This is a genomic window from Mesorhizobium jarvisii (assembly GCF_003601985.1).
Lineage (GTDB): Bacteria > Pseudomonadota > Alphaproteobacteria > Rhizobiales > Rhizobiaceae > Mesorhizobium > Mesorhizobium jarvisii.
Genome location: NZ_QZXA01000003.1, coordinates 111334 through 167390, shown reverse-complemented (window position 1 = coordinate 167390; position 56057 = coordinate 111334). Strand labels below are relative to the sequence as shown.

Annotated in this window: 58 protein-coding genes and 1 pseudogene (2 of these 59 only partly in view); 18 read left to right on the top strand and 41 right to left on the bottom strand. The window is 64.0% G+C overall.

The window, feature by feature from the left end:
- The 7 genes from D3242_RS08335 to D3242_RS08305 form a co-directional block, all read right to left on the bottom strand.
- Window positions 1-150: the start of a sulfatase-like hydrolase/transferase gene (locus D3242_RS08335; protein ID WP_245435296.1), read on the bottom strand. Its footprint begins 1494 nt before the window's first position; the window shows 150 of its 1644 coding nt (coding positions 1-150); its start codon is at window positions 148-150; its stop codon lies off the left edge, out of view.
- A 498-nt stretch (window positions 151-648) separates the two neighbouring features.
- Window positions 649-1428: a succinate dehydrogenase iron-sulfur subunit gene (locus D3242_RS08330; protein ID WP_010912301.1), complete on the bottom strand. Its 780-nt coding sequence runs from the start codon at window positions 1426-1428 to the stop codon at window positions 649-651.
- Window positions 1428-1865, bottom strand: coding sequence for a DUF3052 family protein (locus D3242_RS08325; protein WP_019862004.1), 438 nt, complete (start codon window positions 1863-1865; stop codon window positions 1428-1430). The genes D3242_RS08330 and D3242_RS08325 overlap by 1 nt, the downstream gene beginning before the upstream one ends.
- Before the next feature lie 2 nt (window positions 1866-1867).
- The gene (gene sdhA, locus D3242_RS08320) at window positions 1868-3676 is read right to left on the bottom strand and encodes a succinate dehydrogenase flavoprotein subunit (RefSeq protein WP_171880348.1); all 1809 of its coding nucleotides are present in this window, start codon (window positions 3674-3676) and stop codon (window positions 1868-1870) included.
- 28 nt (window positions 3677-3704) lie between these two features.
- On the bottom strand, window positions 3705-4103 hold the full coding sequence (sdhD, locus tag D3242_RS08315; RefSeq protein WP_019862008.1) for a succinate dehydrogenase, hydrophobic membrane anchor protein: 399 nt from the start codon (window positions 4101-4103) through the stop codon (window positions 3705-3707).
- 2 nt (window positions 4104-4105) lie between these two features.
- On the bottom strand, window positions 4106-4525 hold the full coding sequence (gene sdhC / locus D3242_RS08310) for a succinate dehydrogenase, cytochrome b556 subunit (protein WP_019862010.1): 420 nt from the start codon (window positions 4523-4525) through the stop codon (window positions 4106-4108).
- 347 nt (window positions 4526-4872) lie between these two features.
- On the bottom strand, window positions 4873-5496 hold the full coding sequence (locus D3242_RS08305; protein WP_317452347.1) for a hypothetical protein: 624 nt from the start codon (window positions 5494-5496) through the stop codon (window positions 4873-4875).
- A gap of 168 nt (window positions 5497-5664) precedes the next feature.
- Between D3242_RS08305 and D3242_RS08300 the strand changes: the two genes are divergently transcribed.
- Window positions 5665-6027: a hypothetical protein gene (locus D3242_RS08300; protein WP_019862012.1), complete on the top strand. Its 363-nt coding sequence runs from the start codon at window positions 5665-5667 to the stop codon at window positions 6025-6027.
- A gap of 61 nt (window positions 6028-6088) precedes the next feature.
- On the opposite strand, the gene D3242_RS08295 is transcribed toward D3242_RS08300, so the two are convergent.
- The 9 genes from D3242_RS08295 to rplS all read right to left on the bottom strand — a co-directional run bounded on the left by D3242_RS08295 (window position 6089) and on the right by rplS (window position 14794).
- Complete coding sequence (locus D3242_RS08295) at window positions 6089-7300, bottom strand: GGDEF domain-containing protein (protein ID WP_064981470.1); 1212 nt, start codon at window positions 7298-7300, stop codon at window positions 6089-6091.
- A 73-nt stretch (window positions 7301-7373) separates the two neighbouring features.
- On the bottom strand, window positions 7374-8570 hold the full coding sequence (locus tag D3242_RS08290) for a GGDEF domain-containing protein (protein WP_038650542.1): 1197 nt from the start codon (window positions 8568-8570) through the stop codon (window positions 7374-7376).
- A gap of 165 nt (window positions 8571-8735) precedes the next feature.
- Window positions 8736-10145, bottom strand: coding sequence for a 3-isopropylmalate dehydratase large subunit (gene leuC, locus D3242_RS08285; RefSeq protein ID WP_019862016.1), 1410 nt, complete (start codon window positions 10143-10145; stop codon window positions 8736-8738).
- Window positions 10146-10420: 275 nt separating this feature from the next.
- Window positions 10421-11056 (bottom strand): class I SAM-dependent DNA methyltransferase, encoded by a 636-nt coding sequence (locus D3242_RS08275; protein ID WP_019862018.1) that lies wholly within the window; start codon window positions 11054-11056, stop codon window positions 10421-10423.
- A 50-nt stretch (window positions 11057-11106) separates the two neighbouring features.
- Window positions 11107-11916, bottom strand: coding sequence for an amino acid ABC transporter permease (locus tag D3242_RS08270; protein WP_038650549.1), 810 nt, complete (start codon window positions 11914-11916; stop codon window positions 11107-11109).
- Window positions 11917-12189: 273 nt separating this feature from the next.
- A complete protein-coding gene (locus tag D3242_RS08265) occupies window positions 12190-12987 on the bottom strand; it encodes a basic amino acid ABC transporter substrate-binding protein (RefSeq protein ID WP_019862020.1) in 798 nt (265 codons plus the stop codon).
- A gap of 157 nt (window positions 12988-13144) precedes the next feature.
- Window positions 13145-13681, bottom strand: coding sequence for a MarR family winged helix-turn-helix transcriptional regulator (locus tag D3242_RS08260; protein WP_064981472.1), 537 nt, complete (start codon window positions 13679-13681; stop codon window positions 13145-13147).
- Window positions 13678-14091 (bottom strand): organic hydroperoxide resistance protein, encoded by a 414-nt coding sequence (locus D3242_RS08255; RefSeq protein ID WP_064981474.1) that lies wholly within the window; start codon window positions 14089-14091, stop codon window positions 13678-13680. The genes D3242_RS08260 and D3242_RS08255 overlap by 4 nt, the downstream gene beginning before the upstream one ends.
- Window positions 14092-14248: 157 nt before the next feature.
- Complete coding sequence (rplS, locus tag D3242_RS08250; RefSeq protein WP_019862024.1) at window positions 14249-14794, bottom strand: 50S ribosomal protein L19; 546 nt, start codon at window positions 14792-14794, stop codon at window positions 14249-14251.
- Between the two features lie 326 nt (window positions 14795-15120).
- On the opposite strand from rplS, the gene D3242_RS08240 reads away from it, so the two are divergent.
- Window positions 15121-15873: a sulfite exporter TauE/SafE family protein gene (locus tag D3242_RS08240; RefSeq protein WP_064981476.1), complete on the top strand. Its 753-nt coding sequence runs from the start codon at window positions 15121-15123 to the stop codon at window positions 15871-15873.
- Here D3242_RS08240 and trmD read toward each other — a convergent pair.
- Window positions 15855-16553, bottom strand: a complete 699-nt coding sequence (gene trmD / locus D3242_RS08235) for a tRNA (guanosine(37)-N1)-methyltransferase TrmD (protein ID WP_064981478.1) — start codon at window positions 16551-16553, stop codon at window positions 15855-15857. The genes D3242_RS08240 and trmD overlap by 19 nt on opposite strands.
- Entirely contained in the window at window positions 16550-17149 is a 600-nt protein-coding gene (rimM, locus tag D3242_RS08230; protein WP_038650557.1) for a ribosome maturation factor RimM, read from the bottom strand. Before rimM ends, trmD begins: the two co-directional genes overlap by 4 nt.
- Before the next feature lie 96 nt (window positions 17150-17245).
- Here rimM and D3242_RS08225 point away from each other — a divergent pair, with 96 nt between their 5' ends.
- Window positions 17246-18184, top strand: a complete 939-nt coding sequence (locus D3242_RS08225; RefSeq protein WP_064981746.1) for a tyrosine recombinase XerC — start codon at window positions 17246-17248, stop codon at window positions 18182-18184.
- Window positions 18185-18245: 61 nt separating this feature from the next.
- Window positions 18246-19313, top strand: a complete 1068-nt coding sequence (locus tag D3242_RS08220) for a TraB/GumN family protein (RefSeq protein WP_019862030.1) — start codon at window positions 18246-18248, stop codon at window positions 19311-19313.
- 495 nt (window positions 19314-19808) lie between these two features.
- Here the strand turns inward: D3242_RS08220 and lpdA are convergent, their stop codons facing one another.
- The 10 genes from lpdA to mdh form a co-directional block, all read right to left on the bottom strand.
- A complete protein-coding gene (lpdA, locus tag D3242_RS08210) occupies window positions 19809-21215 on the bottom strand; it encodes a dihydrolipoyl dehydrogenase (protein WP_019862031.1) in 1407 nt (468 codons plus the stop codon).
- A 23-nt stretch (window positions 21216-21238) separates the two neighbouring features.
- Window positions 21239-21994: an SDR family oxidoreductase gene (locus D3242_RS08205; RefSeq protein ID WP_019862032.1), complete on the bottom strand. Its 756-nt coding sequence runs from the start codon at window positions 21992-21994 to the stop codon at window positions 21239-21241.
- Complete coding sequence (locus D3242_RS08200) at window positions 21991-22497, bottom strand: hypothetical protein (protein WP_223217838.1); 507 nt, start codon at window positions 22495-22497, stop codon at window positions 21991-21993. The genes D3242_RS08205 and D3242_RS08200 overlap by 4 nt, the downstream gene beginning before the upstream one ends.
- 38 nt (window positions 22498-22535) lie before the next feature.
- Window positions 22536-23813, bottom strand: coding sequence for a 2-oxoglutarate dehydrogenase complex dihydrolipoyllysine-residue succinyltransferase (gene odhB / locus D3242_RS08195; RefSeq protein ID WP_019862034.1), 1278 nt, complete (start codon window positions 23811-23813; stop codon window positions 22536-22538).
- A gap of 42 nt (window positions 23814-23855) precedes the next feature.
- On the bottom strand, window positions 23856-26843 hold the full coding sequence (locus D3242_RS08190) for a 2-oxoglutarate dehydrogenase E1 component (protein WP_019862035.1): 2988 nt from the start codon (window positions 26841-26843) through the stop codon (window positions 23856-23858).
- A 136-nt stretch (window positions 26844-26979) separates the two neighbouring features.
- Window positions 26980-27882, bottom strand: coding sequence for a succinate--CoA ligase subunit alpha (gene sucD / locus D3242_RS08185; RefSeq protein ID WP_064981482.1), 903 nt, complete (start codon window positions 27880-27882; stop codon window positions 26980-26982).
- Window positions 27883-27894: 12 nt separating this feature from the next.
- Window positions 27895-28392 (bottom strand): DUF1579 family protein, encoded by a 498-nt coding sequence (locus tag D3242_RS08180; RefSeq protein WP_019862037.1) that lies wholly within the window; start codon window positions 28390-28392, stop codon window positions 27895-27897.
- A gap of 3 nt (window positions 28393-28395) precedes the next feature.
- The gene (locus tag D3242_RS08175; RefSeq protein ID WP_064981484.1) at window positions 28396-28767 is read right to left on the bottom strand and encodes a cupin domain-containing protein; all 372 of its coding nucleotides are present in this window, start codon (window positions 28765-28767) and stop codon (window positions 28396-28398) included.
- 4 nt (window positions 28768-28771) lie between these two features.
- Window positions 28772-29965, bottom strand: coding sequence for an ADP-forming succinate--CoA ligase subunit beta (gene sucC, locus D3242_RS08170; protein WP_038650580.1), 1194 nt, complete (start codon window positions 29963-29965; stop codon window positions 28772-28774).
- 49 nt (window positions 29966-30014) lie between these two features.
- Complete coding sequence (gene mdh / locus D3242_RS08165; RefSeq protein ID WP_019862040.1) at window positions 30015-30983, bottom strand: malate dehydrogenase; 969 nt, start codon at window positions 30981-30983, stop codon at window positions 30015-30017.
- 234 nt (window positions 30984-31217) lie between these two features.
- Between mdh and D3242_RS08160 the strand changes: the two genes are divergently transcribed.
- Entirely contained in the window at window positions 31218-31646 is a 429-nt protein-coding gene (locus tag D3242_RS08160) for a GNAT family N-acetyltransferase (RefSeq protein ID WP_064981485.1), read from the top strand.
- Window positions 31647-31682: 36 nt separating this feature from the next.
- Here D3242_RS08160 and zapE read toward each other — a convergent pair whose 3' ends face one another.
- Both zapE and D3242_RS08150 read right to left on the bottom strand, forming a co-directional pair.
- Window positions 31683-32900: a cell division protein ZapE gene (gene zapE, locus D3242_RS08155; protein WP_019862042.1), complete on the bottom strand. Its 1218-nt coding sequence runs from the start codon at window positions 32898-32900 to the stop codon at window positions 31683-31685.
- A gap of 81 nt (window positions 32901-32981) precedes the next feature.
- A complete protein-coding gene (locus D3242_RS08150; protein WP_019862043.1) occupies window positions 32982-33521 on the bottom strand; it encodes a protease inhibitor Inh/omp19 family protein in 540 nt (179 codons plus the stop codon).
- 236 nt (window positions 33522-33757) lie between these two features.
- Between D3242_RS08150 and D3242_RS08145 the strand changes: the two genes are divergently transcribed.
- From D3242_RS08145 to D3242_RS08105, 9 genes are all read left to right on the top strand, one after another.
- Window positions 33758-34810, top strand: coding sequence for an MBL fold metallo-hydrolase (locus D3242_RS08145; RefSeq protein WP_064981748.1), 1053 nt, complete (start codon window positions 33758-33760; stop codon window positions 34808-34810).
- A gap of 70 nt (window positions 34811-34880) precedes the next feature.
- Complete coding sequence (locus tag D3242_RS08140) at window positions 34881-35447, top strand: hypothetical protein (RefSeq protein ID WP_027047543.1); 567 nt, start codon at window positions 34881-34883, stop codon at window positions 35445-35447.
- Between the two features lie 98 nt (window positions 35448-35545).
- Window positions 35546-35707: a DUF1328 family protein gene (locus D3242_RS08135; RefSeq protein WP_010912345.1), complete on the top strand. Its 162-nt coding sequence runs from the start codon at window positions 35546-35548 to the stop codon at window positions 35705-35707.
- Between the two features lie 145 nt (window positions 35708-35852).
- A complete protein-coding gene (dapF, locus tag D3242_RS08130; RefSeq protein ID WP_064981487.1) occupies window positions 35853-36737 on the top strand; it encodes a diaminopimelate epimerase in 885 nt (294 codons plus the stop codon).
- On the top strand, window positions 36737-38077 hold the full coding sequence (mtaB, locus tag D3242_RS08125; protein WP_064981489.1) for a tRNA (N(6)-L-threonylcarbamoyladenosine(37)-C(2))-methylthiotransferase MtaB: 1341 nt from the start codon (window positions 36737-36739) through the stop codon (window positions 38075-38077). Before dapF ends, mtaB begins: the two co-directional genes overlap by 1 nt.
- Before the next feature lie 297 nt (window positions 38078-38374).
- On the top strand, window positions 38375-40129 hold the full coding sequence (ftsY, locus tag D3242_RS08120) for a signal recognition particle-docking protein FtsY (protein WP_394811851.1): 1755 nt from the start codon (window positions 38375-38377) through the stop codon (window positions 40127-40129).
- A gap of 45 nt (window positions 40130-40174) precedes the next feature.
- The gene (locus D3242_RS08115) at window positions 40175-40849 is read left to right on the top strand and encodes a septation protein A (RefSeq protein WP_064981492.1); all 675 of its coding nucleotides are present in this window, start codon (window positions 40175-40177) and stop codon (window positions 40847-40849) included.
- A 69-nt stretch (window positions 40850-40918) separates the two neighbouring features.
- Window positions 40919-41539 carry a pyridoxamine 5'-phosphate oxidase family protein gene (locus D3242_RS08110; RefSeq protein WP_038650599.1) on the top strand — a complete coding sequence of 207 codons (621 nt, stop codon included), beginning with the start codon at window positions 40919-40921 and terminating at the stop codon, window positions 41537-41539.
- Between the two features lie 21 nt (window positions 41540-41560).
- Entirely contained in the window at window positions 41561-42091 is a 531-nt protein-coding gene (locus D3242_RS08105) for an NADPH-dependent FMN reductase (protein ID WP_064981494.1), read from the top strand.
- Window positions 42092-42331: 240 nt separating this feature from the next.
- Here the strand turns inward: D3242_RS08105 and D3242_RS08100 are convergent, their stop codons facing one another.
- Window positions 42332-42538: a tautomerase family protein gene (locus tag D3242_RS08100; RefSeq protein ID WP_019862056.1), complete on the bottom strand. Its 207-nt coding sequence runs from the start codon at window positions 42536-42538 to the stop codon at window positions 42332-42334.
- Between the two features lie 162 nt (window positions 42539-42700).
- Window positions 42701-43621: an SMP-30/gluconolactonase/LRE family protein gene (locus D3242_RS08095; RefSeq protein WP_019862057.1), complete on the bottom strand. Its 921-nt coding sequence runs from the start codon at window positions 43619-43621 to the stop codon at window positions 42701-42703.
- 292 nt (window positions 43622-43913) lie between these two features.
- Here D3242_RS08095 and D3242_RS08090 point away from each other — a divergent pair, with 292 nt between their 5' ends.
- Entirely contained in the window at window positions 43914-44081 is a 168-nt protein-coding gene (locus D3242_RS08090) for a hypothetical protein (protein ID WP_019862058.1), read from the top strand.
- Window positions 44082-44365: 284 nt separating this feature from the next.
- Here the strand turns inward: D3242_RS08090 and D3242_RS08085 are convergent, their stop codons facing one another.
- The 4 genes from D3242_RS08085 to ccmA form a co-directional block, all read right to left on the bottom strand.
- Entirely contained in the window at window positions 44366-44944 is a 579-nt protein-coding gene (locus D3242_RS08085) for a DsbE family thiol:disulfide interchange protein (RefSeq protein ID WP_019862059.1), read from the bottom strand.
- Window positions 44941-45114, bottom strand: coding sequence for a heme exporter protein CcmD (gene ccmD, locus D3242_RS08080; protein WP_064981496.1), 174 nt, complete (start codon window positions 45112-45114; stop codon window positions 44941-44943). The genes D3242_RS08085 and ccmD overlap by 4 nt, the downstream gene beginning before the upstream one ends.
- 161 nt (window positions 45115-45275) lie before the next feature.
- Window positions 45276-45941: a heme exporter protein CcmB gene (gene ccmB / locus D3242_RS08075; RefSeq protein WP_019862060.1), complete on the bottom strand. Its 666-nt coding sequence runs from the start codon at window positions 45939-45941 to the stop codon at window positions 45276-45278.
- Window positions 45941-46576 (bottom strand): heme ABC exporter ATP-binding protein CcmA, encoded by a 636-nt coding sequence (gene ccmA, locus D3242_RS08070; protein WP_064981497.1) that lies wholly within the window; start codon window positions 46574-46576, stop codon window positions 45941-45943. Before ccmA ends, ccmB begins: the two co-directional genes overlap by 1 nt.
- A gap of 285 nt (window positions 46577-46861) precedes the next feature.
- Here ccmA and acnA point away from each other — a divergent pair, with 285 nt between their 5' ends.
- Window positions 46862-49552: an aconitate hydratase AcnA gene (gene acnA, locus D3242_RS08065; protein WP_064981499.1), complete on the top strand. Its 2691-nt coding sequence runs from the start codon at window positions 46862-46864 to the stop codon at window positions 49550-49552.
- Window positions 49553-49616: 64 nt separating this feature from the next.
- On the opposite strand, the gene D3242_RS08060 is transcribed toward acnA, so the two are convergent.
- Entirely contained in the window at window positions 49617-50282 is a 666-nt protein-coding gene (locus D3242_RS08060) for a ceramidase domain-containing protein (protein WP_064981501.1), read from the bottom strand.
- A 179-nt stretch (window positions 50283-50461) separates the two neighbouring features.
- Here D3242_RS08060 and D3242_RS08055 point away from each other — a divergent pair, with 179 nt between their 5' ends.
- Complete coding sequence (locus tag D3242_RS08055; RefSeq protein ID WP_019862065.1) at window positions 50462-51268, top strand: DUF1223 domain-containing protein; 807 nt, start codon at window positions 50462-50464, stop codon at window positions 51266-51268.
- A 24-nt stretch (window positions 51269-51292) separates the two neighbouring features.
- Here the strand turns inward: D3242_RS08055 and D3242_RS08050 are convergent.
- Window positions 51293-51568 (bottom strand): annotated as a pseudogene (locus tag D3242_RS08050) (4-hydroxybenzoate octaprenyltransferase); the annotation flags it as partial.
- A 479-nt stretch (window positions 51569-52047) separates the two neighbouring features.
- Here D3242_RS08050 and D3242_RS08045 point away from each other — a divergent pair.
- The gene (locus D3242_RS08045; protein WP_019862068.1) at window positions 52048-52434 is read left to right on the top strand and encodes a DUF2794 domain-containing protein; all 387 of its coding nucleotides are present in this window, start codon (window positions 52048-52050) and stop codon (window positions 52432-52434) included.
- Window positions 52435-52630: 196 nt separating this feature from the next.
- On the opposite strand, the gene D3242_RS08040 is transcribed toward D3242_RS08045, so the two are convergent.
- The 3 genes from D3242_RS08040 to D3242_RS08025 all read right to left on the bottom strand — a co-directional run.
- Window positions 52631-53206 carry a GNAT family N-acetyltransferase gene (locus D3242_RS08040; protein ID WP_064981503.1) on the bottom strand — a complete coding sequence of 192 codons (576 nt, stop codon included), beginning with the start codon at window positions 53204-53206 and terminating at the stop codon, window positions 52631-52633.
- A gap of 243 nt (window positions 53207-53449) precedes the next feature.
- On the bottom strand, window positions 53450-54223 hold the full coding sequence (locus tag D3242_RS08030) for a Bax inhibitor-1/YccA family protein (protein ID WP_038650627.1): 774 nt from the start codon (window positions 54221-54223) through the stop codon (window positions 53450-53452).
- A 228-nt stretch (window positions 54224-54451) separates the two neighbouring features.
- Window positions 54452-56057: the 3' portion of an ABC transporter permease gene (locus tag D3242_RS08025; protein ID WP_064981505.1), read on the bottom strand. It continues 944 nt past the right edge of the window; 1606 of the gene's 2550 nt are visible here — the last part of the coding sequence; its start codon lies off the right edge, out of view; its stop codon occupies window positions 54452-54454.

Genomic DNA, 56057 nt, shown 5'->3' with positions numbered 1-56057 from the left:
AAGCGCGATCAAAACCCCCAGGCCGAGAGCCGAGAGCAGCCCCTTCTCCTGAAAATAGATCCGCGACACAAGCCAGGTGAGCGAGCCGACTGTTGTGGCGCTGATCAATGGCCCAGATACTGAACACCCATTCACGATGAAGCCGCGCACCGCTTTACACTCGAACCGCGATCTCGAAAGTGAATATCGGTGACTGCTTAAAGCTACACTAAGACAATACAAGTAATCGCGCGCAACTAGCAATCAATTACTTAAGCTGTCGCTAATATTAGTCACCAAGACTCCCTCGACGCCCCAGACTAGCAAGCGACATGTTTGAAACAAGACCGGGCCGGGGCCCGCCCGTCTGGCGGCTGGACGACAGCGCAACCAGCAAGAACTGCCGGGCCATCTGAGCTGGCAGCGTTCGACACAAGAGCCGGGACATCGGCCACACCAACCTCTTCTGCTCAAGTCGCTTGCGCGGTTCGACGGTTGCTTATTTCAATCAGGCAACCGAGCACACGGACTTCGATGCGGAGAGGTCCTGGCGCGACTGCCGCTTTCAGTGGCGAACAGGATTTTTACACCCGGGCTTCGCACAAGATCGAGGCGAGCGCGGAGTGCCGCTATGGGCGGCGAGAGAGAAAGCGGCAGGTAATTTCGGCGTCAGACTCGGCGCTCCACCATCATCTTCTTGATCTCGGCGATCGCCTTGGCCGGGTTGAGGCCCTTGGGGCAGGTCTGCGCGCAGTTCATGATGGTGTGGCAGCGATAGAGCCGGAACGGGTCCTCGAGATTGTCGAGCCGCTCGCCCTTGGCCTCGTCGCGGCTGTCGATCAGCCAGCGATAGGCCTGCAAGAGGGTTGCCGGGCCGAGATAGCGATCGCCGTTCCACCAGTAGCTCGGGCACGAGGTCGAGCAACAGGCGCACAATATGCATTCGTAGAGCCCGTCGAGCTTCTCGCGGTCCTCATGGCTCTGCAGCCATTCCTTGGCCGGCTGCGGCGACACCGTCTTCAGCCACGGCTCGATCGAGGCGTGCTGGGCGTAGAAATTGGTGAGGTCGGGCACCAGATCCTTCACCACCTGCATATGCGGCAGCGGATAGACTTTGACGGCGCCGGAAATGTCGTCGCAGCCCTTGGTACAGGCCAGCGTGTTGGAGCCGTCGATGTTCATGGCGCAGGAGCCGCAAATGCCTTCGCGGCAGGAGCGGCGCAAGGTCAGCGTCGGGTCGATCTTGTTCTTGATCCAGAGCAGCGCGTCGAGCACCATCGGCCCGCAATCGTCCATGTCGACGAAATAGGTGTCGATGCGCGGGTTCTCGTCATCGTCCGGCGACCAGCGGTAGATGCGGTATTCCCGCAGATTGGTGGCACCCTCCGGCTTCGGCCAGGTCTTGCCCTGCTGGATCTTCGAATTCTTGGGGAGCGTCAGTTCGACCATTACCTCAGGTCCTTTCGGATGACGAGCTTCAGCCCGGACCAGACTTCATTCACGGCGGCGACCTTGACGTCGACAAGGTCGCGCTTCAGCGCTTCGGTGCGGACGACACCCTCGGTGACGTCGGTCGGCACTTTCGATGCCTTCTTCGGCCACGACACCCAGACCATGCCGTCACGCTTGATCGCCGCCTCGACATCGCCGAGGCGATCCTCGATCTCGGCGCGTTGTTTGGTGAAGGCGTGCACGGCGTCGTATCTTTGATGGCTGCCCGAAATGTCGGACCATTCGGCCAGCCGGTAGACCTCGGCGAAATCGACGGCGCCGGCCAGTTCGTCGAGCTCCGGCGGCAGCGCGATGAAGGCGGCAATCATGCCGTCCTTCAGGCCGAGCTTGGCCGGAAGGGGCTTGCTGGAATATCCCGTGCCCGCCAGCGCCATCGTCAGTACACCCTGGCCTTGGGCGCGATCTTGGCGAGGCTGATGCCGCCGTCCTTTTCGGCCAGCAGCGGCTCGGTGTGCACAGGCCGGTAGCTGAGCGTCACCTTGCCGTCTTCGCTCACCCTGGCCAGCGTGTGCTTGCGCCAGGTGGCGTCGTCGCGCGCCGAAAAGTCTTCACGGGCATGCGCGCCGCGGCTCTCCTTGCGCGCCTCGGCGCTGTAGACGGTGGTGATGGCGTTGGCCATCAGGTTTTCCAGCTCCAGCGTCTCGACCAGGTCGGAATTCCAGATCATCGAGCGGTCGAACACTTTGATGTCCTTGAGCTCGCCCCAGATCTGCGAAATGCGCTTGCAGCCTTTCTCCAGCGATTCCTGCGTGCGGAACACGGCGGCGTCTTCCTGCATCGCCTTCTGCATCTTCTCGCGCAGCACGGCCGTCGGCGTCGAGCCATTGGCGTGGCGCAGCCCGTCGAAGCGGTCCATGATCTTCTCGACCGAGGCTTCGTTGGGTGACGGGATCGCCGACTTGCGGTCGATGACCTGGCCGGCGCGGATCGCCGCGGCGCGGCCGAACACCACCAGGTCGATCAGCGAGTTCGAGCCCAGCCGGTTGGCGCCGTGCACCGAGGCGCAGCCGGCCTCGCCGACCGCCATCAGTCCGGGCGACACCTTGTCGGGGCTGCGCGTCGTCGGGTTCAGCACCTCGCCCCAGTAGTTGGTCGGCACGCCGCCCATATTGTAGTGCACCGTCGGCAGCACCGGGATCGGCTCCTTGGTCAGGTCGACGCCGGCGAAGATCTTGGCCGATTCCGAAATACCGGGCAGCCGCTCATGCAGCACGGCCGGATCGAGGTGGTTGAGATGCAGGAAGATGTGGTCCTTGTTCTTGCCGACGCCACGGCCCTCGCGGATCTCCAGCGTCATGCAGCGTGAGACGACGTCGCGCGAGGCAAGGTCCTTGGCGGACGGCGCGTAGCGCTCCATGAAGCGCTCGCCCTCGGAATTGACGAGATAGCCGCCCTCGCCGCGCGCGCCTTCGGTGATCAGGCAGCCGGCGCCGTAGATGCCGGTCGGGTGGAACTGCACGAATTCCATGTCCTGCAGCGGGAAGCCGGCCCGCGACGCCATGCCGCCGCCGTCGCCGGTGCAGGTGTGGGCCGAGGTGGCCGAGAAATAGGCGCGGCCATAGCCGCCGGTCGCCAGCACCACCATCTTGGCCGAGAAGCGGTGGATGGTGCCGTCATCGAGGTTCCAGGCAACGACGCCGGTGCAGGTGCCGTCCGGCTCCATGATCAGGTCGAGCGCGAAATACTCGATGAAGAACTGCGCGTTGTTCTTCAGCGACTGGCCGTAGAGCGTGTGCAGGATGGCGTGGCCGGTGCGGTCGGCGGCGGCGCAGGTGCGCTGCACCGGCGGGCCTTCGCCGTAATTCATCATGTGGCCGCCGAACGGCCGCTGGTAGATCTTGCCCTCTTCGGTGCGCGAGAATGGTACGCCATAGTGTTCGAGCTCGTAGACCGCGGCCGGCGCTTCGCGCACCAGATATTCCATGGCGTCGACATCGCCGAGCCAGTCCGACCCCTTGACGGTGTCGTACATGTGCCACTGCCAGGAATCGGGGCCCATATTGGACAGCGAAGCGGCAATGCCGCCTTGCGCGGCCACCGTGTGCGAGCGCGTCGGGAACACTTTGGTGATGCAGGCGGTGCGCAGGCCCTGTTCGGCCATGCCAAGCGTGGCGCGCAGGCCCGCGCCCCCGGCGCCGACCACCACCACGTCGAATTTGTGGTCGACAAAATTATAGCCTGCCATTTTGGCTGATTTCGCGTCCTTGGCCAACTCAGCCTCCGAATGCCAGCTTGAGCAGCGCGAAGATCGAGGCGACGCCGACCGCTACGGTGAAAAATGTGTTGAGCGCGATCGTCGCCAGCTTCAGGCCTTCGCTGGTGATGTAATCCTCGATGATCACCTGCATGCCGAGCCGCATATGGATGAGCCCGGAGATCAGCACCAGGGCCAGCATCAGCGCCACGAACGGATTGGCGAGCGCCGCGCGCACTTCCGCATAGCCGGCGCCGTTGAGCGCGATCAGGAACCCGACGAAGAAAAGCGTCAGCGGGATGTTGGCGATTGCGGTCAGGCGCTGGCGCCAGAAATGACCGGTGCCCTCGCGGGCGGAGCCGAGACCGCGGACTTTCGCCAGCGGCGTGCGCATATCGGTATTGTTCTTGCCGCTCATGATCAGGCTCCTCGCGCCATGTAGCCGGCGATCCAGATCAGCAAGGTGAGCAGGACCGAGCCGACAAGCGTCGCCCAGGCGATCTTCGAGGCCGTATGCTTTTCCAACCCGGCGCCCGTATCCCAGACCAGGTGGCGCACGCCGCCCAGCATGTGGTGCATCAGCGCCCAGGTGTAGCCGAACAGGATCAGCCGGCCGAGCCAGGTGCCGAAGGCCCAGTTGACCCAGTCGAAGGTCGCCTGCGAGCTTGCCGCCGCCATCAGCCAGACCGCGACCAGCAGCGTGCCGAAATAAAGCGCCCCGCCGGTGATGCGATGGATGATCGACATCGTCATGGTGATCGGCGGCCGGTAGATCGTCAGGTGCGGCGAAAGCGGCCGTTCTCGTCTGGCGAATTCGCGGGTGGCTGGTGATTTGCTCATGGCTCCCCCAGGTTCGGCGTCTTCGTGCATGTCGCCCAAAAGTGGCCTCGGTTTTGGGAGGACGGCATGCACTAAACAAGAATCCGAAGCGCGTCGCATGAATCCGTTTCGGCGCGACGCGCTTTTAGCCTCAGGTGGAAATACGGCATTGCCGCTTCCGGTTGCGACTTCGGACAGCCGGTTTCTAATGCTCTTTTTGCACCGCGTCAAAGCCAGAAAATCGTTTTGGAAACGTCATTTAGTCTGACAAAAAGGCTGGCTCGGGCTTCAATCGATTAGGGGCGGAGGACCCAAAGCCGGCTCGATATCGCTGCAGTGCAGCATAAGCGACTTCCTGGCCGTGCGGCCTAGCGCCTGCAGGTCTGCGGCGTCGAGCCCCTCTTCATCACCAGCGCCTCACGCCCGTCGATCACGATTGCGTTATGCGTGGCGGCTTCCTGGTAGCGGCTGGACTGGTTGGCGGGCGACGCCGCAAACTCTTCGGTCGTGCCATTCGGCTCGATCACACGCAACAACGAGCCGAGATTCTGAATGGTGATCGTGCTGCCATTGCCGCATCCATAGGTTGCCGTACCCACTGTGGATCGCGGCGCGGTGAGATCGGTGGTGATCTTGGTTGCCGGTGCCGGAGGCGCGGATGCCGGGCGAGCCGCGGCTGCGATGGACTGCTGTGCCGGCGCGGGCGGGACGACATTGGCCGCTTTCGGCGCGCCATCCTGCTGCACACAGGCCGCAACGACGGCAAGCAACGGGAAAACGGACACCCAAACCGTCCGGCGTAGCGCCATATGCTGTCCTCCCGCGCGGCAGACTAGCCACGATGTTGCACCAAGATCAAGGTTGCCCCGAGGCTGCCTTTGGGTCCATTCGATGCCGGCCGCGATGGTGCCGCCAAGCATGGCCGAATGATGGCTATCGGGTTTTCCCTCCAGTCGGAAATTAACCATGTTTGACGAGACATCGCCGCGCAACGCGCCGGCCTCTTAACAAAGGTTAAGAAAAGGTTAATTTCTGATTCGAGGAGCCATGCATGTCGCCCAAAAGTGCGTCAGCGGTTTTGGGGCAACGACATGCATCCAGACAAGAAATCAAAAAGCGCGTCGCGACGCGCTTTGGCCTCTAACCATCAGGAAGACGCCATGCGTTCGAACTCAAGCAGATCACGCCTCTCGGCGCTTATGGTAGCGGTTTCGCTCGCCAGCCTGGCGACGCCCACGCTGGCCAATGGGCGCCACCAGGATCGCGTCTACGCCGATTCCTTCGGCAATCTCGTCATCGACAGCGCCGCCGGCTACAAGCGCATCATCGTCGGCGAAGGCAAGCTGGCCAAGAAGCTGGCCGACTACACCAGCGCCGGCCAGCCCAAGGTGATCTACCAGAATGAATCCGACGAGATTTCAGGCTATAGCGATTGCTACCGGCCGCCGGTCTTCGTCAAAGGCCGCAGCTACATGTACGGGCTTTCCGACGGCGAGATGCCGGAACTCAGCCCCTGCCGCTAGAGCGTTTCACTGTTTCACGGAAACGGCGAAGAGGTGGATCAGGATGACGATTCGACCAACGTCATGCTGATCTGGAATTGATGACGATTGCGCTGGACGACCACTCGCCTCCCGGCCCGGCCGAGACACGGACGCAGTCGCGCCCCGCATTCTTCGCCAGGTAGAGCGCCTCGTCGGCGCGCCGCATGAGATCGGCGGTGGTTTCACCGGGATGAAGTTCGGCAACCCCGAAACTCGCCGTGCAGCTGATGTCCGCGGGCAGCCCGTCGATGCGCAGCGCGCCGAACGCGCTGCGCGTGCCCTCGGCGAACAGCCGGGCGGCGGCCAGATTGGTTCCCGGCAGGATGATGGCGAATTCCTCCCCGCCGATGCGGCCCGCGACATGGTGCCCGGCGGCGGCTTCGCGCAGGGAACCGGCAAAGGTCTCGATCACCCGGTCGCCGGAGGCATGGCCGAAATTGTCGTTGATGCTCTTGAAATGATCGAGATCGGCGATGACCAGCGCGACCGGCATGCCTTGCCGCATGGCGCCAAGCACGGCCTGCTCGGCCTGGCGCGTGAAGGCACCGCGATTGAGCAGTCGCGAAAGCGTATCGGTCTCCGATCTCGACGTCACTTCGGCCAACACATCGCGGACCAGGATGGCCAGCGTCAGCAGCGCCATGGCCAGGGCAAAGACGGTGCCGAGCGATTGCGACACCAGCGCGTAGCTGCTTTGCAGATAGGCCTGCGGATTGGCGCCCCAGCCGCCAAGCGCATGCGCGATGAACGGCTTTGAGGCGAACTGCACAGCGCTGGCGGCGAGCACCGCCATCAGGATGCGATCGAGCCGGCCGCGCCTTTGCCTGGACGACCAGACGATGGCCAATCCGACGAATTGCATGACGGCATAGGGGAGCTGGTAGGCCATCATGCGGACCAGCGACTGGCGCGGCAGGTCTTGTACGAAATAGACGACGATGGTGGCGGCGACCAGGAAGAACAGCATCGGCGACCATGGCGGCGCGACGCCGTATTTGCGGGCCAGTCCGACGTTGAAGGCTATTGTTGCGCCCAGGAAAACCGCGAAGGCGGTGACCACCGGCAGCCGGGCATCGGTGAAGGCGGGAATGCTGAATTCGATCGCCGAGTAGACCATGCCCAGCACATAGCCAGAAGCAAACCAGCGCGCCGGAGCGCGGCCGACATCATGAAACGCGACCGCCATGAAGGATGCTGCCAGCAGGCCGGCAACCGACAGATTGATCAACAGGATGAAGTTCGCGCCGCTCATCTCTTTCGCACCCCGTGTGTCACCTAACACCGACGGGCGAAAAAGACGTTAACGTGTGCTGGGACGTACGGCTTCAGCCGGCCTTGGACGGCTCCGGCACGAACAGCGTTTCGGGCCGTTCGTACGACAGGCGCACGCTGTCGCGGCCGTTTTTCTTGGCCTTGTAGAGCGCCTCGTCGGCACGCCGCATCAACGGCTCCAGCGCTTCCTCGCCGCTGCGGGCCGCCACGCCGAAACTGGCGGTGACCTTGGTGCCGGCGGGAAGCCCGTCGACGCCGCCTGCCGAGTAGAGCGTGCGCACAGCCTCGGCGAACAGCCGCGCGGCGGCGAGATCGCTGAGCGGCAGAAGCACGGCGAATTCCTCGCCGCCGATGCGCCCGGCAGCGCCGCGCGCGCCGGTGGCCGACCGGAGCTTGGCGGCGAAATCGGCGATCACCCGATCGCCGGCGGCATGCCCGTGCACATCATTGAGCGCCTTGAAATGATCGAGGTCGGCCAGCACCAGCGCCACCGGGAACCTGGCCATTGCGCAGTGTCGCAGAAGCTGGGCCGCGCGCTCCTCGAAGCCGCGCCGGTTGAGCAGGCCGGAAAGCGGATCGGTATGCGTCTCGGCCTTCAGCGCCTTCATCACGTCGAGGGCCGCGGCGGTGAACAGGCAAAGCGCGATCAGCAGCGACAGCAGCGCATGCGACAGCAGCGCCGTCGTCCAGTAGGACGAGTTGTAGAATCCGTCATAGCTTGTGAACGGCCCGTGCGCGATGACGACGACGAGGGTTCGCACGAAGAAGTTGAGGCCCGACAGCAGCGACAGCACGAACAGGATCTTCTCGGTCGGGCCATTGTTGCGCACCGGCCTGAGTTCGGCGGCGACCAGAAGGCTGAGGCCGCCGAAGGCGAAATTCATCGCCAGGATACGCCAGGTGAGATCAGGCGCGACGAAGAGGAACCAGCAGAACGAGGCCAGCCCACCACCGGCCAGCACGCCGATCGCCACATAGGGCACCTTGCGGCCATAACGGGCGACGATGGCGCTCGACAGGCAGCAGCCGGCGATGGCGAAGCAGATGTTGGACACCAGCTTGGTCAGCACCATGCCGATGGGCAAGGTGAAATACTGGAACAGAAAGCCGGGCGCCGAAACACAATAGCTGAGCGCCAGCACGGCCAGATAGGGCCGGTGACGCTGATAGGCCCATAGCACGAGGAAGGCCGCGCCGAGGGCCAGCGCGATCGTCGGATTGAGCAGCGCTATCAACAGGCCGGTGTCCAAAGGACGGTGACTTCCCCTCGCGTGACGTGAGGGAAGACCATAGGGCGCAAGCCCAAACAAGCGGTTAAGCCCGGACGAATATGCGGACCGCGCGAATGAAAAAAGACCCCGGAACCGCATTGCGGTTCCGGGGTCCGGCAATCATCGGAATGTGTGGACCGGAGGTTATTTCCAGTCGCGGATGTCGACGAAGTGGCCGGCGATCGCCGCCGCCGCCGCCATGGCCGGCGACACCAGATGGGTGCGGCCCTTGAAGCCTTGCCTTCCCTCGAAATTGCGGTTCGAGGTCGAGGCGCAGCGTTCATGCGGCTTCAGCCGGTCGTCGTTCATGGCAAGGCACATCGAGCAACCCGGCTCGCGCCAGTCGAAACCGGCGGCGCGGAAGATCTTGTCCAGACCCTCGGCTTCCGCCTGTTCCTTGACCAGGCCGGAGCCCGGCACGATCATGGCGTTGACGCGCGGATTGACGGTCTTGCCCTCGATTACCTTGGCGGCGGCGCGCAGATCCTCGATGCGGCCATTGGTGCAGGAACCGATGAAGACGCGGTCGAGCGCGATGTCGGTGATCTTGGTGCCCGGCGTCAGGCCCATATAGTCGAGCGCGCGCTGCTTGGAGGTGCGCTTGTTCTCGTCGGCGATATCGTCCGGGTTCGGCACGATGCCTTGCACGGAAACGACATCCTCGGGCGAGGAGCCCCAGGAGACGATCGGCGGCAGCTTGGCCGCGTCGAGCACGATCACCTTGTCGAAATGCGCGCCTTCGTCGGACTGCAGCGTCTTCCAGTAGGCGAGCGCGGCGTCCCAGGCCGCGCCCTTCGGCGCGCGCGGCTTGTCCTTGACATAGGCGAAGGTCGTCTCGTCGGCAGCGATCAGGCCGGCGCGCGCGCCGCCCTCGATCGACATGTTGCAGATCGTCATGCGGCCTTCCATCGACAGCGAGCGGATCGCCTCGCCGGCATATTCGATGACATAGCCGGTGCCGCCGGCGGTGCCGATCTCGCCGATGATGGCGAGGATGATGTCCTTGGCGGTAACGCCTTCCGGCAGCTGGCCGTCGACGCGCACCAGCATGTTCTTGGCCTTGCGCTGGATCAGCGTCTGCGTCGCCAGCACATGCTCGACTTCCGACGTGCCGATGCCGTGCGCCAGCGCGCCGAACGCGCCATGCGTCGAGGTATGGCTGTCGCCGCAGACGATGGTCATGCCGGGCAGCGTAAAGCCCTGCTCGGGGCCGATGATGTGGACGATGCCCTGGCGGATATCGTTCTCGGAATAATATTCGACGCCAAAGTCCTTGGCGTTCTTGGCCAGCGCCTCGACCTGGATGCGGCTTTCCTCGTTCTTGATGCCGAACTTGCGCTCGGGCGAGGTCGAGACATTGTGATCGACCACGGCCAGCGTCTTTTCCGGATGCCGGACTTTTCTGCCGCTCAGGCGCAGGCCTTCGAAGGCCTGCGGGCTGGTCACTTCATGGACGAGGTGCCGGTCGATATAGAGCAGGCAGGTGCCGTCGTCCTGGCGGTCGACGACGTGGTCGTCGAAAATCTTGTCGTAGAGGGTGCGCGGTGCGCTCATGTGCGTAAATCCGTCGATATGAGAATGGGAAGAGTGTAACGCCGCAAGCCTTGGCCCGGCGAAAGCAGTCTAGCTAAGTCGGCTGGTCAGGGCGCCGCAGACGCGCGCGGAGAAGCGCGACGGCAGGCGTTTTCTGTCCTGCAGCACGAACCCCTTGTAGGCCGGATCGCCAAAAAGCTCTTCCATGGCGTGGCTCATACCAATGTTTTGGCTCTTCGGCAATTGCGGCGTGGCGGTGCGACTTTCCCTACCCCCTCTTGGGGAGGTGGCACCACTCACATCACCTCGAAGACAAACGTCTTCACCAGCGCATCGGGCTCGGCGATGGCATAGCAACGGAACCATGGGCTTTGCTCGACCAGCCGCCATTTCTTCGCCTGCGTGAGTTCATCGAACACCGCCTGAAAACCGCCGCTCTCGAACACCTGGTCGCGCACGGTGAAGATGGCGTGGCCGCCCTTCTTGGTGATGCGCACCAATTCGTGCAGGCCCGATGCCGGCGCGTGGCTGATGGTGAACACGCCGGTGGAGAAGAAGGCGCGGAAATGCCCGTCCGGCCAGGGCAGCGGTCCGCCCAGCATCGCCTGTTTCAGCTCGCCATAGGCGTTGCGGCTGCCGGCGATCTTGAGCATGTCGTCCGAGAGATCCAGCCCGGCAATGTCGCCATAGCCCAGCGCCTTCAGCGACGGCCCCGACAGGCCGGTGCCGCAGCCGGCGTCGAGCAGCGGCCCTTCGCCAGCCGGAACATGGCGTGCCACCCAGGCGGTGATGAGGAACGGCAGGAGATAGCCGAGCGAGGCGGTCTCGCTGTCATAGGTCGCGGCCCAGGCGGCATAGGCCTGCGCCAGCGTTTCAGGCGTGTCGGCGCCATAGACGGAATCCAGCGCCGCATTGGCCTTGTCGGCAATCATGAGACCTCCCTCGATGTCGACAGGATCGTAACCCTGTCTCGGCCCAAAGACTATTCCTCGTGCTGGCGGCGCAGGCGCCGCTCCAGCGCCCTGAGCGCCAGCGACAGGCCGACGGTGAGGATGAGATAGATATAGGCCACGATCGAATAGGTCTCGAAGAAGCGGAACGAGCCGGCGGCATAGATCTTGCCCATCTGGGTGATGTCGGCGACGCCGAGCACCGATACCAGCGAGGAATCCTTGACCAAAGCGACGAAATCATTGCCGAGCGGCGGCAAGATGGTGCGGATCGCCTGCGGAAAGACGATCAGCCGGAAGCGTTGCGCACGGCTCAGCCCAAGCGCCTTGGCCGCCTCGATCTGGCCCTTCTCGACTGCCTGGATGCCGGCGCGGAAGACCTCCGAGATGAAGGCGGAGTAGCCGATGGTCAGCGCCATGATGGCGCGCCACAACAGCGACACGTCGCGCACCAGGAGCTCACCGAGATAGCCGGCACTTTGCAGCGGCGCGGTCAACGCGTTCCAGGCCGCGACGAAGGCCGGCGCGCCGGCAAAGGCGATCCAGAACAACAGCACCAGGATCGGCACGCCGCGGATGATCTCGACATAGAAGCGGGCGATCTGCCGAAGCCAAGGCGAGCCCGACAAGCCCATCAGCGCAACCCCGAGACCGATGATCGACGCCATGGCGAAGGCGATGACGGTGACGAAGACGGTGATGCCGATGCCCTTGGCGACCGTGGCGAAGACCTGGGCATAGAGATCGCTGGCCGCGATGAACAGGGCCGCCGCAAGTGCAAGCACGGCGGCAGCGGCAAGCCACCAGGGGAATTCGGACTTGGCGGAAGAGGACGGTACCATTCAGGCGAGCGTGGCAGCGCAAGGATTGTCGGAGGATCGCGGCAAGCCACCCCCCTCTGCCCTGCCGGGCATCTCCCCCTCAGGGGGGAGATTGGATTTGGATATTGTCTCGACTTTCGCCAATCCCCGACGTCGTAAAACTGCTGCCGGCGCTGAAGCTGCTGATCTCCCCCCTTTGAGGGGGAGATGTCCGGCAGGACAGAGAGGGGTGCCCTGGCGCAGGGTCAGCGCGATTTGCGGCGCACCATCGTCAGCAAGCACGCGCGCCAACGACTACTGCCCCATCTTGTAGTCGAGAAACCACTTCTTGTTCAGCGCATCGAGCGTGCCGTCCGCCTTCAACGCCGCGATCGCGGCGTTGACCGGCTTCACCAGGTCCGATCCCTTCGGGAAGATGAAGCCAAAGTCCTCGGTGCCGAGCGGGCCGCCGATCAGCTTGAGCTTGCCTTCGGAAGCATCGACATAGCCCTTGCCGGCGGTGCCGTCGGTCAGCACGACATCGACGTCGCCCGATTTCAGCGCCTGCACCGTGGCGCCAAAAGTCTCGAACAGTTTGATGCGCGGGTTCTGCTCATTGCCGTCGAGCACGCTGTAGACGGCGGTGTAGAAGGGCGTGGTGCCGGGTTGCGCACCGATCAGCCCGTCCTTGAAAGCGCCGAAGGTCTTGGCGTCGGTGAAGCGGCTTTCATCGCCGCGCACCAGCATGAACTGCTCCGAGCGCATATAGGGATCGGAGAAGTCGACCTTCTCCTTGCGGTCATCCTTGATGGTGATGCCGGTCATGCCGATGTTGTACTGCTTGTCGGAAACCGCCTGGATCATCGCGTCCCAGGAGGTGTTCTGGTACTCGACCTTGAAATTGAGCCGCTTGGCGATTTCGTTCATCGCGTCATATTCCCAGCCGATCTGCTTGCCCGTCTTGGGATCGATGAACTGCAGCGGCGGATAGGCGTTTTCGGTCACCACCACCACTTGTCTGCCGCCGAGATCGGGCAGCGCCTGCGCGAAGGCGGCAACAGGCGCCAGCACGAGGGCCAGCAGGCCGGACAGCAGCAGTTTCGATTTGGTCATGACACACTCCCGGAAAATTGAAGGCGCCCGGATGGGCTTACAGGAAATCCGGGCCGACTTTAGCTTTCCGCTTGCGTCATGCAAGACGGACCGCTGCTTCAGCGCGCGCGAAAAGGGATTCGGATGCCCTCAATTCAGGGATTTCGGGATAATCTGGCTATCTCGAACCGGAAACCAGCGCCTCCGCATCCGCCGAGGCGTCTTCCACCACGGCGTTGCGCAAGTCGGCAACGAGATGGGTGAGCGTCGCGTGCAGCGCTTTTGCTTCACCAGGTTGGAGCGGCACGCTGCAGGCAAGCGCCGCGGACACATCCTGCGCTCGCGCACTCAGAGCCTGGCCCTTGGCCGTCGGCTCGACCAGCACGCAGCGCTCATCGGCGGCATCGCGCCGGCGGGTGACGAGCCCGCCCGCCTCCATCCGCTTGAGCAGCGGCGTCAGCGTCGCGGAATCGAGGCCCAGCGCCTCGCCAAGCGCGCCCACAGTGCTCGGCGCGTGCTCCCATAGCGCCAGCATGACCAGATATTGCGGATAAGTCAGCCCGAGCGGATCGAGCAACGGCCGATAGAGTTTGGTCATCAGCCCGCTCGCCGAATAGAGCGCGAAGCAGAGTTGCTGATGGAGTCGCGGAACCCCCACTGTCCCGGCGGCCGCCGCCGGGACGTCTCTGGGGCTCTTTATGGTCTTTCCCGTCATGCCGCCTTTACCGAAAGCGCCACCTCGACATTGCCCCGGATGGCGTTCGAATAGGGGCAGATATTGTGCGCTTCCGATACAAGCGCTTCCGCGGCCGCCTGATCAAGGCCTTTCGTCTGCGCCGCGAGCGCGACACCGAGCTTGAAGCCCTCGCCATTGGGAAGCAGGCTGACGGTGGAGGTTACCCCGGCATCCGTGAGCGGCAGCTTCTGTTTGCGCGCGATGAAGCGGATGGCGCTTTCGAAGCAGGCGGCGTAGCCGACGGCGAAAAGCTGCTCGGGATTGGTCGCGCCACCCGGCCCGCCGAGTTCCTTGGGCATCGCCAGATCGACCTTGAGCAGGCCGTCGCTGGTCTCGCCATGGCCGGCGCGGCCGCCGGTGACGTGAGCCTGTGTGGCGTAGAGTGCCATTTCAAATCTCCAATTATCTTGTGCACGATTATTTAGTACACAAGATAATATACCGTCAACAGCCTGATCCTGTTTCGAGGGCCGGAAGCGTTCACAGTCTGGTGAAACGAAAAAAGGCGGCCGAAGCCGCCTTTTTTTAATGGGATTTCCGAAAGCCTTATTCGGCCGGGGTCGCCTCGGCGGCCTTGGCTGCCTCAGCCTCGGCGGCGGCCTTCTTCTCGGCGGCTTCCTTGGCGGCCGTCTCGGCCGCCAGCGCCTGGGCGGCTGCGACCTTCTCGGCCTCGATGCGGGCCTTTTCGGCGTTCAGCGCGTCGCGCTCCTCATCGTTGAGCTTGCGGGCGCGCACGCCGGTGTTTTCCGAGATACGGGCCGACTTGCCGCGACGGTCGCGCAGGTAATAGAGCTTGGCGCGACGCACCTTGCCGCGGCGAACGATCTCGACGCCCTCGACCATCGGCGAGAACACCGGGAAAACGCGCTCGACGCCTTCGCCATAGGAGATCTTGCGGACGGTGAAATTTTCCTGGAAGCCGGAACCGGCGCGGGCGATGACGACGCCTTCATAGGCCTGGACGCGGGTGCGGGTGCCTTCGGTCACACGGACCTGGACGCGCACGGTGTCGCCGGGCTGGAATTCGGGGAGCTTGCGCTTGGCTTCGATCTTGGCGGCCTGCTCGGCCTCGAGCTGACGGATGAGATCCATCTCAATAATCCACTTCTTGTTCTTCCGACAGTCAGAGCGTCCGACACTCGCCTTGCAGTTCCATTGACCGCTCGGCTATGTCCTTTGCCTCCGAGACATTCGTCTGCAAGACATCGGACAGGGGCGACTACACCGTCATTGTTGACGGGTCCGGCAGATTCTTCTTCCGGTTCGGCGGCGACATACAGCTATTTCGGCGCTTTGTCACGCCCGCGCACGAGTCTTTTTTGCCGGCATGGCACCATCGTAATCGCTTCGTGCCGGGTTGCGCCGGCCCTCAGGCCTTTCTAAGCCTGACATAACAGAGTTTTCCGCGGCGGCATTCCATGTCTGTCTTCGACGCCATCCTGCTGTTCCTGGCGGGCTTCCTCTCCGGCACCGCCAATGCGGTCGCCGGCGGCGGCACCTTCATCACCTTCGGCGCCATGACACTGGTCGGCGTGCCGCCGATCGTCGCCAACGCCACCTCCTCGGTCACGCAGTTCCCGGGCTACATCACCTCGACGCTCGCCTACTGGACCGATATCAGGCACTTCTGGCGCGGTGCCCTGGTGCTTTGCCTGATCTCGGCGGCCGGTGCGCTGGCCGGCGCCTTCATCCTTCTGGCACTGTCCAACCCTTCCTTCCGCGTCATGGTGCCGTGGCTGCTCTTGGGCGCAACCGCCCTGTTTGCCGCCGGGCCGTGGCTGAAGCCAACACCAAAACCCGGCCATGAGGCGGCGGTCGGCTCGCTCGCCGGTTCGCTGGCGCAGTTCGTCACCGCCATCTATGGCGGCTTCTTCGGCGCCGGCATGGGCGTGATGATGCTGGCGACGCTCGGCCTGACGCAGGCCGGCGACTACCACCGGCTGAACGCGCTGAAGAACATGCTGGCCGTGGTCGTTGCCGCGGTGGCGATCATCGTCTTCGTCTCGGGTGGCGTCGTTGCCTGGCCGCAGGCGATCGTCATGATCCCGGGCGGCGCGCTCGGCGGTTATGCCGGCGTGTGGATCGCCAAGCGCGTGCCGCAGAACGTGGTGCGCGGCTTCGTCGTCGCCGTCGGCCTGTTTCTGGCGTTTTATTATTTTACCAAGGGGTGAGCGCCGAGAAGGTCCGGCCGCCTCTCGCTGGTCAGCCGCTCGGACTCCGCCCGCCGCCATGCAGCGATCTTCTTGTGATTGCCGGAGATCAGCACTTCGGGAATCGCGCGCCCCTCGAACTCCTGCGGCCTTGTGTAGTGCGGATGTTCGAGCAGGCCGTTTTCAAAACTTTCTTCCTCGCCGGACACCGCATTGCCCATCACGCCGGGCAGCAGCCGCACCACCGCGTCGAGCAGCACGAGCGCCGCCGGCTCGCCGCCGGAGAGGATAAAATCGCCGATCGACACCTCTTCCAGGCCGCGCGCGTCGATCAGCCGCTGGTCGACGCCCTCGAAGCGGCCGCACAGGATGACGGCGCCCGGCCCGGCGGCAAGCTCGCGCACCCGCGCCTGGGTCAGCGGTTTGCCGCGCGGGCTCATCAAAAGGCGCGGACGCGCATCGCCCGGCGGCGAGGCATGGTCGATCGCCTTGGCCAATATATCGGCGCGCATCACCATGCCGGCGCCGCCGCCGGCCGGCGTGTCGTCGACGGTGCGGTGCTTGTCGGTGGCGAAGTCGCGGATCTGGATCGCCTCCAGCGACCAGGTGCCGGCCTCGAGCGCGCGGCCCGCCAGCGACAGGCCAAGCGCGCCCGGGAACATCTCGGGGTAGAGCGTCAGCACCGAGGCCTTGAATGTCACCGGTTGCCCCCGGCGTCGCGCGGTCCGCGCGGCCTGCCCTTCGGGTCGAAGTCTTCCTCGCGCGGCGCATCGTCATCCTCGTCCTCGACCAGCCCGGCCGCCACCGGGTCGACGCGGACAAAGCCCTCGGCGATCGACACATCAGGCACGGCGGCCTGGGTGAATGGGATCAGCACGCCCTTGCGGCCGGCGAGCGTCACGTCGAGAATGTCGCCGCCGCCGAAATTATGCACGGCAACCACCTTGCCAAGCGCAGTGCCGGTGTCGTCGCGAACCTCCAGTCCAACCAGGTCGGCATGGTAGAATTCATCCTCCTCGCCATCGTCCGGCAGCACAGAGCGGTCGACGAAAAGCTCCGTACCGGCGAGCGCTTCGGCGGCATTGCGGTCGCTGATGCCCTTGAAACGCACCACGACGACGGTGTTGGCCGGCCTTATGTCTGTGATCTGGAAGGCGCGGCCGTCCCTGGCATAGAGCGGCCCATAATCGGCCAGCGCCATCGGATCGCCGGTGAAGGTCTTCACCCTGAGTTCGCCCTTGATGCCATGGGCGGCGCCGATCACGGCCATCTGGACAGGGTTTTGCGGCTTGCTCATCGCGAATATCCTTTGGCCTGCTCTAACCCCACGCGGCTGTCATTTCAATGACGGGCTCTTCACCGCTTCCTAACCCGGATGCAGGAAAATGCCGCCATGCAGGAATTCCTCATCCCGGCGAAACCCGATCTCCAGGCGGCGCGTGAAAGCTGGCTGAAGATGCTCGCGCGTGAACGTCGGCTGTCGCCCGAGACAGTGGAAGCCTATGAGCGCGACACGCGCCAGTTCCTGCATTTCCTGACCGGCCATTGTGGTGGCTCGCCCGGCATCTCGGACATCGCCAATCTGCGCCCGGCCGACCTGCGCGGCTTTCTCGCCGCCCGCCGCAACGCCGGCGCCGGCGCCCGCACGCTGGGCCGAGGCCTGGCCGGCATCCGCTCGCTGCTGCGTTTCCTCGAACGCCGTGGCCTGGTCAACGCCGCCGGCGCCGCCGCGCTGCGCGCGCCGCGCCAGCCCAAATCGCTGCCAAAACCGCTGACGGCGAGCGACGCCAAACAGGTCGTGTCGGTCGAAGGCCAGCTGGCCGAAGAGCCCTGGATCGCCGCCCGCAACGCCGCCGTGCTAACGCTGCTCTACGGCTCGGGGCTGCGCATTTCCGAAGCGCTCGGCCTCGCCGGCGCCGATCTGGCGTCCGAGGCCGACACAGTGCTGCGCGTCACCGGCAAGGGCGGCAAGACGCGGCTGGTGCCGGTGCTGCCGGTGGCGCTCAGAGCAATCGCCGAATACCGCCGGCTCTGCCCCTATCATCTCGATCCCAAAGGCCTGTTGTTTCGCGGCGCGCGCGGCGGCCCGCTCAATCCGGCCATCATCCAGCGCGACATGGCCAAACTGCGTTCGGCGCTCAACCTGCCCGACACCGCGACGCCGCACGCGCTGCGCCACTCCTTCGCCACCCATCTGCTTGGCCGCGGCGGCGATCTGCGCACCATCCAGGAGCTGCTTGGCCATGCGAGCCTGTCGACGACGCAGATCTACACCGGCGTCGACACCGCAAGGCTGCTTGAAATCTACGAATCGGCCCATCCAAGGGCGTGAACCCTTCAATTTCGACCTACCAATTAACCGTTTTGCCGCTTTTCCCCCTTAGAAAGGGGCCATGAAACGCGTCATTGCCATCGCCGACCGTGCAGCTTCCATCTCGCTGAAGCTGCTTGTCGCACTCAACGTGCTGTTTTTCCTGTCCTTCCTTGCCGTGCTGCTGTTCGCGGCCGGCAGGGCGCATGCGGACGTCCCGACCTGCAGCGGCGCCGACATGCTGTCGGCCCTGCAGAAGAGCAGCCCTGCCACCTACAGCAAGATCGAGGCGGAAGCCGCCGCCACGCTGAATGGCAAGGGCCTGCTGTGGAAGCTTGAGAAATCGGGAGAACAGCCATCCTATCTGTTCGGCACCATGCACATGACCGACCCGCGCGTCACAACGTTGCCGCCGGAAGCACAGAAGGCCTTTGACGCCGCCGGCACCCTCATCATCGAAACCACCGATGTGCTCGACAAGCAGAAGATGATGACGGCGATGCTGAAGGAGCCGGATCTGATGATGTTCACCGACTCCACGACGCTGTCATCCTTGCTGAAGCCGGACGAAGCGGCGGCGATGAATGCAGCGCTCGACGCGCGCGGCATCCCGCCGGCAACCGTCGCCAAGATGAAGCCGTGGATGCTGTCGGCGATGATGGCGCTGCCGGCCTGCGAACTCGCCCGCCAGTCCGGCGGAGCACCGGTGCTCGACGTCAAGCTGGCCGAGAGCGCCAAGGCGGCCGGCAAGCCGGTGGAAGGTCTGGAAACGGCCGAGAGCCAGCTACGCGCCATGGCCTCGCTGCCGCTTGCCTTCCACATGAAGGGCCTGGTCGACACGCTGAAGCTCGGCGACAAGGTCAATGACATCAACGAGACCATGATCGTGCTCTACCAGCGAGGCGACACCGGCATGTTCTGGCCATTGTTCCGCGCCGCCATGCCGGACGAGCAGAACGACCCCTCGGGCTATGCCGCCTTCGAGGAAACCATGATCACCAGCCGCAACAAGGTGATGGTCGATCATGCCGGACCGATCCTGGCCAGGGGCAATGCCTTCATGGCGGTCGGCGCGCTCCACCTGCCCGGTCCCGAGGGACTGGTCGAGGATTTCCGCAAAGCCGGCTATACTGTCACCGCCGTCAATTGAGTCGGATGGCAGTGGGAGGCCAAACGCCGCGTTTTCGGCGCTTTCCTTCCCTAGCGTGAAACCCATTCAACGGTTGCACGTTGATGGCTGTTGATTGATCATTTTCATCCACGGAGGACACTTTTATGGCGAATCCATCCAACGACAGGCCAAGCGGCGGTGGCGGCGGCAGCCCCTGGCTGATTGCTCTGGTCGTCGTTATCCTGGCGATTGTCGCGTATTACGTTTTCGGCAGAAGCGGCGAGCATCCGGCACCCGCCGAAGCGCCAGCGGCCAGCACACCGGCTCCTGCGCCAGCTCCGGCCCCAGCGCCAGCTCCGGCTCCCGCGCCAGCTCCGGCGCCAGCACCGGCTCCTGCGCCCGCTCCGGCGCCTGCGCCTGCGCCAGCACCCGCTCCGGCACCGGCCAACTGATCGGCTAGACATCAAGATACGAACGGCCCGTCGAAAGGCGGGCCGTTTTGTTTGTTTCGCGCGGTCGAAGGGTCGGGCGCCCTTAGATATGGATCGGCTTGAAGAAGGTGGCCAGCGCCGCCTCCTTCACCGCTTCCGACATTGTCGGATGCGCGTGGCAGGTGCGGGCGAGATCTTCCGACGAGCCGCCGAACTCCATCAGCACAGCCGCTTCGTGGATCATCTCGCCGGCGCCGAAGCCGACAATGTGCACGCCGAGCACGCGGTCGCTGGCCTTGTCGGCGAGGATCTTCACGAAGCCGTCCGTGTGCAGCATGGCGCGTGCGCGGCCATTGGCGCTGAACGGGAATTTGCCGACCTTGTAGTCGATGCCGGCCTTCTTCAGTTCTTCCTCGGTCTTGCCGACCGAGGCGATTTCCGGGCTGGTGTAGACGACGCTCGGAATGACCTCGTAGTTCACATGGCCGGCCTGGCCGGCGATGGTTTCGGCCACCGCGACACCCTCGTCCTCGGCCTTGTGCGCCAGCATCGGCCCGGCGATGACGTCGCCGATGGCATAGATGCCCGGCACGTTGGTCCGCAGGTGCCCGTCGGTCTTGACGCGGCCGCGCTCGTCGACCTCGACCCCCGCCTCTTTCAGCCCAAGACTGTCGGCATAGGCGCGGCGCCCGGTGGCGATCAGCACGACATCGGCCGCGACGGTCTCGGCGGCGCCGCCCTTGGCCGGCTCGAAGGTGACGGTTGCGCCTTTCTTCGCCTTGGCGACGCCGGTGACCTTGGCGCCGAGCTTGAACTCGAAGCCTTGCTTGGACAGCAGCCGCTGGAACTGTTTGGAGACCTCGCCGTCCATGCCGCCGAGGATCGTGTCGAGGAACTCGACCACGGTGACCTTGGCGCCGAGCCGCGCCCAGACCGAGCCGAGCTCGAGGCCGATGACGCCGCCACCGACCACCACGAGGTGGCCGGGAACCTTGTCCAGCGACAGCGCGCCGGTCGACGACACGATGATTTTCTCGTCGAAATCAACCTTGACGCCGGGAATGCCGGCGACATCGGAACCGGTGGCGATGACGATGTTCTTGGTCTCGACCTCCTCGACCTTGCCGTCCTCGCCCGTCACCGACACCTTGCCTGCCGCGACCACCTTGCCGGTGCCGCGGAAACTGTCGATCTTGTTCTTCTTGAACAGGAAGGCGACGCCGTTGACGTTGGACGACACCGTCGCATCCTTGTGCGCCATCATCTTCTTCAGGTTGAGCTTCGGCGCTGGTATCTCGACACCCAGCGTGTCGAAGGAATGGCCGGCCTCGGCGAACATTTCGGAGGCATGAAGCAGCGCCTTGGACGGGATGCAGCCGATGTTGAGGCAGGTGCCACCGAAGGTGGCGTTCTTCTCGACCACCGCCACCTTCAGACCGAGCTGCGCCGCCTTGATGGCGCAGACATAGCCGCCGGGTCCCGATCCGATGATAACGACGTCATAAGCCATGTTTGTTTCCCTTTGCTTGGCGCTCAGCGGCCGCCGCTAACGTTCAGGATCGCGCCCGTCGTATAGGACGCGGCATCGGATAGAAGATAGAGAACCGCACCCGCGACTTCATCGGCGGTGCCGGCTCTTTTCATCGGCAGCGTGTCCTGGATCAGCGCCACCCGGTCCGGCTGTCCGCCGGAAGCATGGATGTCGGTGTCGATGATGCCCGGCCGCACCGCGTTGACGCGGATGCCTTCCAGCGCCACCTCGCGGGCGAGCCCGATGGTGAACGTGTCGATGGCGCCCTTGGAGGCGGCATAGTCGACATAATTGTCCGGCGCGCCCAGCACCGCCGCCGCCGAGGAAATGTTGACGATCGCTCCGCCGTTGCCGCCATGGCGCGTCGACATGCGCTTGACCGCCTCACGGGCGCACAGGATCGAACCGACGACATTGATGCGCATCATGCGCTCGAGCCGTGCCGCGCTCATTTCGTCGACGCGCGCCTTGGCGTCGACGATGCCGGCATTGTTGACGAAGGCGTCGAGCCGGCCATGGGTGCGGTCGACGGCCTCGAAGATCGAGAGGATATCGGCCTCGCTGCCGACATCGCCCTTGACCGCGAAAGCATCACCGCCGGCAGCCTTGATGTCGCTGACCAGCGCGTCGGCGGCAGCCTTGTTGGAGGCATAGTTGACCGCGACGCGATAGCCGGCCTTCGCGCCAAGCCGGCAGATGGCGGCGCCGATGCCACGGCTGCCGCCGGTGACCAGCAGGACCTTCTGCGCTTCGCTCATTCCTGGCATCCCTTCAACGTAAAAACGTCCGACGGCACTTTCGAGAAGCCGTTGCCGCCATAGGCCGACGACTGACGCAGCATCGGACCGAGATCCGGCAGGATCAGCGTCTTCGGCGCCTCGACGCCTTCTGCCGGCAAGAGCCCGATGCTGCCCTTGTCGTCAGACGTGTAGATGACGCCGTGCCAGGGGGTACAGGCGGCGAGCTCGGCGCCGGTGGTGTCGCCCTCCGGGCATTTGAACATCAGCGCGCCGTTCGGCCGTGCTACGCCCTCGGTCCACATGACGATGCCGTTCAGCACCACATTGTTGTCGAGGATCATGCGGAACGTGTTGGTGACGGTGGCGGAGGTGCCGGTCGGGGTAAAATCGATCTCGCTGCCGCTTTGCGCATCGCCATAGACGGCGAGTTCGATCGGGCAGGCGGCATGGGCGGTTGCGGGAGCCAGCGCCATGCCGGCCATAAGCACAGCTAGTTTGGCAGACCCAAGCAAACGGGCCATCATTGGCCGCCTCTGCCGCGAGCTGCCATCCGACCGCCTCAGAGATCGAGCACCAGCCGTTCCGGATCCTCCAGGCTTTCCTTGACGCGCACCAGGAAGGTGACCGCTTCCTTGCCGTCGACGATGCGGTGATCGTAGCTCAGCGCCAGATACATCATCGGCCGGATTACGATCTGGCCGCCGACCACGACAGGCCGGTCCTGGATCTTGTGCATGCCCAGAATGCCCGACTGCGGCGCGTTGAGGATCGGCGTCGACATCAGCGAACCATAGACGCCGCCATTGGAGATGGTGAACGTGCCGCCCTGCATGTCGGCGACCGACAGCTTGCCATCGCGCGCGGCGATGCCGAGCCGGCCGATTTCCTTCTCGATCTCGGCGATCGACATCTGGTCGGCGTCGCGCACGACCGGCACGACGAGGCCCTTCTCGGTGCCGACGGCGACGCCGACATGGGCAAAGTTCTTGTAGATGATGTCGGTGCCGTCGATCTCGGCATTGACCGCCGGGATTTCCTTCAGCGCGTGCGTGACGGCCTTGGTGAAGAAGCCCATGAAGCCCAACTTCACGCCGTGCTTCTTCTCGAACACGTCCTTGTACTTGGTCCGCAGCGCCATCACCGCCGACATGTCGACCTCGTTGAAGGTGGTCAGCATCGCCGCGGTCGACTGCGCTTCCTTGAGCCGGCGCGCGATGGTCTGGCGCAATTTGGTCATGCGCACGCGCTCTTCGCGCGAGGCATCGTCACCGGAAGATGGCGCACGCACGGCAATCGGTGCCGGCGCCGCCCTGGGCGTCTCGGCCGGCTGCGACGGCGCGCCCTTGGCGATGGCGTCGAGCACGTCGCCCTTCAGCACCTGGCCACGCTTGCCCGAACCGGACAGCTGGTCGACCGACAGATTGTTCTCGGCGATCAGTTTTGCGGCTGCCGGCGCCGGCGGCATGCTGCGCGGCTCGACCGCGCCGCCATCGCCGGCGATCTTGGCGGTCTCGGCCGCGGCCTGCTTGCTGGTCGAAGCCGCATCCGGCGACGAGGCCTGCGAAACCGCCTGCGGCTTGGTCGCCGGCGCGGCGGCGCCGCCTGCCGAGATCGAACCCAACAAAGCGCCGACACCCACCGTCTCGCCTTCCTTGGCGACGATTTCGCCCAGCGTGCCGGCGGCGGCCGCCGGAACTTCCACCGTCACCTTGTCGGTTTCAAGCTCGACCAGCGGCTCGTCGACGGCAATGGCATCGCCGACCTTCTTGAACCATTTGCCGATGGTCGCCTCGGTGACGGATTCGCCGAGAGTGGGAACGCGGATTTCGGTAGCCATTGTGCCTGTCCGTTCTTGTCGGTTCTGTTCTATTCGCCTGCTTTATTCGCCGAGCGCGTCTTCGAGCAAGGCGGCGAGCTGGGCAAGGTGCTTGGACATCAATCCCGTCGCCGGCGACGCGGCCGCCGGCCGGCCGGTGTAGCGAACGCGCTGATGCTTGGCGTCGATATGCGCCAGCACCCATTCCAGATACGGGTCGATGAACGACCAGGCGCCCATGTTCTTGGGCTCCTCCTGGCACCACACCATCTCGGCGTTGCGGAAACGCGACAGTTCGGTGATCAGCGCCTTGGCCGGGAATGGATAGAGCTGTTCGACGCGCAGCAGGTAGATGTCGTTGATGCCGCGCTTCTCGCGCTCCTCGTAGAGGTCGTAGTAGACCTTGCCCGAGCACAGCACGACGCGGCGGATCTTGCTGTCCTTGGTGAGCTTGATCGGCTGGTTGGGCAACAACTGCGCGTCGTCCCACAGCAGCCGGTGGAACGAGCTTTCGCCCGAGATTTCCGGCAGCGTCGACACCGCCCGCTTGTGGCGCAGCAGCGACTTCGGCGTCATGAGGATCAGCGGCTTGCGGAAATCGCGCTTCAGCTGCCGGCGCAGGATGTGAAAGTAGTTGGCCGGCGTGGTGCAGTTGGCGACTTGCATATTGTCTTCGGCGCAAAGCTGCAGGAAGCGCTCCAGCCTGGCCGAGGAATGCTCCGGACCCTGGCCTTCATAGCCGTGCGGCAACAGGCAGACGAGGCCCGACATTCTGAGCCACTTGCGCTCACCGCTAGAGATGAACTGGTCGAACACCACCTGGGCGCCGTTGGCGAAGTCGCCGAACTGCGCTTCCCACAAGGTCAGCGCCTTCGGCTCGGCCAGGCTGTAGCCATATTCGAAGCCCAGCACCGCCTCTTCCGACAGCATGGAGTTGATGACTTCGTAGCCGGCCTGTGCCGCCGACAGATTGTTGAGCGGGATGTAGCGGGTTTCGTCGCGCTGGTCGTAGAGCACGGAATGGCGCTGCGAGAAGGTGCCGCGCTCGGAATCCTGCCCCGACAGGCGGATCGGATTGCCGTCGAGCAGGATGGCGCCGAAAGCCAGCGCCTCCGCCGTCGACCAGTCGATGCCTTCGCCGGATTCGATCGCCTCGCGGCGGTTTTCGAGGAAGCGGATGATGGTCTTGTGCGCCTCGAAACCCTTCGGCACCTCGGTCAGCTTCTTGCCGATTTCCTTCAGCGTCTTGACCGGCACCGCGGTCTTGCCGCGCCTTTGTTCGTCCTGATTGTCGGCCGTGCGCAGGCCAGACCAGGCGCCATCCAGCCAGTCGGCCTTGTTGGGCTTGTAATGCTGGCCGACTTCCCACTCGGATTCCAGATGCGCGCGCCAGTCGGCCTTCATCTGGTCGAGCTCGGCCTGGGTGATGTGGCCCTCGGCGATCAGCCGGTCGCCATAGATCTGCACCGTCGTCTTGTGGGTGCGGATGTTGCGGTACATGATCGGCTGGGTGAAGGCCGGTTCGTCGCCCTCATTGTGGCCGAAGCGGCGGTAGCAGAACATGTCCACGACCACCGGCTTGTGGAACTTCATGCGGAATTCGATCGCCACCTTGGTGGCGTGCACCACGGCTTCCGGATCGTCGCCATTGACGTGGAAGATTGGCGCCTCGATCATCTTGGCGACGTCGGACGGATAGGGCGACGAACGCGAGAAGCGCGGATTGGTGGTGAAGCCAATCTGGTTGTTGATAATGAAGTGCAGCGTGCCGGCGACGCGGTGGCCGCGCAGGCCCGACAGGCCGAGGATTTCGGCGATCACGCCCTGGCCGGCGAAAGCGGCATCGCCATGCAGGAGCAGCGGCAGCACCTTGGCGCGCTCTTCCAGCGGCACGATCTCCTCGCGGCCGCGGCCGAACAGATAGTCCTGCTTGGCGCGCGCCTTGCCCATCACCACGGGATCGACGATTTCCAAATGCGAGGGATTGGCGGTCAGCGACAAATGCACCTTGTTGCCGTCGAACTCGCGGTCCGACGAGGCGCCGAGATGGTACTTCACATCGCCCGAGCCCTCGACCTCGTCGGGGGCTGCCGAGCCGCCCTTGAACTCGTGGAAAATGGCGCGGTGCGGCTTCGCCATCACTTGGGACAGCACGTTCAGGCGGCCGCGATGCGCCATGCCGAGCACGATCTCCTTCATGCCGAGCTGGCCGCCGCGCTTGACGATCTGCTCCAGCGCCGGGATCAGCGCCTCGCCGCCGTCGAGGCCGAAGCGCTTGGTGCCCTTGTACTTGACGTCGATGAATTGTTCGAAGCCTTCGGCCTCGACCAGCTTTTGCAGGATCGCCTTCTTGCCGGTCGTGGTGAAGGAGATTTCCTTGTCGGCGCCTTCGATGCGCGCCTGGATCCAGGCCTTCTCCTCAGGGTCCGAGATATGCATGAACTCGACGCCCAGCGTCGAGCAGTAGGTGCGGGTCAGGATCTCCAGCATCTGCCGGATGGTGCCGAATTCGAGCCCCAGCACATTGTCGAGGAAGATCGGCCGGTCGTAATCGGCTGCGGTGAAGCCGTAATTCTCCGGCGACAGTTCGTTGTAGTCCTCGAGCGGCTTGGCGATGCCGAGCGGGTCGAGATTGGCGTGCAGATGGCCGCGCATGCGGTAGGCGCGGATCATCATGATGGCGCGCACCGAATCGCGCGTCGCCTGGTGCACGTCGGCGTCTGAGAGCACGATGCCGTTGGTGACCGCCTTGTCCTTGACCTTCTTTTCCAGATGCTTCTCGACGATGCCCCAATTGCCGTCGAGCGCCGACACCAATTCGCCATTGGCCTGCAGCGGCCAGGACGGCTTGGCCCAAGAGGCGCCCTTGGCGTTCCTGCGCACATCGCCGGCATCGTCCTTCAGCCCGGCGAAGAACTCCTGCCATTCGGGATTGACCGAGGCGGGATCGTCTTCATAGGCGGCATAGAGCGCGTCGATGTAATCGGCGTTGCCGCCGTAGAGGAACGAGGTGAGCGAGAATTGGTCGTTGGCCTGATCTTGTCTTGCCATGTCGTTTCAGCGGAGCCTGGCTCCGTCTCCTTACGTTTGCGGCAGCGCCGCGATAGTGGGCGATTCACCCGCCCTTCTTGTCCCCTCAAAGCCAACGAACCGCCGTCGGCTCTCATTCCACTGCCGGCGCCGACGCTCAGCCCTTGATGGCTTCAACCAACGTCGTGCCAAGCCGCGCCGGCGATGGCGAGACCTTGATGCCGGCCGATTCCATCGCCGCGATCTTGTCCTCGGCGCCGCCCTTGCCGCCGGAGATGACCGCGCCGGCATGGCCCATGGTGCGGCCGGCCGGCGCCGTGCGTCCGGCGATGAAGCCGGCCATCGGCTTCTTGCGGCCACGCTTAGCTTCGTCCTTGAGGAACTGCGCGGCGTCTTCCTCGGCCGAACCGCCGATCTCGCCGATCATGATGATCGACTTGGTCTCGTCGTCGGCGAGGAACATCTCGAGCACGTCGATGAACTCGGTGCCCTTGACCGGGTCGCCACCGATGCCGACGGCCGTGGTCTGGCCGAGGCCGACATTGGTGGTCTGGAACACGGCCTCATAGGTAAGTGTTCCCGAGCGCGAAACAACGCCGACCGAGCCTTTGCGGAAGATGTTTCCGGGCATGATGCCGATCTTGCATTCGTCAGGGGTGAGTACGCCCGGGCAGTTCGGCCCGATCAGCCGCGAGGTCGAGCGGTCGAGCCGCGCCTTGACCTTGACCATGTCCATCACCGGAATGCCTTCGGTGATGCAGATGATCAGCGGGATCTCCGCCTCGATCGCTTCCAGGATCGCTTCGCCGGCGCCCGCCGGCGGCACATAGATGACGGAAGCGTTGGCGCCTGTCCGTGTCTTGCCTTCGGCGACGGTGGCGAAGATCGGCAGGCTCTCGCCCTTCGACCCTGTCCAGGTCTCGCCGCCCTTCTTGGGATGGATGCCGCCCACCATCTTGGTGCCGTGATAGGCCAGCGCCTGTTCGGTGTGGAACGTACCGGTCTTGCCGGTCAGGCCCTGCACCAGCACCTTGGTGTTCTTGTCGACGAGAATGGACATCGGAGCCCTTTTCTAAAGACTGTTGATCGAGGAAGGCGAGACGCGCCGGTAGACGCCACTCACCATGTCTTGCCAGCCATCGCTGCCGGCGGGTTTGAAATGCAGTCGCATGCGATAGGTGTCGGCATCGTCGAAAATATACGTCACCCGCGCCGCGCCGCGCGGCGACGACCGCTCCAGATTGAGCTCGCTGCCATTCCACGTGCCCGTCGCCGGCGAGGCCGGGACAAAGCCCATTGAATCGAACTGGTGCATGGTGACGAGGCGGTTCGGCTGGTCGAAGCCGAACACATTGTGCGAACCGAAGGAAATCGTGCCGTCGCGGCGCTGGCGATAGCGCTGCACCACGAACAGGCCGCCGAACTGCGCCTCCGCCAGCACTTCGGACGTCGCCGTGCCGGCATCGGTCCATTGCGTGGCCGCGACCTCTTCCTCGCCGCGCCACGCGCCGACCAGCGCCTGCAGGCGCTGGTGATCGGCGGAAAGCGAGGAGAAGGAGGCAGCGTTCATCGGTCAGAGCCGCTTCAGATCGGTGACGGTGAGGTCGCTCTTGGCGTTGCCGGTGTTGAGCGTCGTCGCCGGCTCGAACATCAGCACCACGGGCTCGGCGGTGAGCGAACGCGGCCGGTGCTCGACACCGCGCGGCACGACGATGAAATCACCCTCGCCGAGCTCGACCGGTCCGTCGCGAAAATCGATGGCGATCCTGCCCCGCAGCACGAGGAAGGCTTCGTCCTCATTGTCATGCGCGTGCCAGTCGAAGGTCGCGCCGAACTTGGCGACCTTGGCCTGACTGTCATTGACGTCGCCGGCGATATGCGGATCGAAGACCTTGCTGATCTTTTGATCCGCCGCCTCGACCAGGTTTATCTTGCGTGGAGGCACAGGCTCAGCCCTTCACCGCCGCCACGATCTTCTTGGCTGCGTCGTCCAGATCATCGGCCGACACGACGTTGAGGCCGCTGTCGTTGATGATCTTCTTGCCGAGTTCGGCATTGGTGCCTTCCAGGCGCACCACCAGCGGCACTTCCAGCCCGACTTCCTTGACCGCGGCGATCACGCCCTCGGCGATGATGTCGCACTTCATGATGCCGCCGAAGATGTTGATCAGTATGCCTTTGACCGCCGGATCCTTGGTGATGATCTTGAACGCCGCCGTCACCTTCTCCTTGGACGCGCCGCCGCCGACATCGAGGAAGTTGGCGGGTTCGGCGCCATAAAGCTTGATGATGTCCATCGTCGCCATGGCAAGCCCTGCGCCGTTGACCATGCAGCCGATATTACCGTCGAGCGCGACATAGGCGAGGTCGTATTTCGACGCCTCGATCTCCTTCTCGTCCTCTTCGGTGGTGTCGCGCAGTTCAAGCACGTCCGGATGGCGGAACAGCGCGTTGTTGTCGAACGACACCTTTGCGTCGAGCACGCGCAGCCGGCCGTTCTTCATGACGATCAGCGGATTGACCTCGAGCAGGCTCATGTCCTTCTCGACAAAGGCCTTGTAGAGGATCGGGAACAGCGTGCCGCCGTCCTTGGCCGCGTCGCCGTCGAGCTTGAGGGCTGTGTTAAGCGCCTTCACGTCATCCGCCGTGACGCCCTTTTCCGGATCGATGGCGACGGTGATGATCTTTTCCGGCGTGTCGTGGGCGACCGCCTCGATGTCCATGCCGCCTTCGGTCGAGACGACGAAGGCGATGCGGCCGACCGAACGGTCGACCAGGATCGACAGATAAAGCTCGCGCTCGATGTCGGCGCCGTCCTCGATATAGAGGCGGTTGACCTGCTTGCCGGCCGGGCCGGTCTGCTTTGTCACCAGCGTGTGGCCGAGCATCTCGTTGGCGTTGGCGACGACGTCGGCGACCGACTTCGCCAGCCGCACGCCGCCCTTGGCGTCGGTCGACAGTTCCTTGAACTTGCCCTTGCCGCGGCCACCGGCGTGGATCTGGCTCTTCACCACATAGAGCGGGCCGGGCAGCGCGCGTGCCGCGGCTTCCGCCTCGCTTGCCTTGAACACCGGCACGCCTTCGGCCACCGGCGCGCCAAAGCTCTTCAGCAGCGCCTTGCCTTGATATTCATGGATGTTCATCGGGAACTATCTCCAGGTCGTTTTGCCGGGGTCGACGTTTTGGTGGGATTCACTTCGAGGCGAGCTGCGGCGCGATCTTGACGCAGGCCTCGGTCAGGCCCTGCACCGTCGCCACCGAACTGTCGAACATCTTCTGTTCGCTCTTGTTGAGGTCGATCTCGATGATGCGCTCGACGCCGCCGGCGCCGATCACCACGGGAACGCCGACATAGGTGCCCTTGACGCCATACTGGCCGGAGAGGTGGGCCGCACAGGGCAGCACGCGCTTCTTGTCCTTGAGATAGGCTTCGGCCATGGAAATCGCCGAGGCCGCCGGCGCGTAATAGGCCGAGCCGGTCTTGAGCAGGCCGACGATCTCGGCGCCGCCGTCACGGGTGCGCTGCACGATCTGGTCGAGCTTCTCCTTCGAGGTCCAGCCCATCTTGACGAGGTCGGGCAGCGGAATGCCCGACACCGTCGAGTAGCGGATCATCGGCACCATGGAATCGCCGTGGCCGCCGAGCACGAAGGCGGTGACGTCCTCGACCGAAACCTTGAATTCCTCGGCCAGGAAATAGCGGAAGCGCGCGCTGTCGAGGACGCCGGCCATGCCGACGACATGGGTCTTGGGCAGGCCGGAAAACTTCTGCAGCGCCCATACCATGGCGTCGAGCGGGTTGGTGATGCAGATGACGAAGGCCTTGGGCGCGTACTTCTTCAGACCGGCGCCGACCTGTTCCATGACCTTTAGGTTGATGCCCAGCAGATCGTCGCGGCTCATGCCCGGCTTGCGCGGCACGCCGGCGGTGACGATGCAGACATCGGCGCCCTCGATGCCGGCATAGTCGTTGACGCCGGTCAGCCGGGAGTCGAAACCATCGACCGGCGACGATTGCGCGATATCGAGCCCCTTGCCTTGCGGAATACCCTCGGCAATATCGAACAGCACCACGTCGCCGAGGTCCTTGAGGCCGATCATGTGGGCCAGCGTGCCGCCGATCATGCCCGAGCCGATAAGCGCTATCTTGTTGCGTGCCATGTGAGGATGTTTTCCCTTTGTCTGTGACTGCGCCCAAATCTTTGACGACTTGATGACGGCGTCGAGGAAGAGGCCGGAATGCTGAGGAAACCCGCGAGATTTCGCCGCACCCAATAGCCCCGGTGCAAGATAAATTCAAACGATTATTTTGGAGTGAACATTTTCAATCGGTTAGATGGATTGGGATTTACGTAAACGTCAAAGTTTGTAAGCCGACTTGGGAGAAGTTACACAATGAAGATGGAGATCGTAAGGCTTGAAGCCGGCAATGACGCCCTTGTGATGTGGATCGCCGAGGATGTGTTCGACGAACCGGTCAGGCCGGATCGATTGGCAGCCTATCTCAGCCAACCCGGCCATTTCATGGTCGTAGCCCTGGCTGACGGCGCGGTTGTCGGTCAATGTGCGGCGGTGATCCACCGCCATCCTGACAAGGTTGCGGAACTCTACATCGACGAGGTCGGCGTATCGCCCGCCTTCCAGCGCCAGGGTATCGCGCGCAAAATGCTCGACGCGATGTTCGCGATCGGCAGGGAGAATGGCTGCGAGGAGGCCTGGGTTGGCACCGAACCCGACAACCTCCCGGCCCGGGCACTTTATGAGTCGCGCAAGGAGCCGCATGGGGAAGCGGAGAGTTTCGTCATGTATGCGTACAGGCTTTAGTGACCAGGGTCTTCGCTCTGCTTTGGGTCCATCTGCTTAGGACGACGAAGGCAGGGCTTGAGCCCGCGGTGCCGCAGCCGGCGGCGCCCTTTCTTTTCGCCGCTCAGCCCAGTCCTCCAGCCAGTCGCGGCTCTGCATCTCGATCAGGCGAGAGGCCGTGCGCTCGAACTCGAACACCTCGACGCCGCGTTTTGCCACGTAAAGCTCTTGTGGCGGCGCCTCGGCGCTCACCACCAGCCGCACATGATGATCGTAAAGCGTGTCGATCAACAGGATGAAGCGCTTGGCCTCGTTGCGCTTGCCTTCGCCCAGCACCGGGACATGGTCGATGAAGATGGTCGAGAACCGTCCGGCAATGGCCAGGAAATCACGCGCGCCAAGCGGTTTTTCGCAGAGATCGGCAAAGGAGAACCGCGCCGCGTCACCGGCGGCGGCCGGCACCAGAACCTGCCGGCCCTTCAGCGTCAGCGAGGTCGCGGCTGTCGGCGCGCCGCGCGTCATCGTCCGCCAGGCCTCGTCCAGCGTCCGGTCGGCCGTGTCGTCGGCTGGCGTGACATAGACCGGCGTGCGGGCGAGCTTTTCCAGCCGGTAATCCTTGTCGCTGTCGAGCGACAGCACCTGCGCGTGTCGTTCCAATATGCCGATGAACGGCAGGAACAGCTGGCGGTTGAGCCCATCACGGTAGAGATCTTGCGGCGCCACGTTCGAAGTAGCGATCAACACGACGCCATTGGCGAACAGCGCCGAAAACAGCCTGGACAGGATCATCGCGTCAGCGATGTCGGTGACCGAGAATTCGTCGAAGCACAGCACCCAGGCCTGCTCAGCCAGCGCCTTGGCCACGGGCGGGATCGGATCGTCTTCTTTGACGTCGCCGTTCTTGCGCGCCTGCCGGTGCTTCTGGATGCGGTCCTGCACATCGGCCATGAAGTCGTTGAAATGCACGCGGCGCTTGCGCCGGACCGGCAGCAGCTCGAAGAACATGTCCATCAGCATGGTCTTGCCACGGCCGACGCCGCCATGGATGTAGAGGCCTTTGACGGCCTCATGCGTCTCGCGCTTGCGGGCAAACAGCCAGCCCAGCGCGCTGGACTTGTGCGCCAGCCGCTTGGCCGAGATCTCGTCGGTCAGCCGGTCGAGCGCCGCGGCGATCCGCTCCTGCGCCGGATCGCGTCCGATCGCGCCGGTTTCCACAAGGTGGTCGTAGCGCTGCCTGACGGTCGCATGGGTCTGGAGGCCGTCACGCAGATGCATCGGTCACGTCGTTTTTCTCATGCACGTCGTTGCCCCAAAACCGGAGCCCCAGTTTGGGCGACATGCACTGGGGAGATCGGGCTACCTAGTAAGCGAAATCGGCTGACCGTTGGAAGTCTGGCCGTCGAATTTCGAGCCGCCCGAGGAATAGAGCCGCGCCAGCGAGCCGCCATTCTCATCGTAAAGTGTCAGCTGCTTGCCGGCGACGTTCCACGACTTGATGCCGTCGATCGGAGCCGGGCAATGCAGCGGCCCGGCGCGGAAGCCGGCGCCGAACTTGGTCTGCGGCGTCGCGATCTTGCAGCTCTGCCCGGAAACGCTGGCATTCCAGACGCCGGCGACGGCTGCCGCGCTGAGATCCGAGGCCCCGGCGGGCGCCTGGCCGTCCGGCGGCAAGGACGCAACCTGCGTGTTCGCCGGAGCGGTCGGGAACTTCGACGGGTCGGTGGTGCCGGGCGAGGCTGGCGGCGGCAACTGGTTGGAAGTCACCTGGCCGGCCGGCGCCGGCTGCAGCGGCGCCGGTTGCTGGTCGTCCATGGACGAGAAGCGCGAGGTCGAGCAACCGCTCGCAACGAGCGCCGCCAGCGATGCGGCCACAAGACCGCTTTTCGAAAAATTCATTACAACCTCCGTCGGATCCGGCTGGGGGGAAGCCGTCCGCGCAATATCACCCTCCACCAAGATGGAGAAGGTGGCGAAATTTCAACCCGATATGGTTAAAATAGGGTTTGCGGCAAGATTGTTGCAAATTTATCGCAATCACGACCTGCCATGTTCGCCCGTCGCTCAAATCCGTGGAGTTCGGCCGCGACCGCGCATTCGCCTTGCAAATGCTTGCGCCAACCGGCGCAACGCCTATGTCTAGGAGCCGAAACCCGCTGGAGCATGCCTTGGCCGCGAGAAAGAAAGCCGCCAACCGCTATTACAGCGGTCCGCCCAGCGACCATTTCGATGGCACCTTGTTCTTCAATCCCGGTGGCCGGATGCCCGGACGCTTCACCGATCTGCTGAAATGGCAGCTCAACGGCCAACGCGCGAAATGGCCGGCGACGAGCCCGAGTCCCTTTCCGCAGGCGAGGCCGTCCGCGAGGGTCGAAGGCACCGACCTGACCGTCACCATGGTCGGCCATTCGACCTTGCTGATCCAGACGGCCGGCCTGAACATCCTCACCGATCCGGTCTGGTCGCAACGCACCTCGCCGTTCTCCTTCATCGGGCCAAAACGCGTCAATGCACCGGGCATCGCCTTCGACGACCTGCCGCCGATCGACCTCGTGCTGGTCAGCCACAACCATTATGACCATCTCGACCTCGTCACGCTGAGGCGACTGAAGGAGAAGCACGATCCGCTGGCGGTGACGCCGCTCGGCAACGATGTGCTGATCGGCGAGGCGGTTCCCGGCATGCGGCTGGCGGCGCATGACTGGGGCGACAGGATCGACATCGGTGACCGCGCCGCCATCCACATCGAGCCGGCGCATCACTGGTCGGCGCGCGGTGCGCGTGACCGGCGCATGGCACTGTGGGCCGGCTTCGTCATCGAGACGCCGGGCGGCAAACTCTATTTCGCCGGCGATACCGGCTTCCACGACGGCATCAACTACCGGCTGATGGCGGACAAACATGGCGGCTTCCGCTTCGCCATCCTGCCGATCGGCGCGTATGAGCCACGCTGGTTCATGGCGCCGCAGCACCAGAACCCGGAGGAAGCGGTGCAAGGCATGAAGCTGTGCAAGGCCGCCTTCGCCGCCGGCTGCCACTGGGGCACATTCCAGCTCACCGACGAACCGATGGACGAACCGGTCCGCAAACTGGCCGAGGCGCGTGAGGCGGAGGGCGTGCCGCCGGAGCGCTTTCGCGCCTTGCAACCCGGCGAGGTCTGGGACGTGCCGGAGATCGGGCACGGCTGAAGTCTGCATTGGCCATTTACGGCACCGTCATTTTCGCCGATGGTCCGCCCAGCAGAAAAGGGGGATGCGGATGAAATCTATGCTTGCAGCGCTGATGGTGCTGGCAATCTCGGTGCCGGCGGCTTTCGCGGGCGAAATCACTGATCGCGCCGCCGAGGCCGAAAAGGCGCTGCAGGCCGGTGACGGAGCCGGCGCGCTGGAGAAATTCCGCGGCGCCGAGGCGGCCTTGTGGCAAGCGATGCCGCTCGCCGTGCAGAATGTCAAACAGGTCGATTCGGCCGGCGGCTTCGGCATCTACAGCGAGCGTGCCAATCATATCTACAAGCCAGGCGAGAAGGTCGTGCTCTATATGGAGCCGGTCGGCTACGGCTATGGGTCGGACGGCCTCGGCAACAGCCAGATCGCGCTTTCCGTCGACCTCACCGTGCTTTCCGACTCGGGCGAAGCTTTGGGCACCTTCGAGAAAATTGGAAGCGTTCAGGTCGCTTCCCGCTCGCACAACCGCGAACTCTTCTTCAAACTCGACCTGTCCCTCGACGGACTGCCGCCCGGGAAATACAAGTGCAACTTCCTCATGCATGACCAGAACTCGACCAAGACGGCGCCGTTCAGCACCGATATCGAGATCGCCGGCTAGGTTTTTCCACTGACATCGCCTCGCAGCCGGCGGGAACCCAAGCGCGACAGAAGCGTTTTCATGCGGTTTTGAAATCTGTCGTTTTGCGAGGCATTCCCATGATCAAATGGATCATCATCCTGCTCATCGTCGCCGCGGCGGCGAGCCTGCTCGGCATGCCGGCGCTGGCCGGAGCCGCGGCCACCGGCGCGCGCATCCTCATCGGCATCGTTCTCGTCATCTTCCTGCTGGTGGTGCTGGGCATCTTCGCGGTGACCTGAGTCCGGCGTCTTCGCCGTGACTAAGTCCGGCGTCTTCGCCGTGACCAGTCCGGCGTCTTCGCCGTGACGGAACACGCCTGCGCACTGGTAATTCCCGCCCGTTTCCGCCATATAGCGCCAAACGGACACGGAATTTCGCGGAGCAATGGCAAGCACTGCCCCTTTCGCCAAGATGAACGGCATCGGCAACGAGATCATCGTCGCCGATATGCGCGGCCGTGCCGATCAGGTGACGGCGGCGGCGGCCCTTGCGCTGAACGCCGATGCCGCGACCCGCTTCGACCAGATCATGGCGATCCATGATGCGAAGACGCCGGGCACCGCCTACTATGTCGACATCCTGAATTCCGATGGCACCAGTGCGCAGGCCTGCGGCAACGGCATGCGCTGCGTCGTCCAGGCGCTCGCCGCCGAGACCGGCCAGAAGACCTTCACCTTCGAGACCCGCGCCGGCATTCTCAACGCCAGGGAACATGCCGACGGCACGATCTCGGTCGACATGGGCATGCCGCATTTCGGCTGGCAGGAAATTCCGCTCGCCGAGGAGTTCCGCGACACCCGCATGATCGAATTGCAGATCGGCCCGATCGACGCTCCGGTGCTGCATTCGCCCTCCGCCGTCTCGATGGGCAACCCGCACGCCATCTTCTGGGTCGACCGCGATGTCTGGTCCTATGAGCTCGAGCGTTTCGGCCCGCTGCTCGAAAACCACCCGATCTTTCCCGAGCGCGCCAATATCACCATTGCTGAGGTGACCTCACCCGAGAGCATGATCATCCGTACCTGGGAACGCGGCGCCGGCCTGACCAAGGCCTGCGGCTCCGCCGCCTGCGCATCGGTGGTGGCCGCGGCCCGCACCAGGCGCACCGGCCGCAGCGTCAGCCTTTTGACCCCCGGCGGTGGCACGCTGCATGTCGAATGGCGCGAGGACGACCACGTCATCCTGACCGGTGCCGCCGAGTGGGAATTTTCCGGCAGCTTCGATCCCTCGACCGGCACCTGGGCTCGCGACACCGAAAGCGCGGCCTGATGTCGGTTGCTCTGTCCAGGAGCCCGGATTTCGACGGCTCCCTTTCCGAGGCCCCCAGCCGCATTGACGTGGTGACCTTCGGCTGCCGGCTGAACACCTATGAATCCGAAGTGATGCGGCGCGAGGCCGAAAGCGCCGGTCTCGGCACGCTGCAAGGCGGCGCGGTGATCTTCAACACCTGCGCCGTCACCGGCGAGGCGGTCCGCCAGGCCAAACAGGCGATCCGCAAGGCGCGCCGCGACAATCCGCAGGCGCGTATCATCGTCACCGGCTGCGCCGCGCAGACCGAGCCTGAAAAATTCGCCGCCATGGACGAGGTCGATCTCGTGCTTGGCAATGAAGAGAAGCTGAAGGCAAACTCGTACCGCGCGCTGCCGGATTTCGGCGTCAACGACACCGAGAAGGCCCGCGTCAACGACATCTTCTCGGTGCGCGAGACCGCCGGCCACATGGTCGATGCCATAGAAGGCCGCGCCCGCGCTTTCGTCCAGGTGCAGAATGGCTGCGACCATCGCTGCACCTTCTGCATCATTCCCTATGGCCGCGGCAATTCCCGCTCGGTGCCGATGGGCGCCGTGGTCGAGCAGGTCAAGCGTCTCGCCGGCAATGGTTATGCCGAGATCGTGCTGACCGGCGTCGACATGACCAGTTTCGGCGCCGATCTGCCGGGGGCGCCCAAGCTCGGCAAACTGGTGAAGACCATTTTGAAGCGGGTGCCCGACGTGAAGCGCCTGCGGCTATCCTCGATCGATTCCATCGAGGCCGACGACGATTTGCTCGATGCCATCGCCACCGAACCCAGGCTGATGCCGCATCTGCATCTGTCGCTGCAGTCCGGCGACGACATGATCCTGAAGCGCATGAAGCGAAGGCATCTGCGCGACCAGTCGATCCGTTTCTGCGAGGATGTGCGCAAATTGCGCCCTGCGATCGTCTTCGGCGCCGACATCATCGCCGGCTTCCCGACCGAGACCGACGCCATGTTCGAGAACTCGATAAGAATCGTCGAGGAATGTGGCCTGACCCATCTCCATGTCTTCCCGTTTTCACCGCGCGAGGGCACGCCCGCCGCGCGCATGCCGCAGGTCCGCCGCGAACTGGTCAAGCAGCGTGCCGCCCGTTTGCGCGCCGCCGGCGAAGCCGCCTATCGGCGCCATCTGTCCTCGCTGCCTGGAACCCGTCAGTCGATCCTGATCGAGCGCGATGGCCTCGGCCGCACCGAAGGATTTACCCTCGCCGCACTCGGCACCGGCGCGCCGGGCGAGATCGTCGAAGCGACAATTACTGGCCACGATGGCGCCCGGCTCAACGCAGTGCCGCTTGCCGCACGCGCCGCCTGAGAAACGCAAAGCATGGCTGGTTTTTTCAAGAAGATATTTTCGTTCGGCAAGAAAGAGGTTGTCGAGGAGCGCGTCGACGAGACCGCCCCTCTGCCCCCGATCAAATGGGACCAGCTCGATGCGCTGAAGCCGGCTGCCGAACAGGTCGTTCCGGAATTTCTGAAGCGCGAGGAACTGGAACCGGCGCCCCACCCTCCCGTCGATGGGGAGGGTCTCCACGAAGTAGCGGGGAGGGGTGACAGCGCCGACGCCAGCGCCGATCACCCCCACCCCCAAGCTGCGCTTGGGACCTCCCCCATCGAGGGGGAGGTAAAGGACGCGCCTCAGCCGTCGCCTGTCGAGGAGCCGGCACCCGAGCCCGCTCCGACCATCCCGGCCACGCCGGAGCCGGCGATTCCCGCTGAGCCGGAACCCCTGCCGCAGCCCGCGCCGCAAGAGGAACCCGCACCCGCGCCTGAGCCGCCGGCGCCCGAGGAAATTCCACTTCCCCCCGCCGCTCCGGAGCCCGCTCCCGAGCCGCAGCCGCAAGAAGTCCCCGCTCCGGCGCCTGCGGAGCCGGAGATTGTGCCGCCGCGCCCGGAAAAGCAGCCCGAACCGGCACCGATCGAAGTGCCAGCGCCGCCTGCGGAGATCCCGGTCGAGACACCAGCACCGATCGAGGTGCCTCCACCGGCGGCCCCGTCCGCACAGCCGACTTTAGAAGCTGGCGCCGCCCCTCATCCGCCTGCCGGCACCTTCTCCCCGTATAGAGACGGGGAGAAGGAAGCTGCCAGTGACGCCACGCCTTCTCTCGCAAACATTGAAGAAGAAGCCTCGACGCCGACGCCCCCCTCTCCCCGTACTTCACGGGGAGAGGGTAAGGGTGAGGGGCAGCGCGAGCGCACGCAAGATTTGGCACCTGCTGCCGAACTCGCGCCAGCGACTGCCGCGCCTCAGGCCCCGGCGGCGGAAATCGCGCCTCCCATTCGTCAGCCGGCACCAATCGAGACGCAGCCCGTCCTTGCCGAGATCGCGCCCGAGCCGCAGCCCGTCCCACAGCCGAAGCCGGAACCGAAACCCGCTCCCGGCAAGGTGACCGTCGCCAAGAAGGTCGAGCAGAAGGCCGAGCCGGTGAAGGCGCCGGAGCCGGCGCCGCGGCGCTCCTGGTTCCAGCGCATGCGGGACGGGCTTGCCCGTTCCTCGCGCGAGCTCACCGGCAACATTGCCGGCGTCTTCACCAGGCGCAAGCTGGACGAGGACACGCTGCAGGACCTGGAAGACGTGCTGATCCGCGCCGATCTCGGCATGGAGACGGCGCTGCGCGTTACCGATGCGCTGGCTTCCAGCCGCTACGGCAAGGATGTCTCCGACACCGAAGTGCGCGCCATCATGGCGGCCGAGGTGGAGAAGGTGCTGACCCCTGTCGCCATGCCGCTGGAACTCGACCTCTCGCACAAGCCGCATGTCATTCTGGTGGTCGGCGTCAACGGCACCGGCAAGACCACCACCATCGGCAAGCTGGCGGCAAAACTGACCGATGGCGGCCTATCGGTGATGCTCGCCGCCGGCGACACCTTCCGCGCCGCCGCGATCGAACAGCTGAAGATCTGGGGTGAACGGACGAAATCGCCCGTCATCGCCTCCAAGCTCGGCGCCGATGCCGCCGGCCTCGCCTATGACGCCTTCGAGAGGGCCAAGGAAGCCGGCTCCGACGTGCTGATCATCGACACCGCCGGACGCCTGCAGAACAAGACTGAACTGATGGCCGAGCTCGAGAAGATCGTGCGCGTGCTCGGCAAGCTCGACCCGGAAGCGCCACACACCGTGCTGCAGACGGTCGACGCCACCACCGGCCAGAACGCGCTCAACCAGGTCGAGATCTTCCGCAACATCGCCGGCGTCAACGGCCTGGTGATGACCAAGCTGGACGGCACGGCGCGCGGCGGTATTCTGGTGGCGATCGCGGCAAAGCACAAATTGCCGGTCTATTTCATCGGCGTCGGCGAACAGGTCGACGACCTCGAACCTTTCTCCGCGAGCGAATTCGCCAGGGCGATCGCTGGAGTGGCGTAACGGCATGATCCCTTTTCAACGGGATCGTGCGTAAGAAGGAAGATCATGAACCCACCCATTCTCGAACGCGATCCGTCCGACCCGCAGAAAGAGAAGAAGGAAGGCGTCAATCCCGTGCTCAAGCTGGTGCTGGAGCTTGGGCCGCTGCTGGTGTTCTTCTTCGCCAATGCGCGCGGCGAGTGGCTGGTGCAGAAATTCCCTGTTCTGGGCGAATTCGGCGGCCCGATCTTCGTCGCCACCGGCCTGTTCATGGCCGCAACGGCAATCGCGCTGATCGCCTCGTGGCTGCTGACGCGCACGCTGCCGATCATGCCGATGGTGTCGGGCGTCGTCGTCTTCATCTTCGGCGCGCTGACGCTCTATCTGCAGGATGACATCTTCATCAAGATGAAGCCGACCATCGTCAACACGCTGTTCGGCGGCGTGCTGCTCGGCGGCCTCTACTTCGGCAGGTCGCTGCTCGGCTATGTCTTCGATTCTGCCTTCAAGCTCGATGCCGAAGGCTGGCGCAAGCTCACCTTCCGCTGGGGCCTGTTCTTCCTGTTCCTGGCCATCGTCAATGAAGTGGTGTGGCGCAATTTTTCCACCGATGCCTGGGTTACCTTCAAGGTCTGGGGCATCATGCCGATCACGCTTCTGTTCACCTTCAGCCAGATGCCGCTGATCCTGCGCCATTCGCTGGACGACAAGGCAAGCGGGGAAGAAAAGGCCGGCAAGTAGAGCAATTCCAGGAAGAGTGTGAAGCGGTTTTCCGTCCGGAATTGCGTCCAAACAACTGAGGAGAGGGCCATGGAATTCGTCACCACGCACGAAGAATTGCGGACGATCTACAAGACGCCACGGCCGACCGACGGTTCCATTCGCAAGGAGCTCAAGGCGCTCGACGGCCATTGCCGCTCCTTCATCGGCAAGAGCCCCTTCGTGCTGATCGGCTCGTCCGATGGTGCCGGCAATGCCGACGTGACGCCGAAGGGCGACAAGCCCGGCTTCGCCGCCATTCTCGACGACAGGACCATCGCCATCCCCGACCGGCCCGGCAACAACCGGCTGGACACGCTGGAGAATATACTGCGCAATCCCTCGGTCGGGCTGCTCTTCCTCATCCCCGGCATGAACGAGACGCTGCGCGTCAATGGCGATGCCCGCATCACCGTCGACGCCGGTTTGCGCAAGCGCCTCGCCGTCGACGGCAAGGAGCCGCAAAGCGTCATCGTGGTCACGGTCAAGGCGGCCTACATGCATTGCGCCAAGGCCTTCATGCGCTCTGATCTGTGGAAGCCCGACACCTGGTACGACCGCGCGACGCTGCCGACGCTCGGCCAGATCCTGCGCGACCAGCTGGTGGTCGCCGATTCGGCCGAGGCGACGGACCGCTGGCTCGACGAAGAATACAAGCAGACGATGTGGTAGGCGCCGGACCGATCCCACGCTGTGCTGAACCTTCTCGCCATCTCCGGCAGCTTGCGGGCCGCCTCCACCAATTCCGCCCTGGTCGCGGCACTGGCGAGCAACGCGCCGGCGGGCTGCCGCGTCACCATCTATGGCGGGCTCGGCCGTCTGCCGATCTTCAATCCCGATGACGAGGGCGAGCGCACGCCGCGCGAAGCGGCCGAGCTGATCGACGCCGTCACCGGCGCCGACGGCATCATCGTCTCCTGTCCCGAATATGCCCATGGCGTGCCTGGCGGGCTGAAGAACGCGCTCGACTGGCTGGTCTCGCGCGACGCCGCCATCGCCAAGCCCGCCATGCTGGCCCACGCCTCGCAGCGCTCGCTGTTCGCCCGCGCCGCTTTGGCCGAGGTCATGCGGACGATGTCCTTCGCGCTTTGTGAGGGCGGGATCGAGGTTGCATTGCTGGGGAAGAAGCCGCCGGAGGTGGATGGCATCCTGGCGGAACCGGTGAGCGTGCTGGCAATGCGCAATGGGCTCACGGCCTTCGCGGAGTTTATCCGCTCGCGCTGATCTGTTGGCGGCCAACCATACGACTTCGTCATTCTAGGGCGGAGCAAGGAGCGCAGCGACGCGGCGCAGACCCCTGGAGCTGCTCAGCAGCCCAAGGAATCCATGCCGTTACACTAAGGCGCTGCAATGCTTACAGAATTCTGCACCGCAGCACTCCGAGTCGGAAGTCACGGCATGGATCCTCGGGTCAAGCCCGAGGATGACGAAGGAAAGGTGCACCCGCAGTCGAGCGTCGCCACCCTACCCCTTCCGCAGCGTCTCGACGTCGGTCCTGCCGACATACCAGTCGCGGGCATTGACCTCCTCGAAAACCACCCAGACATCGTCATTGCCAAGTCCGGTGGCGTCCATGATGGCCGCCGTGACTTTCTTGGCGATGTCAGCCTTCTTGCCTGCCGGATCGGCGGCGATCACTTCCTTGACGATGCGGATGTTGACGAATGGCATGACGCTCTCCCCTTGAATTGTGTCTGATTCCGGCAAGAGACTGCTTCGAGATCCTTTCCGGAGAACTGAATGGCGGCAGCTCCGGCAGCCGAGGCGCAACTGGCGCCACGGGTATGCGCAGCAACGCCATCAAAACCCGCCAGAGAAGCGTGTCGAGCAGCCTCAAAAAGTCTTGGCCCCGTTCACCATCAGCCGCACCGAATAGAGCGAGGTGGTGCCGGCGATGTAGAGGCAGTTCAGCTTGGCGCCGCCGAACACGCAATTGGCGGTCACCTCCGGCACCTTGACCTTGCCGATCAGCGTGCCGTCCGGATCGTAGCAGTGGATGCCGTCGGCAGCGCTGGTCCAGATGCGTCCGTCGGCGTCGAGCCGGAAGCCGTCGAACAGGCCGGCGGTGCAGTCGGCGAAGACCTTGCCACCCGACACCTTCTTGCCGTGCTTGCCGACGTTGAACACCCGCATATGCGCCGGGTTCTCAGCGCCGTGCGTACGGCCGGTGTCGACGACATAGAGCAGGCTTTCGTCGAGCGAGAAGGCGAGCCCGTTGGGCCGCACCATGTCGGTGATGACGGCCTCGATCTCGCCGCTGTCGGGATCGACCCGGTAGACGTAGCAGGCGCCGATCTCGCTCTCGGCCTTGTCGCCCTCATAGTCGGTGTCGATGCCGTAGGTCGGGTCGGTGAACCAGATCGAGCCGTCGGACTTCACCACCACGTCGTTGGGTGAGTTCAGCCGCTTGCCCTTCCATTTGGCGGCAATGGTGGTGACCGAGCCGTCATGCTCGGTGCGGCTGACGCGGCGGCCCGAATGCTCGCAGGTCACCAGCCGGCCCTGCCGGTCGACGGTGTTGCCGTTGGAATTGCCCGAGGGCTGGCGGAAGACGCTGACGCTGCCATCCGTCTCGTCATAGCGCAGCATGCGGTTGTTCGGGATATCGGACCAGACGACATAGCGCCCGGCGGCGAACCAGGCCGGCCCTTCCGCCCAGCGGCATCCGGTGAACAGCTTCTCCACCTGCGCATTGCCGTTGAACAGGCGCGCGAAGCGCGGATCGAGAATTTCGTAATAGTCTGCGGCCGCCATGCATTTCCTCCCGGCATCACGTGATACCGGATCAAGCCAGCCCGCGATCGATCTGGCAAGACGCGGCCTTCGCAATTTGTATGACAAAACAGAGAGGAAGCCGCCGCCCAGGCAGTTCTGGCCCCGATCGTCCAACCAGGACGCCTTAGGACTCGATTAACCGGCTATGCGCTGCGTGCAATGGTGCATTGCAACATCTTCTTTTTGCAACGCACCAATCCTATGTCATGTTTCGTATTGACCAAGGGAGGAAGAAACCGCCGCCAGAATGCGGCACAGAAGGACCCTTGCTATGATCTTCAACGATCTCATGACCCGCGCTCGCAACAACATCGCCAAGCGCAAGCACTACAACCGCCTCGTCGCCGAAATCGACAGCTTCTCCAGCCGCGATCTGGCCGACATGCGCGCCGACCGCTCGGAAATGCTCTACCAGATCCACAAGCAGATCTACGGCTGAGTATTTCGACCTATCACGTTCGTCATCCTTGGGCGTAGCGACGCGAAGCGGAGCGAAGACCCCCTGGAGCTGCTCAGCAGCCCGAGGGATCCATGCCGTGATCTTCGAGCGCCGCGGCGGTGCAGAATTTCTGTCTACCGCTGTACGCAACGCCTATTCTGATCCGAAGTATCCTTGACCAACGTCCCGGCATGGATTCCTTGGGCTGCTGAGCAGCTCCAGGGTCTGCGCCGCGTCGCTTCGCTCCTTGCTTCGCGCTAGAATGACGAAGCGCGAGAACGCCATCAGTTCGGTGCTGCTAATGCCTTGTCGATCTGCGGCAGCAAGAGATCCCGCGCCGCTTCCGCCGTCAGCGGGCCGACATGCTTGTAGGCAATTCTGCCGTCCTTGCCGATGACGAAGGTTTCCGGCACGCCGTAGACGCCCCAGTCGATCGCCGTGCGGCCGGCTTCGTCGACGCCGATGGCCTGGAACGGATTGCCGAGATCGCCGAGGAACCGGCGGGCGTTTTCCGGCCGGTCCTTGTAATTCAGCGCCGCCATGGTGAACCGCTTGTCCTGCGACAGCGCCAGCAGCACCGGATGCTCTTCGCGGCACGGCGCGCACCATGACGCAAACACATTGACCAGCGTGACCTTGCCGGCGAACGCCCTCGAATCAAGCCCCGGCAGGTTTGACCCCTCCAGCGCCGGCAGATTGGTCTGCGGCGCCGGCAGCCCAATCAGCGCCGATGGCACTTCCGAGACATCGCGTCCTGACAGCAGCTGCCACAGGAACAGGCCCGCCAGGCCGAGAAAGATCAGCAGCGGCAACAGTACGAACAGGCGGCGACCACGCGTCGGCGTTTCGGTTTCGCTGCTCACGACTTTTCTGCCTCCGCCTTGTCGGAACGCCGCCGCACGCCGGCTGCTTCCAGTTCGGCAAGATCGCGCTTGCGGCCCTTTTGGTCGAGCAGGATCCAGCCGATCAGCCCGGCCAGAACAACCGCCGTGATGCCGTAGGCGGCCGTGACATAGAGTGCATGCACACTCATGCTTGCCGCTCCATCGGCGCGCCTCTTTCCAGCCGTCTGCCTCGTTCGATCATGCTTTCCCTTAGCGACATGCCCATGGCTGCGCAACGCGCCGTGGGTTCAAACCTACATGGCCGCCGCGCCGCCGCCCTTGACGTCGCGCAAACCATGCCAAACCTCGCTCAATCGGTTCCGTGGCGCAGCGCCAGCGCTGCCGAGGCCGGCCCCAGCACGCCAAGAAACAGCGTCAGCGCGGCAAGAATGAGGAAGGGTTGCAGGAAAGGATCGGGATCGGCCGTCGCGCCGTAGCTCGCCGAAACGCCGAAGATCAGCACCGGAATGGTCAGCGGCAGCACCAGCACCGAGATCAGCAGCCCGCCGCGCGGCAGCGCCACCGCCACCGCGGCACCAGCGGCGCCAATGAAGGTGATGGCCGGCGTGCCGACCAGCAGCGTCAGCGCGGTCGCGCCGATGCCGAGCGGCTCCATGTTCATGAACAGGCCGAGCAAGGGGGCGGCGACGACCAGCGGCAGCACGCTGCCCGCCCAATGCGCCAGGCATTTCACCAGCACGGTCAGCGCCAGCATGTGCCGGTCGTTGCCCAGCACCAGCAGATCGAGCGAGCCATCCTCGCGGTCGGCCTGGAACAGCCGGTCGAGCCCGAGCAGGCAGGCGAGCAGCGCGCCGATCCACAGGATCGCCGGGCCGATGCGGGAAAGCAGCTTCAGGTCCGGCCCGACGCCGAACGGGATGGTGGCGATGACGGCGAGGAAGAAAATGACGCCGGTCAACGCGCCGCCGCCGGCACGGATGTTGAGGCGGATGTCACGGGCGAAGAGGGACCACATTACGATATGATCCCTTGTTGAGGCAGGCGCTCTGTGGCTTCCCCCATCCTCAACTCCGTCGCCTCGATCCCCAGCGGCAGATGCGTCGCCGCGACAATCATCCCGCCAGCCACGCAATGCTTCATCATCAGTGCCGCGAACCGCGCCTCCGACGCCTTGTCCAAACCCGCCGTCGGCTCGTCGAGCAGCCACAGCGGCCGATGGCTGACCAAGAGCTTGGCGATCGCCGCGCGCCGCCTTTGCCCGGTCGAGAGATAGCCGAACGGCAGATGGCCGATGCCGCCGAGCCCGACGGTCTCCAGCGCCTCGTCGACACTCGAATCGCCACTTCCATTGAAATCACGCCAAAAGCGCAGGTTTTCCACGACACTCAGCGCCGTCTTCATCGCGTTCTGATGCCCGAGATAATGACAGGCCGAGGCGATCGACGGAAAGTCATCGCCGCCACCTTCGATCAGCAGCCGGCCTTCGGCCTTCGGCAGCAGTCCGGCGATGATCCGGAGCAAGGTCGATTTGCCCGATCCGTTCGGCCCGGTGACGACCAGCGCCTGGCCCTGATCGAGCGCAAAGCCGACGCCGGAAAAAACCCCCTCGCCGCCGCGTTCGCCGCCCAGATTTTCGGCGATAAGCCGCATCCCTCGCCTGCCCCGAAAACAATGTTCCGCGGTCGCTGCCGCATCGCACAAATTTGCTTTTTGACTGTCTAGAACTATTCCGGAAAATTCTCTATATGCGGTGCATCCGTGCCAGCGGTCGGCTCGGGAACAGAATTAGCGCCGAACCAGCGCACGCGCCGCCTTGAACGGCTCGGGTTGCTTGGGAACGGACAGCGGAAATGGCCGTACCCGCACCTTTGCGCGTGATTGCATGCCATCGGCGTCCGTTCCCTTTCAGGCTGAACAGACAAGGACGGATCGCACGTGTCAAAATCCCTCGATAGTTTCAATTGCCGTCGCACGCTGACCGCGGGCGGCACCGAATATGCCTATTTCGACCTCGTCGAGGCCGAGAAGAACGGCCTCACCGGCATCGCCCAGTTGCCCTATTCGATGAAGGTGCTGCTAGAGAACCTGCTGCGCAATGAGGACGGCCGCTCCGTCACCAAGGAATCGATCCAGGCGGTGGCCGGCTGGCTGACCGACAAGGGCACCGCCGGCGTCGAGATCGCCTATCGCCCGGCCCGCGTGCTGATGCAGGATTTCACCGGCGTTCCGGCCGTGGTCGACCTGGCCGCCATGCGCGACGCCATGGCTTCGCTCGGCGGCGACCCGCAGAAGATCAATCCGCTGGTGCCGGTCGACCTCGTCATCGACCATTCCGTCATCGTCGACGAATTCGGCACGCCGATGGCCTTCGCCCGCAATGTCGAGCTCGAATACGAGCGCAACGAGGAACGCTACAAGTTCCTGAAATGGGGCCAGCAGGCGTTCCGCAACTTCCGCGTCGTGCCGCCCGGCACCGGCATCTGCCACCAGGTCAACCTCGAATATCTCGGCCAGGTGGTGTGGACCAACACCGAGGACGGCGAAACCACGGCCTATCCCGACACCTGCGTCGGCACCGATTCGCACACCACGATGATCAACGGCCTTGGCGTTCTCGGCTGGGGCGTCGGCGGCATCGAGGCCGAGGCGGCCATGCTCGGCCAGCCGGTCTCCATGCTTCTGCCCGAGGTGATCGGCTTCCGCCTCACCGGCAAGCTCAAGGAAGGCGTCACCGCCACCGACCTGGTGCTCACCGTCACCCAGATGCTGCGCAAGAAGGGCGTCGTCGGCAAGTTCGTCGAGTTCTTCGGCCCGGGCCTGTCCAACATGACGCTCGCCGACCGCGCCACCATCGGCAACATGGCGCCGGAATATGGCGCCACCTGCGGCTTCTTCCCGGTCGATTCGGAAACCATCCGCTACCTGACGATGTCCGGCCGCGAGGAAAGCCGCATCGCGCTGGTCGAAGCCTATTCCAAGGCGCAAGGCATGTGGCGCGAGGCCGGCTCCGCCGACCCGGTCTTCACCGACCTGCTCGAGCTCGAGCTGAGCAGCGTCGTACCGTCGATGGCCGGCCCCAAGCGCCCCGAGGGCCGCGTCGCGCTGGAAGGCATTCCGGCCGGCTTCGCCAAGGCGATGGACACCGAATACAAGAAGGCGGCGGAGATTTCCAAGCGCTACGCCGTCGAAGGCACCGACCACGATCTCGGCCATGGCGACGTGGTCATCGCCGCCATCACGTCGTGCACCAACACCTCGAACCCGAGCGTGCTGATCGGCGCCGGCCTTCTGGCCCGCAACGCCAACCGCCTCGGCCTCAAGCAGAAGCCGTGGGTGAAGACCTCGCTCGCCCCCGGCAGCCAGGTGGTCGCCGAATATCTCGAAAAGTCCGGCCTGCAGAAGGAGCTCGACCAGATCGGCTTCAACCTGGTCGGCTTCGGCTGCACCACCTGCATCGGCAATTCCGGCCCGCTGCCGGCGCCGATCTCCAAGACCATCAACGACAAAGGTCTGATTGCCGCCGCGGTCTTGTCCGGCAACCGCAACTTCGAAGGCCGCGTCTCGCCCGACGTGCAGGCCAACTACCTGGCGTCACCGCCGCTGGTCGTGGCGCACGCGCTGGCCGGCACCGTCACCAAGGACCTGACGACCGAGCCGCTCGGCGAAGACAAGAACGGCAATCCGGTCTACCTCAAGGATATCTGGCCGAGCTCGGCCGAGATCCAGGAGTTCATCGAGAAGAACGTCACCCGCGAGCTGTTCGCCCGCAAATATGCCGACGTCTTCAAGGGCGACGAGCACTGGCAGAAGGTTCAGGCACCGGAAGGTCAGACCTATGCCTGGGACGACAATTCGACCTATGTGCAGAACCCGCCCTATTTCGCCGGCATGACATCAGGTTTCGGCAAGATCGGCGACATCAAGGGCGCGCGCGTGCTCGGCCTGTTCGGCGACAAGATCACCACCGACCACATCTCGCCGGCGGGGTCGATCAAGGCCGCCTCGCCGGCCGGCAAATACCTCACCGACCATGGCGTCGGCGTCGCCGACTTCAACCAGTACGGCACGCGGCGCGGCAATCATGAGGTGATGATGCGCGGCACCTTCGCCAACATCCGCATCCGCAACCACATGCTGGGCGAGAACGGCCGCGAGGGCGGCTACACCATCCACTACCCGTCGAAGGAAGAGGAATCGATCTACGACGCGGCGATGGAGTACAAGAAGGAAGGCGTGCCGCTGGTGATATTCGCCGGTGTCGAATACGGCAACGGCTCTTCGCGCGACTGGGCCGCCAAAGGAACGAATCTCCTTGGTGTCCGCGCGGTCATCGCCCAGTCCTTCGAGCGCATCCATCGCTCGAACCTGGTCGGCATGGGCGTCATCCCCTTCGTCTTCGAGGAAGGCACGTCCTGGGCTTCGCTCAACCTCAAGGGCGACGAACTGGTCGAGATCGACGGATTGAGCACGATCAAGCCGCGCCAGACGATGACCGCCAAGATCACCTATGGCGACGGCACGGTGAAGAACGTGCCGATCATCTGCCGCATCGATACGCTGGACGAGCTCGACTACTTCAAGAACGGCGGCATCTTGCAGTACGTGCTGCGCGATTTGGCTGCGTAGCCGCAGCCAGGGAATAGGGCTTGGGCAGTAGGGAATAAGATCCCTACTGCCTACTGCCTACTGCCTACTCGTTCGGCGCTCCAAACCGCGCCACCGCCGCCAACAGCACCCCCAGCATCAGCCCGTTGAGGAGGTGCCACAGGAAGTGCGTGCCAAGCGGAAAGCCGGCGCAGACGATCGGGTCGATCATCCGGCAGATGGCGGACACCACGAAGATCGCCGACCCTGCTGGATTGTACCAGCCGGCCCGGTTGCCGCTTGCCGTCACCCAGATGCCGAAGAAGGCGAGCGCCAGGAACGGCGGCAGGTAGCTCGTCGTGCCGTTCGATGCCTGGCGCAGCCAATCCGGCACGGCGAAACTTATCGCGCCGGCCACCGCATAGAAAACGACGAAGACCGCGATCGCCTTGCCCCATTCCATGCCGAGGAAGCGGCGCAGGTTAAACAGCGTATACGCGAGCGTGAAGCTGGCAATCGGCAGGATATCGGCCCAGATCGTGCCCTTGGTGGCAAAGGTATGGAAGATGGTCGAGCCGATGCCGATCGCCACCACCCACCAAGCCAGCACCTCGGCGAAAGTGCCGGCCTTGCATCGGCGTACTTCCCGCACACCCCATAGTCCCGCTGCAATGAAAGCAAGGTTGGTCAAAGCATTGGCGGGTTCGGCCCAAAGTCCAGGCCCGGTCCGCTCGCAATAGAGATCGACAGGGGTCAGGAGAGTTTGCCACATGATGGTGATGCCACTCCCTAATCGAACCACGTCGTGAAATGCAGTGTCGGTCCTGTTGCGGCCTTACCTGCGGCGGCAACGGCAAAAATTTCACCGCAACGTGACTTCCCGTTGACTTCCGCTTCTGCCACATATTTCAGACAATCAGAACAAAGCCGGCGCCACCGGCGGGAATTGGAATGATCATGGCCTGGCGAAGATCACTTTGGCTGGCAGCCTTCGCGCTGGCCTTCTCGGCGGTTGCCGGTGCCGGCCATGCCGGCGAGACCGAAAGAATCCAGGCCGAAAAACCCTCGCCCGACAAGCCGCTCGGCGTGGTCGAACTGTTCACCAGCCAAGGCTGCAGCTCCTGCCCGCCGGCCGATGCCTTCTTCGCCGAACTTGCCACCAAGGATGACATTGTCGCGCTCTCCTATCACGTCGACTATTGGGACTATCTCGGCTGGAAGGACACGCTGAGCCGCAAGGAAAACACCGAGCGGCAATATGACTACATGCGCGCCTTCGGCAGTCGCTCCGTCTATACGCCGCAGGCGGTGCTCAATGGCCGCGCGCATGTCAACGGCGCCAATCGCGGCGAGGTCGACGGCGCGCTCGCCCGCATGGCGAGATCCGGCGAAGGCATGCGTGTGCCCGTCAAGGTCAGCCGCACCAGCGACCGCGTGATCATCGATGCCGGCGATGCCGGCGCCGGTCCGAGCGACGCCCATGTCGTCATCGTGTATTTCGAGCCGCCGCAGACGGTCAAGATCGCCCAGGGCGAGAACTCCGGCCGCAAGATGACTTATTGGAACGCCGTCACCAGCATCCAGACCGCCGGCATGTGGCACGGCAAGGCGCAGCGCTATGAGTTGCCGATGAGCGAGATCACCAAGAAGGGCGGCTGCGCCGTGCTTTTGCAGTCGGTCGGCAAGGACGGCATGCCGGGGCCTATTCTCGGCGCTGCCTTCATCCACAAGCCCCTGAACAAGGCCCAGGACTTATAACCATCGCCGGCGAGCCGGATAACCTCACCATGTCCCGGCGAATGCCGTGCAAGCCAGCAGCACGCCGGTCAAAATGTTGGACAGGAAAAGCCTGAAATTCAGCTCCGGGCGCTGAAGGTCAATACGCCGGGCCTGCCAGGCCAGATGAGCGGCGATCACCGCCATTCCGGCGGCGTATGGCAGGGACATGCATGATAGCCAGCCGCCCAGCGACCACAATGCGACCGTGAGAGCGTAGAACAGGCCGAACAGGATTGCTGTCGGCTTCAAACCGAGGCGAGTGTCGTCTTTAACATCCACGTTGACGGTATCGGATCGCGCCGACCTACATGACACCAGCAGGTACCTGCCCGGTCACCTCGCAAGCGCCGGCAAGGTCTACGCCGATCTGGACCTTCAGGCATGAAAAAACCGACGTCAGCTTGCTTCTGACGCCGGTCATTTAGGTTTTGGGATCGTCGCACCCGATTTTTCCAAGGAAAAACCGAGGTTGGTTCGATCCGACGCAGACCCGTGGGCGGGGGGCTTGGGGTTTACGAGCCGGTGCCGGACCGAACCGTCTCAGGCAACGCCGGTAAATTCGTCGGAGATTGGGGCATGAGCGCGGATAAAAAAAGGCAGAAATGTGGCGCAGCATCACCAATTCCAACATGCGGTTTGCAAACGTGACTGGACGTGACCGAAAAGGCGCATCGCCACGACCGCTTCGCCGGCTCTTGCAATTGCCGCGCGAAGGGGCCAATTTTGGTTGGCAAAGATTCATTTTGAAGGATCGAGGCATGACTGACGACAGCGGCGGGACGGGGGATGGTGACGCATCCGCAATATTGATCCCGCTGCACGAGGTGCGTAGCGCACGCCTCGACCAGCCGGTACGCTTCGACCGGCGTGAACTGGACCAGATCCTCAGGCTGTACGGACGCATGGTCGCCGCCAATGAATGGCGCGACTACGCCATCGATCATCTCACCGACAGGGCGGTGTTTTCCGTCTTCCGCCGCGCCAGCGAAGTGCCGCTGTTCCAGATCGTCAAGGATCCGAAGCTGGCCCGCAAGCAGGGCGCCTTCGCCGTCATCGCCGCCGGCGGCCGCATCCTCAAACGCGGCCAGGAGCTTGGCCGCGTGCTTGGCGTCTTCGACAGCAAGCTGAGAGTGGTCGAGGCGTGAGCCGGGAATAGGAATTGAGGAATTGAGGAATTGAGGAATTGAGGAATTGAGGAATTGAGGAATTGAGGAATTGAGGAATTGAGGAATTGAGGAATTGAGGAATTGAGGAATTGAGGAATTGAGGAAAAGGCACTTACCTGACGTAAGCGCCATCTTCTTTGTTCTTCAATTCTCCAATTCTTCAGTTTTCAGTTCTTCAATTCTTCTTTGTCCCCCAAAACTTCCGCTCCGGCAAGGAGTCCGCATCCGGCGGCAGCGACGCGCCGCCATTCAGCGATAGCTGCATGAACACCGTGTCCAGCCAGCGTCCGTGCTTGTAGCCGGAGCCTTCGAGGCGGCCTGAATGGCGAAAGCCGAGCTTTTCGTGCAGCCTGACCGAGGCGCTGTCGGCATGGCCGTCGCCGATCACCGCGATGATCTGGCGAAAACCCGCCGCCTCGGCCGCCGCGATCAGGCTCCGCATCAGCTTGAGACCGATGCCCTGCCCCTTGGCGTCAGGCGCGACATAGACCGAATCCTCGACGATGAAGCGATAGGCCGGGCGCGGCCGGAAGGCGCCGGCATAGGCGTAGCCGAGCACGGCGCCGTCCTTCTCCGCCACCAGATAAGGAAAGCCGCCGGCCGTGAGCGTGGCGAATCGCGTGCCCATCTCGGCGCGGCTGGGCGGCTCCAGCTCGTAGCTCGCCGTGCCGTGAGTCACCGCGTCGGCGTAGATTTCAGTGATGGTGTCGAGGTCGGCGGCGCTGGCCGCTCGAATCACGATATTGCTCATTCTTTATGCAAGCCTTCTGTCTGCCTCTGATAACAGCAAACGCCGGCGCAAAAGAAAAGGGCGGCCGTTGGGCCGCCCTTTCCAAACTCGATGGTCCAGTCAGACCTGATGCGAAGCCTTAGAGCAACCCCAGGAAAAGTGTGAAACGGTTTTCCCGGGAAAAGCGTGTAGCGCTTTCCCTCCGGAATTGCGCCAAACAAAAATTTCGAGCGGTTCGCCGTTTCCTTGAAACGGCGAGCTGCTCTAGCGGCGGTCGCCCATGAACTGCAGCAGGAACATGAACAGGTTGATGAAGTCGAGATAGAGCCTCAGCGCGCCCATGATGGCCTTGCGGCCGGCGATATCGGAAGCATCGCCCTCGAAATACATCTCCTTGATCTTCTGCGTGTCGTAAGCGGTGAGGCCGGCGAAGACCAGCACGCCAATCGCCGAAACGGCGAAGGACAGCGCCGACGACTGCAGGAAGATATTGATCACCATCGCGATGATGATGCCGAACACGCCCATGATCAGGAACGAGCCCATCGCCGTCAGGTCGCGCTTGGTCGTGTAGCCGTAGAGCGACAGCGCGCCGAAGGCGGCGGCGGTGGCGAAGAAGGTCTGCGAGATGCTGGCCGTGGTGTAGACCAGGAAGATCGACGACAGCGACAGGCCGACGAGGCCGGCATAGACCCAGAACGTTGTCTGCGCGGCAGCGACGCTCATCGACTGAATCCTGAACGACAGGAAGAACACGGCGGCCAGCGGCGCCAGCATCACCACCCAGCGCAGCGGCGACCCGAAGATCGCATAGCCGAAGGACGTCAGCATCTCGCCGCTCGGCAGCGTTGCGACAGCCGAGGCCGGATCGGTGGTGGTGGCCAGCATGATCGTGCCTACCGCGGCAAGACCGGTGATGAGGAGGCCAAGCCCCATCAGATTGTAAACCTTGATCATATAGGCGCGCAGACCCTGATCGATGTCGGCGCGGACGCCGGGCACCGCCGACGTCTGATAGTTGCGAATGGGATCAGCCATTGGAATCCTCTATTGCTTCTGCCCCGTCCGGTGTCGGGCCTCTTACGGACCCAGGCGCCGCTGGCAGGGCTCCAGCATGCCTATGGCGAAATATGATGGTTATTCGCGTCAAGAACAAGACCGTAACCGGATGTAACGGTTCGTGAGAGGCCGAAAGGCCGATTCCCGGGCTTTCCGACCGGCATCCTTACCAAGATTTAATCCGGGATGGTCGCTCCGGCCGCGAAATTACAGCTCGCGCAGTACTGGTGCTGCCTTGTGGCCGAGCACCCGCCAGGTGCCGGCGAGGCCGATTCCGACGGTGATCACCAGCGCAAAGACGATGGTCGCCACCGCCACCTCCGGCATGAAATGCGACGGCAGGGTCATGATGCGGGCGACAATATACCAGGCCGCGATGCCGCCGGCCGCCAGCGCGAAGATGGCCGTGGCCAATCCGATCAGCATGTATTCGAGGGAAAACGCCGTGATCAGCGTTCTCCTTGTGGCGCCGAGCGTCTTCAGCACCACCGCGTCATGGATGCGCGCACGGTTGCCGGCGGCGAGCGCGCCCGCCAGCACCAGCACCGAAGCGATCAGCGCCACGCCGGCCGCCGCGCGGATCGCCGTGCCGAGCTGCCCGACCAACCGGTTGACGACATCGAGCGCGTCCTTGACCCGCACCGTCGTCACCGCGGGAAAGGCGCGGGTGACGGCGTTGAGGACGCGCGCGTCGTCGGCCGTGGTGGCACTCCTTTCGGTCAGTGTCGCCATCCAGCCATGCGGGGCGCCAGCGAATGTGTTGGGCGAGAACACCATGACGAAGTTGATGCCCATCGTTTCCCATTGGACCTGGCGGAAATTGGCGATCCTCGCCGTCACATTGCGGCCGAGCACATTGACGGTGACGGTGTCGCCGAGCTTCAGTCCGATCTCCTTGCCTTCCACAGCCGAGAAGGAAACCAGCGGCTCGCCGGCGTAATTGTCCGGCCACCATTTGCCCTCGGTCAGCGTCGCGTTTTCCGGTCGCCTGGCGTCGTAGGTCAGGCCGCGATCGCCTTTCAGCACCCAAGCGCCTTCGGCCGGCACCTTGACCTTGTCGACATCGACGCCGTTGAGCGCCATCACCCGGCCGCGCAGCATCGGCACCTTCGCCAGCGTCCCCTTTGGCGCCTCCTTGCCGATCAGCGCGGAGAATGCATCGACATCGCTGCCCTGGATGTCGACGAAGAAGAAGTTCGGCGCCCGCTCCGGCAGGCTGCCGGAGATCTGCTGCCGCAGATTGCCGTCGATCAGCGCCAGCGTCACCAGAAGCGTCAGCCCGAGCCCCAGCGACAACACCACCGATGGCGTCAGGGCGCCCGGCCGGTGGATGTTGCCGAGGGCGAGCCTGAGCGCCACGAAGCGCACGCGCGGGCTTTTTCTCGCCGCCCATTGCACCAGTGCGCCGACCAGGCGCAGCACCAGGAAGGCGAAGATGGTGGCGCCGACGAAGATCGAGGCGATGCGCTGATCGCCGGAGAACAGGATCGCCAGCGCCGCCAGCAGCAGCGCGATGCCGAGCGCCGAAGCGACATAGACGGGGCGAGGCTGGCCGCGGCCTTCGAGCCCCATCTCGCGAAACAGTGCCGTCGCCGGCACGTCGCGGGCGCGGCCAAGCGGCAGCAGCGCGAAGGCCAGCGTCACCAGCAGGCCGAACAGCGCCGCCATGGCGAGCGCGCCAGGATAGAAGCCACCCTCCGCCGGTACCGGAATGACCGATTGGAGGGCGGCACTTGCCACGAACGGCATCAGCGCGCCGAGCACGAGACCGAGCACGATGCCAAGGGCGGCGATGATCAGGATCTGCACGAGA

Coding starts and splice junctions, on each gene's coding strand:
- D3242_RS08330 (WP_010912301.1), bottom strand. CDS start 1,428: ATGGTCGAACTGACGCTCCCCAAGAATTCGAAGATCCAGCAGGGCAAG.
- D3242_RS08325 (WP_019862004.1), bottom strand. CDS start 1,865: ATGGCGCTGGCGGGCACGGGATATTCCAGCAAGCCCCTTCCGGCCAAG.
- sdhA (WP_171880348.1), bottom strand. CDS start 3,676: ATGGCAGGCTATAATTTTGTCGACCACAAATTCGACGTGGTGGTGGTC.
- sdhD (WP_019862008.1), bottom strand. CDS start 4,103: ATGAGCGGCAAGAACAATACCGATATGCGCACGCCGCTGGCGAAAGTC.
- sdhC (WP_019862010.1), bottom strand. CDS start 4,525: ATGAGCAAATCACCAGCCACCCGCGAATTCGCCAGACGAGAACGGCCG.
- D3242_RS08300 (WP_019862012.1), top strand. CDS start 5,665: ATGCGTTCGAACTCAAGCAGATCACGCCTCTCGGCGCTTATGGTAGCG.
- D3242_RS08295 (WP_064981470.1), bottom strand. CDS start 7,300: ATGAGCGGCGCGAACTTCATCCTGTTGATCAATCTGTCGGTTGCCGGC.
- leuC (WP_019862016.1), bottom strand. CDS start 10,145: ATGAGCGCACCGCGCACCCTCTACGACAAGATTTTCGACGACCACGTC.
- D3242_RS08275 (WP_019862018.1), bottom strand. CDS start 11,056: ATGATTGCCGACAAGGCCAATGCGGCGCTGGATTCCGTCTATGGCGCC.
- D3242_RS08270 (WP_038650549.1), bottom strand. CDS start 11,916: ATGGTACCGTCCTCTTCCGCCAAGTCCGAATTCCCCTGGTGGCTTGCC.
- D3242_RS08265 (WP_019862020.1), bottom strand. CDS start 12,987: ATGACCAAATCGAAACTGCTGCTGTCCGGCCTGCTGGCCCTCGTGCTG.
- D3242_RS08260 (WP_064981472.1), bottom strand. CDS start 13,681: ATGACGGGAAAGACCATAAAGAGCCCCAGAGACGTCCCGGCGGCGGCC.
- D3242_RS08255 (WP_064981474.1), bottom strand. CDS start 14,091: ATGGCACTCTACGCCACACAGGCTCACGTCACCGGCGGCCGCGCCGGC.
- rplS (WP_019862024.1), bottom strand. CDS start 14,794: ATGGATCTCATCCGTCAGCTCGAGGCCGAGCAGGCCGCCAAGATCGAA.
- D3242_RS08240 (WP_064981476.1), top strand. CDS start 15,121: ATGTCTGTCTTCGACGCCATCCTGCTGTTCCTGGCGGGCTTCCTCTCC.
- rimM (WP_038650557.1), bottom strand. CDS start 17,149: ATGAGCAAGCCGCAAAACCCTGTCCAGATGGCCGTGATCGGCGCCGCC.
- D3242_RS08225 (WP_064981746.1), top strand. CDS start 17,246: ATGCAGGAATTCCTCATCCCGGCGAAACCCGATCTCCAGGCGGCGCGT.
- D3242_RS08220 (WP_019862030.1), top strand. CDS start 18,246: ATGAAACGCGTCATTGCCATCGCCGACCGTGCAGCTTCCATCTCGCTG.
- lpdA (WP_019862031.1), bottom strand. CDS start 21,215: ATGGCTTATGACGTCGTTATCATCGGATCGGGACCCGGCGGCTATGTC.
- D3242_RS08205 (WP_019862032.1), bottom strand. CDS start 21,994: ATGAGCGAAGCGCAGAAGGTCCTGCTGGTCACCGGCGGCAGCCGTGGC.
- D3242_RS08200 (WP_223217838.1), bottom strand. CDS start 22,497: ATGGCCCGTTTGCTTGGGTCTGCCAAACTAGCTGTGCTTATGGCCGGC.
- odhB (WP_019862034.1), bottom strand. CDS start 23,813: ATGGCTACCGAAATCCGCGTTCCCACTCTCGGCGAATCCGTCACCGAG.
- D3242_RS08190 (WP_019862035.1), bottom strand. CDS start 26,843: ATGGCAAGACAAGATCAGGCCAACGACCAATTCTCGCTCACCTCGTTC.
- sucD (WP_064981482.1), bottom strand. CDS start 27,882: ATGTCCATTCTCGTCGACAAGAACACCAAGGTGCTGGTGCAGGGCCTG.
- D3242_RS08180 (WP_019862037.1), bottom strand. CDS start 28,392: ATGAACGCTGCCTCCTTCTCCTCGCTTTCCGCCGATCACCAGCGCCTG.
- sucC (WP_038650580.1), bottom strand. CDS start 29,965: ATGAACATCCATGAATATCAAGGCAAGGCGCTGCTGAAGAGCTTTGGC.
- mdh (WP_019862040.1), bottom strand. CDS start 30,983: ATGGCACGCAACAAGATAGCGCTTATCGGCTCGGGCATGATCGGCGGC.
- D3242_RS08160 (WP_064981485.1), top strand. CDS start 31,218: ATGAAGATGGAGATCGTAAGGCTTGAAGCCGGCAATGACGCCCTTGTG.
- zapE (WP_019862042.1), bottom strand. CDS start 32,900: ATGCATCTGCGTGACGGCCTCCAGACCCATGCGACCGTCAGGCAGCGC.
- D3242_RS08150 (WP_019862043.1), bottom strand. CDS start 33,521: ATGAATTTTTCGAAAAGCGGTCTTGTGGCCGCATCGCTGGCGGCGCTC.
- D3242_RS08145 (WP_064981748.1), top strand. CDS start 33,758: ATGTCTAGGAGCCGAAACCCGCTGGAGCATGCCTTGGCCGCGAGAAAG.
- D3242_RS08140 (WP_027047543.1), top strand. CDS start 34,881: ATGAAATCTATGCTTGCAGCGCTGATGGTGCTGGCAATCTCGGTGCCG.
- D3242_RS08135 (WP_010912345.1), top strand. CDS start 35,546: ATGATCAAATGGATCATCATCCTGCTCATCGTCGCCGCGGCGGCGAGC.
- dapF (WP_064981487.1), top strand. CDS start 35,853: ATGGCAAGCACTGCCCCTTTCGCCAAGATGAACGGCATCGGCAACGAG.
- mtaB (WP_064981489.1), top strand. CDS start 36,737: ATGTCGGTTGCTCTGTCCAGGAGCCCGGATTTCGACGGCTCCCTTTCC.
- D3242_RS08115 (WP_064981492.1), top strand. CDS start 40,175: ATGAACCCACCCATTCTCGAACGCGATCCGTCCGACCCGCAGAAAGAG.
- D3242_RS08110 (WP_038650599.1), top strand. CDS start 40,919: ATGGAATTCGTCACCACGCACGAAGAATTGCGGACGATCTACAAGACG.
- D3242_RS08100 (WP_019862056.1), bottom strand. CDS start 42,538: ATGCCATTCGTCAACATCCGCATCGTCAAGGAAGTGATCGCCGCCGAT.
- D3242_RS08095 (WP_019862057.1), bottom strand. CDS start 43,621: ATGGCGGCCGCAGACTATTACGAAATTCTCGATCCGCGCTTCGCGCGC.
- D3242_RS08090 (WP_019862058.1), top strand. CDS start 43,914: ATGATCTTCAACGATCTCATGACCCGCGCTCGCAACAACATCGCCAAG.
- ccmD (WP_064981496.1), bottom strand. CDS start 45,114: ATGAGTGTGCATGCACTCTATGTCACGGCCGCCTACGGCATCACGGCG.
- ccmB (WP_019862060.1), bottom strand. CDS start 45,941: ATGTGGTCCCTCTTCGCCCGTGACATCCGCCTCAACATCCGTGCCGGC.
- ccmA (WP_064981497.1), bottom strand. CDS start 46,576: ATGCGGCTTATCGCCGAAAATCTGGGCGGCGAACGCGGCGGCGAGGGG.
- D3242_RS08060 (WP_064981501.1), bottom strand. CDS start 50,282: ATGTGGCAAACTCTCCTGACCCCTGTCGATCTCTATTGCGAGCGGACC.
- D3242_RS08055 (WP_019862065.1), top strand. CDS start 50,462: ATGATCATGGCCTGGCGAAGATCACTTTGGCTGGCAGCCTTCGCGCTG.
- D3242_RS08045 (WP_019862068.1), top strand. CDS start 52,048: ATGACTGACGACAGCGGCGGGACGGGGGATGGTGACGCATCCGCAATA.
- D3242_RS08040 (WP_064981503.1), bottom strand. CDS start 53,206: ATGAGCAATATCGTGATTCGAGCGGCCAGCGCCGCCGACCTCGACACC.
- D3242_RS08030 (WP_038650627.1), bottom strand. CDS start 54,223: ATGGCTGATCCCATTCGCAACTATCAGACGTCGGCGGTGCCCGGCGTC.